We start from the raw sequence: 54,111 nt of genomic DNA, 5'->3' as shown, positions 1-54,111 counted from the left end.
CGGTACACGGTGACGGCGGCGCCCCGGTCCCCCAGCGTCGCGAAGTTGGCCGCGAACGCCTCCCTGACCGGTTCGAAGCCCTCCGTCACTGTGCCCCGGTCCTTCGTGGACCGGCTGACCGCGCCGCTCCCCGGGCTGCGGGCCTTCGCGCGGCTCGCCCGCGAGGGTGCGCCGCGCCCGTCCGCCGAGGGGCTCGCCGAGATCCCGCTGCTGCCCTTCGCGCCGGGACCGCTGCCCGGTGTGGACGCCTGGACGGTCGCCGTCTCCTGGGCCGGGCACGCGAGTTGGGTGGTCCGGATCGGCGGGCTCACCGTCCTCACCGACCCGGTCTGGTCCCGACGCATCGTGGGAATCCCGGCCCGGATCACCCCGGTCGGTGTCGCCTGGAGCGCGCTGCCGCGCGTCGACGCGGTCGTCATCAGCCACAACCACTACGACCATCTGGACGCCCCGACCCTGAGCCGGCTCCCGCGTGACACACCGGTGTTCGTACCGGCCGGGCTCGGACACTGGTTCAGGCGACGGCGGTTCGGCCGGGTCACCGAGCTCGACTGGTGGGAGGCGGCCCAACTCGAAGGCGTCCGCTTCGACTTCGTCCCAGCCCACCACTGGTCCAAGCGCACCCTCACCGACACGTGCCGCTCCCTGTGGGGCGGCTGGGTGCTCACGGCACCCGAGGGGCAGCGCGTCTACTTCGCGGGCGACACCGGCTACGGACACTGGTTCACCCGCATCGGGCAGCGCCACCCGGGGATCGACCTCGCCCTCCTGCCCATCGGCGCGTACGACCCCCGCTGGTGGCTGAGCGACGTGCACTGCGACCCCGAGGAGGCCGTGCAGGCGGCCGTCGACCTGCGCGCGCGGAGGATGGCCCCGATGCACTGGGGCACCTTCGTGCTCTCGGCCGAACCGGTCCTCGAACCCCTGCGGCGGGTGCGGGCGGCCTGGGAGCGGGCGGGCCTGGCCCGGGAGAACCTGTGGGATCTGGCGGTGGGCGGGTCCCGGGTGCTGGAGTGAAGCCCGCCCTCGCAACGCCCCGCGGGAAGGAGGGATGACCGTCCCCGCAGCGCCCGTGGGAAGAAGGGGCTACCGTCCCCGCAGCCCCCGCGGGAAGAAGCGGTGACCGGTCCCCTCGCAGAAGGCGGCGGGCGCCCCTACGAGGCCTTCGTACGGCGGAACCTGCGCCACACACTCGGTGCCACGCTGATCGCGACGGTCAGCGCCACCGCCGCCACCACACCCTGCCACGGCTCGGGGAAGAGCGAACCGCCGAGGATGCCGATGACCTGGTAGGTGGCCGCCCACGCGAGGCAGGCCGGGACGTCTCCGCGGGCGAAGACACGCAGCGGCATGTTCGCGATCAGGCAGGCCAGCATCACCGGGATGCGGCCCGCCGGCACGAGGCGGGACAGGACGAGGACGGCGATGCCGTGGTCGTCGAGCTTCTCCTGCGCTTGAGCGAGCCGGTCCTCGGGTGCGCGTTCCCGGATCGCCTCCAGCCAGCGCGACCCGTTCTTCGAGCCCATGCCGCGGTGCCCGAGCCAGTAGAGCGACATGTCGCCGAGGAACGCGGCCACCGAGGAGACCAGGAACACCGTCAGCAGCGCGAAGGGCGACTCCTGATGAAAGGCCACCACCGCCGCCGAACTCACCAGAGCCCCCGTCGGCACCACCGGCACCAGAGCGCCGATCAGCACCAGCAGGAACAGCGACGGATAGCCGATCGCCTGCTGAGTGGACTCCGGAGGCACGGTCGGCGCCGTGGCGGCCAGGAAGATCACCGAGCGGCCTCCGGACGTACGCTCTCTCCCTGGCTCAGCAGATGCACCGCCACCTGGGGCGCACGTTCGGCGGCCAGGCGTACGAACTCCTCGCCCGGCGCGTGGAATTCATGGGGGCGCACGGCATCCATCCCGATGGGCCAGAACGTGCCGTAGTGCACCGGCACAGCGCTGCGCGGACACAACGCGGCGAGCGCCTCCGCCGCGCGCCCCGCGTCCAGATGCCCCTCCCCGAGATAAGGGCCCCAGCCGCCCACCGGCAGCAGGGCCACGTCGACCGGACCGACCTCCTCGGCCATCGACGCGAACAGCCCCGTGTCCCCGGCGAAGTACGTCCGCGCCTCTCCCTCGATCACGTACCCCACGGCGGGGGAGTGGTGCGGTCCGATCGGCAGCCGGCGCCCGTCGTGCCGGGCCGGAACCGTGCGTACGGCCAGGTCACCGACCCGGGTGCGATCACCGGGCGCGACCTCCGTGAGCCGCAGATGGCGCAGTTTACGCAGCCCGGGCACCGAACGCGGGGCACCGCGCGGCACGAGCAGTCGGGTGCCCGGGGCCAGCCGTGCCAGCGAGGGCAGATGCAGATGGTCGGCGTGCAGATGGGAGACCAGCGCGACGTCCGCGATCGCCGCCGGGGGAGGGGGCGGCGCCCCGCGCCTGCGCCGCAGGTGCGCGAGCCGGCGCGCGAAGAGCGGATCGGTGAGCACGCGTGTCCCGGAGTCCTCCAGCGTGCAGGTGGCGTGCCCCCACCAGGTGATCTCCACCGGCACCTCTTTCCCTCCTTCGCACGACTCCCCCCGAGCCTACGGGCAGGAGTAGGGTCTGCGGCGAAACCAGGAGGTGAGGGGGACACCATGGTCGACGCACGCGGTGCCTCCGGCGCGCACGCCCTCACACGCCCGCACGAGCAGGGTGGCCCGCTGCCGCACACCTCGTCGCTCCGTGTCACGGCGATCGCGAGCCTGACCCCTCTGGAAGAACTCGACGAGGAACCCTTTCTCGTCGACTCCCGCAGCCAGCACGCGATGTGCGCCCGCTGGGCCGCCGAGCACGGCTACGTCGTCACCAGGGAACTTCTCGTCCGCGGGCTGCGCCCCGACCACCGCGGCCTGTGGGCGGATGTCGAGGCCGGTCTCGTGGACCTGTTCGTCGCGCCCAGCCGCCGGGTGCTGGAGCGTGCCCTCGCCTCGGTGGAGGAGTTCACCGCCGAATGCGTCCGCCGCGGCGTCCGGGTCGAGACCGTCGGCACCGCCGAACCGTCGTACGACGCCCAGATGAAGGCCAGGGTCCACCGCCGGCTGTCGATGCCGACCGCCGGCTACGACGGCCGCTGAACCCTCGCCCGCCGCCCGGGGAAGCCCGCCGGGGCACCTCTCACGGCACTTCTCGCGGCTTTTGGGGACTTCCGGGGATCTCCGGCCGTTGTGACAGGGTGGGAGCAGGCCGCGCGGACCGGGCGGGCCGGGACGTGAGGTGGACTGGGCGTGGACAAAGGACGTTGGCGGCCACTCGCCAGCGCGGCCGGGCGCAGCATCACGGTGTGGGCCGTGTCCACGCTCACGATGCTCGTCCTCGCCGGTGCGCTGCCCGACTTCCGGCTGCAGTCGGAGAGCGGGGACAGCGCGACACGGATCGCCGTCACCGCGGCGGCCGGCGCGGGCGTCTTCGGCCTCCTGTCGGCGCTGGTATGGCCCCTGCTCGTGCGCACCCTGCTGCTCGTCCCCGCGTTCGTCCTCGGCCTGCTCGTCTTCTTCCTGAACGGCTCGCTGCTGCTGATCGCCCTGCGGCTCAACCCCTCCGGGCACGGCGAGGCGGCCCCGGAGACCGCCGTGGTCGTGGCCGCCGTCATGTCGGCCGTCGCCTCGGCCACCGGCGCCGCCCTCGCCGTACGGGACGACGACGCGTACCGGCGCCGCCTCTACCGGCTCGCCGACCGGCGCCGCAGACGCGCCGTCGGACGGCCCGGCCCCTCGACTCCCGGTGTGGTCTTCCTCCAGCTCGACGGCGTCGGGCACGACGTGCTGCGGGAGGCGATCGGCAAACGGCTGATGCCGACCGCCGCCCGTTGGATCGACGGGAACCGTCCCACCCACCGGCTCACCCCGTGGAGAACCGACTGGTCCAGCCAGACCGGCGCCAGCCAGCTCGGCATCCTGCACGGCACCAACCACGACGTCCCGGCCTTCCGCTGGTACGAGAAGGACACCCAGGAGGTCATGGTCTGCAACCGGCCGACCGGTGCCGCCGAGCTCCAGCGGCGGGCCGTCGCGCGCACCGGCGACGGCGGCCTGCTCACGGCCGACGGCGCGAGCCGGGGCAACCTCTTCGGCGGCGGTGCCGACGAGCTCGCCCTCGTGCTGTCCGTGGCCGCGCGCAGGGGGCGGGACAACCGCTCACGGGCCGGATACTTCGCGTACTTCTCCGACCCGGCCAACGCCGTCCGTACGGCCATGTCGTTCGTGGCCGAGGTCTTCAGGGAGACGGGCCAGTCCACCCGGGCCCGCCTCCGGCGACGACGGCCCCGCGTCAAACGCGGCGGTCTGTATCCGTTCGTCCGCGCCTTCGCGACCGTCGTGGAACGGGATGTCGTGGTCGCCGCGGTGATCGGCGACATGCTCGCCGGACGCAACGCCGTCTACGCGGACCTCGTGGCCTACGACGAGGTGGCGCACCACTCCGGGCCGCGGAGTCGGGACGCCGAGCGGATCCTGGAGCGGCTCGACCGTTCGCTCGCGCTGATCGAGAAGGTCGCCGAGCACGCCCCGCGGCCCTACCGCGTCGTCGTGCTCTCCGACCACGGCCAGAGCCCGGGTGAGACCTTCCTGACCAGGTACGGCCTCAGCCTCGGCCATCTGGTCCGGGCCGGCTGCGGGCTGCCCGTGCCCCGCAAGGCCCGGCGGACCCACAGTGGTGCCGAGGCCCGGACCGCCGTCCGGGCCGCGCTGCGCCGGCCGGTGGAGGAGCGCGAGGAGCGGCGCGGACCGGCGGGGCGCCGCTCCGAACCCCTGGTCCTGGCCTCCGGGAACCTCGGTCTCGTCTCCTTCCCGGACGTTCCGCACCGGATGAGCCGGGAGGAGATCGACCGGCGTCACCCCGCGCTGCTGCCCACGCTCGCCAACCACCCCGGCGTCGGCTTCCTCCTGGTGCGCAGCGAGGAGCACGGCGGCCTCGTGCTCGGCGCGCACGGCGCCGAGGTGCCGGTGGGCCGGCTCGACGACGAACACCCGGGCCCGCTGGCCGACTTCGGCCCCGGCGCCGCCGCCGTGGTGCGGCGTACGCACACGTTCCCGCACACCGCCGACATCATGGTCAACTCCTGGTACGACCCCGTGGAGGGCGAAGTCCTCGCCTTCGAGGAGCAGATCGGCTCGCACGGCGGGCTCGGGGGTGCCCAGGGGCACCCGTTCCTCCTCTCCCCGCTGGCCCTGTCCCCACCGGTCGGCGCGGACACCGGACTCGTCGGCGCCGAGCGGGTGCACGACGTGCTGCGGCGCTGGCTGCGTGAGTGCGACGGCGCCCAGGTCCCGTTGCCGTCCCGCCCGGACGAGCGGGCCGCCTGAGCGGGCATGCCGGCGCCCACGGGGCGTGCGGTGTCCCGTTCACCGGGCGAGAGCGTCCTGCTTCACCGGACGAAGAAGGCCGTGTACGAAGCAAAAATGGGAGGCGGCGGGCGTACCGCCGTAGCCACACTGTGGGCATCGCACGCCCGCTTTCGCGCGCGTCCTTCGTACCTCTCCCACCTCTCCCGTCTTCCTCCCGCTGTCAAGGAGCCCGCCTGTGCAGGCAGCCGTCACCGTCACTCCGTCCCGTGTCCCGGAGCTGCTGCTCGGTCTCGCCACCGTGCGGCCGGTCTTCCTCTGGGGCGCCCCCGGCATCGGAAAGTCCTCCCTGGTCCGGGAGTTCGCCGAATCGCTCGGGCTGGAGTGCGTGAGCCTGCTGGGTACGCAGCTCGCGCCCGAGGACCTGATCGGTGTGCCGCAGATCCGCGACGGGCGTTCCGTCTTCTGTCCGCCGCAGGCCATCGCCCGCGACGAGCCGTACTGCCTGTTCCTGGACGAGCTGAACGCGGCGACCCCCGATGTGCAGAAGGCCTTCTACTCGCTGATCCTGGACCGCCGCATCGGTGAGTACGAACTGCCGAAGGGCTCCATCGTGATCGGCGCGGGCAATCGCGCGACGGACAACGCGCTGGCCCGCCCGATCGCCTCGGCGCTGGTCAACCGCCTCACCCACGTCCATCTGGAGGCCTCTCCGAAGGACTGGCTCGTCTGGGCCGCCGCGAACGACATCCACCCCTGGGTGCTCGACCACGTCACCGACCGCCCCGACCACCTGTGGTCCAAGCCGCCGAAGACCGAGGAGCCCTTCTCCACGCCGCGCTCCTGGCACATGCTCTCCGACGCGCTGCGCTCCTTCGGCGACGCGCTCGACGAGGAGACCCTGAAGGTGATCGCCCACGGCACGCTGACGCCGGCGCACGCGGTCGCGTTCTGCGGCTACGTCAAGATCGTGCGCAGTCGCTTCGGCATCGAGGCCGTCCTCAAGGGTGACGCCCGCTGGCCCTCCCGCCTGGAGGACCGCGATCTCCTCTACTACCTCGCGGAGTCCTTCCGAGGCCGTCTGATCAAGGAACTCCCGGCCGGCCGGGACCACATCTCGGCGAACGCCCGCCAGACCGCGTACCGGGCGAAGTCCCTGCTGATCCAGCTCGCGGAGATATCCGTCGAGGTCGCCCAGAGCGTCATCGCCTCGGACGCCGACGGCAATCCGGTCCTGCCCGCGTGGTTCCTCGTGGAGGCGGCCCGGGACATGCCGCGTCTGGTGGAGGCGCGCCGGTGAGCCGTTCCCGCAAGGCCGGGACCAAGGCCAAGCCCGATCCCGCCGCCGAGGCGTTCGCCCAGGGGATGCTGCTGATCCGGGCCAATCCGGCCCTGGAAGCCGTGAACTTCCGCGTCTGCCGGGAGGAGACGTGCACCAGAGTTCCCCGGGACGGGCTGGTGGCCGTCGACTCCAACGGGACCGTGCACGTCAACCCGACCCGGCGCACCGACCCCGTCACCTGGGCCTGGGCCGTGGCGCACGCCGTCATCCATCTGGGCTTCGGTCATCTCCCGGCCGCGGCGGGCGAGCGCGAGCAGCCGGACCGCTTCGACCTCGCCGCCCGCTGCGTGGTGGTCAACCGCTTCCTGCGCGGCTTCTCGGCCCGGCTGACCCCCGAGGACCTCCCGGACTCCTACCCCGACGGGGACGAGGAACGGCTCGCCGCGGCCTGGCGCCGCGACGGCATCCCGCCCCGGTACGAACACTGCGGTACGGCGGGCGGCGCCCCGGACCAGGTCCTCGTGCCCTGGAGCACCTGGCAGGGGGCCGCTCCGACCGACTGGCAGGTGGCCTTCGCGCACGCGCTGACCCGCACCATGGCCGCCGCGATGGACGTGGCGGGCGGACGACGCGTCTCCCTGGGCGACGCGCGTACCCCGCTCCGGCCCTGGGAGCGGGCGCTGAGCTGGTTCGTCTCCTCCTACCCGCTGCTCGGTGGCCTCGCCGCCGGCATCACCCTCGTCGCCGACGCCGAACTCGCCCGTGCCCACGACATCTCCGTCGCCGCCGTGGACACCGAGGCGGGCGAGATCTACATCAACCCGCTGCGCCGGTTCGACGACGAGGAATGGCGGTTCGTCCTGGCCCACGAGATGCTGCACGCCGCCCTGCGCCACGGCGACCGCCGCGGCACCCGGGACCCGTACCTCTTCAACGTCGCCGCCGACTACGTGATCAACGGCTGGCTGTGCGAGATGCGGGTCGGCACGATGCCCGACGGCCTGCTGTACGACCCGGAGCTGAAGGACCTGTCCGCCGAGGAGGTGTACGACAGGATCGCCGGTGATCTGCGCCGTGTGCGCCGCCTCGCCACGCTGCGCGGCAGGGGAGCGGGCGACATCCTGGGCGGACCGCTCGGCTCGCCGCGCGACTACGTCGACCTCGACGAGTTCTACCGGCGGGGCCTGGCCCGGGGCCTCGATCTGCACCAGCAGCAGGAGCGCGGCTTCCTCCCCGGCGGCCTGGTCGAGGAGATCCGCGCGCTCAGTCATCCGCCGCTGCCCTGGGACGCCCGACTCGCCCGCTGGTTCGACGAGTTCGTGCCCCGCCCCGAGCCGCTGCGCTCGTACGCCCGTCCCTCCCGCCGGCAGGCGGCCACCCCGGGTATCCCGCGCGCGGGCCGCTGGTTCCCGCCCGAGGAGATCGCCCGCTGCACCTTCGGCGTCGTCCTCGACACCTCCGCCTCCATGGACCGCACCCTGCTCGGCAAGGCACTGGGCGCCATCGCCTCGTACGCCGAGGCCCGTGACGTTCCCGCCGCGCGCGTCGTGTTCTGCGACGCCGCGCCGCACGACGCGGGCTATCTGCCCGTCACGGAGATCGCCGGACGCGTACGGGTGCACGGGCGCGGTGGCACCGTGCTGCAGCCGGGCATCGATCTGCTGCACCGTGCCGACGACTTCCCGCCGGGCGCGCCCGTCCTGGTGATCACGGACGGATACTGCGACGTGCTGCGGGTGCGGCGCGAGCACGCCTATCTGATCCCGCACGGCGCGCGGCTCCCGTTCACCGCGCGCGGGCCGGTCTTCCGGGTGACCTGAGTTCCCGCCGCGCCGTCCCGGCGGGCCCTTCCCCCGTCCTCGGCGACGAAATCCCGGACACGCACCGGCAGGTCGCCGTCCGAAGCGTGGGGTGCACCGGGCCCAGGTGTGATCGGATGGGAGACACGGACCCCGGCAACGGGACCACTCCCGAAAGGAATCACCGTGGCAACCACGCGCACCGCGCACACCGTGTGGGAAGGCGACCTGCTCCAGGGCAGCGGCGTCGTCACCTTCGACTCCTCCGGCATCGGCGAGCAGCCGGTGACGTGGGCGTCGCGGGCCCAGGACGCCAACGGCAGGACCAGCCCCGAGGAACTGATCGCGGCCGCCCACTCGAGCTGCTTCTCCATGGCGCTGTCGCACGCCCTCGCGGGTGCCGGGACGCCGCCCACCAAGCTCCTGACCAACGCCGACGTCACTTTCCAGCCCGGCGAGGGCATCACCGGCATCCACCTCACGGTCGAGGGCACGGTGCCGGGTCTCGACAACGACGGCTTCGTCGCGGCGGCCGAGGACGCCAAGAAGAACTGCCCGGTCAGCCAGGCCCTGACCGGCACGACGATCACCCTGTCGGCGAAGCTCGCCTGACGCGCACACACCGGTGCCGCGCCCCCACGGGGAGGCGCGGCACCGGCGTGTCCGCCCCTGTACGGCCGTCCGCGCCATTGACAAGCGACAACACAGGTTTTGTGCTTGAGGGCGGGCAGAGCCGGGGCGGAAGGGGACGGACATGGGACGTGCGGTCGGGATCGATCTCGGTACGACTAACTCGGTGGTGGCCGTCCTGGAGGGCGGTGAGGCGACGGTCGTCGCCAACGCCGAGGGAGCACGCACCACGCCCTCCGTGGTGGCCTTCGCCAAGAACGGCGAGGTGCTGGTCGGCGAGGTCGCCAAGCGGCAGGCCGTGACGAACGTGGAGCGCACCGCGCGGTCCGTGAAGCGGTACATGGGCGATGTGAACTGGCGGTTCCCCGGGAAGGGCAGCGTCGACGGCACCCGTTACCGCGCCCAGGAACTGTCCGCGCGGGTGCTGCAGAAGCTGAAGCGGGACGCCGAGGCCTACCTCGGCCAGGACGTCACGGACGCCGTGATCACCGTGCCGGCCTACTTCGACGACGCGCAGCGCCAGGCCACCAAGGAGGCGGGCGAGATCGCGGGCCTGAAGGTCTTACGGATCATCAACGAGCCGACCGCCGCGGCTCTCGCGTACGGACTCGACCGCGGGGAGGAGCAGACCGTCCTCGTCTTCGACCTGGGCGGCGGCACCTTCGACGTCTCGCTCCTGGAGATCGGCGACGGGGTCATCGAGGTCAAGGCGACCAACGGGGACACCCGGCTGGGCGGTGACGACTGGGACCAGCGGATCGTCGAGCACCTCGCCCAGCGCTTCAAGGCCGCGCACGGCATCGATCTCGGACACGACAAGATGGCTCTGCAACGGCTGCGCGAGGGTGCCGAGAAGGCCAAGATCGAGCTGTCCTCGTCCACCGAGACCACCGTCAACCTGCCCTACATCACCGCCACCGTCCAAGGCCCGCTGCACCTCGACGAGAAACTGACACGAGCTCAGTTCCAGGAGCTGACGGCCGACTTGCTCGACCGCTGCAGGACGCCCTTCCATCAGGCGGTCAAGGACGCCGGTGTGAAGCTGTCCGCCGTCGACCACGTCATCCTGGTCGGCGGCTCCACCCGGATGCCCGCCGTCACCGACCTGGTGAAGGAACTCACCGGCAGGGACCCGCACAAGGGCGTCAACCCGGACGAGGTCGTGGCCCTCGGCGCGGGACTCCAGGCCGGTGTGATCCGCGGCGACGTGAAGGACGTCCTGCTCCTCGACGTCACCCCGCTGTCCCTCGGCATCGAGACCAAGGGCGGCATCATGACCACCCTCATCGAGCGCAACACCACCATTCCCACACGGCGTTCGGAGATCTTCACGACGGCCGCCGACAACCAGCCCTCGGTCGGCATCCAGGTCTACCAGGGAGAGCGCGAGATCGCCGCGTACAACAAGAAGCTCGGCGTCTTCGACCTCACCGGTCTGCCGCCCGCGCCGCGCGGTGTCCCGCAGATCGAGGTCGCCTTCGACATCGACGCCAACGGGATCACCCATGTCTCCGCGAAGGATCTGGCCACCGGGCGCGAGCACAAGATGACCGTGACCGGTGGCTCCGCGCTCGCCAAGAACGACATCGACCGCATGGTGCGCGAGGCCGAGCAGTACGCCGAGGAGGACCGGCGCAACCGGGAGGCGGCCGAGACCCGCAACCACGGCGAGCAACTCGTGTACCAGACGGAGAAGTTCGTCCGCGAGAACGACGAACGCATCCCCGCTGACACCAAGGCCCAGGTGTCCTCCGCGGCCGACGAACTCAAACAGCTTCTGGAGGACTCCTCCACCGACACCGCCGCCCTGCGCGGCGCCATCGAGAGGCTGGCCACCGGCAGCCAGCAGATGGGCCAGGCCATGTACGCCCAGGCCCAGCAGGGGTCGGCCCCGCAGGACCAGCCGCCCACCGGGCAGGCCCCGGGCGCGGGTGACGACGACGTCGTGGTGGACGCGGAGATCGTGGACGAGGACCGCGAAGAGGACGGAGGGAGCACCCGGGACGGGGCCCGGGGACCGGGACCCGCTCAGTAGCGGTCGCGGAATTCCCGGAGGATCTCCTTGGTGCGCTCCGCGGAGGCGGAGTGGGCCGACATGTGGTCCAGCACCTCCAGATGCAGGGCGACCTCCTCACGCGCGTCGAGATAGAGAGCGCCGGTCACGTACTCGCTGTAGACGATGTCCGGCAGCTCTCGCTCGGCGAAGCGGAACAGCGCGAAGGACGTGTACGTCCCCGGGTGCGGCCCCGCCGCGAACTCCGCGACCTGGAGCGTGATGTGATCGAGCTCGACCCATTCGAGGAGTCGGTCCATCTGCTCGCGCATGACCTCACCCCGGATGCTCACCGGACGCAGCAGAGCCGTCTCGTCCATGATCACCCAGAGGTGGGGCGGGTTCTCGCGGGTGAGCAGTGCCTGCCGCTTCAGGCGCAGGGCCACATGCCGGTCGATGGCCTCGGCGCCCGTCTGCCCGACCGTCCCGGCCTCCAGCACGGCCCGCGCGTACTCCTCGGTCTGCAACAGCCCCGGCACGAAGTGCGGTTCGTAACTGCGGATCAGCCGGGCCGCGCCCTCCAGGCTGACGTGCATGCTGAACCAGTCCGGCAGCACGTCGTGGTACCGCTGCCACCAGCCCGGCTCGTTGGCCTCCTCGGCCAGCGCCACGAAGATCTCGGCCTCGTCGTCGGAGACGCCGTACGTCGTCAACAGGACCTGCACGTACGGGATCTTGAGGGCGACCTCGGCCGTCTCCATCCGGCGCACGGTCGTCGGCGCGACCCTCAGGACACGCGCCGCCTCTTCCCGTTTCAGGCCCGCGGCCTCACGCAGCTCCTGCAGCCGTCGGCCCAGAACCACCTGGCCCACCGTGGGTGCCGGCCGCCGCTCACTCACGCCACGCCTCCCCACGCGCCGAAGTATGCGTGCAGTGTGCCATGTCCGTGCGGACCCATCATCGTGTGGCCTCAACCCGACGTCATGCAGCGGGATATGACGCCTCGTAGGCGCCTCCATGCCCTCCGCGCGCCGCAGTCACCGGTCGGCGGTCCCGCCCGGTGTCGAGCCACGGTGACAAACGGTCACGAGTGCAGCGAGTGAAGGTACTTGCCCGTCGCCGGGTCCGCCGGAAGGAACGTCTCGATGGCCAGTTCGGCGACCGTCACGTCCATCGGGGTGTTGAACGTGGAGATGGACGAGATGAACGACAGCACCCGGCCCTCGTGCTCGATCCGCAGCGGGAGCGCGAAGTGAGGGACGGGACCGAGCGGCTCGTCGTCGTCCGCCTCGGCGTCCCGGTCCGGGACCGGATACGCCGCCACCTCCTCGTACAGCGCGCGCAGCGGCTCCGAACGGCGCAGGGCGATCTGCCGGTCCATCTGGGCCAGCAGGTGATCCCGCCATGTGCGCAGATTGCGGATGCGCGGCGCCAGGCCCTCCGGGTGCAGCGTCAGCCGCATCGCGTTCAGCGGCGGGACGAGGAGCCGCTCCGGGACACCGTCCAGCAGCAGGGCGATCCCGCGGTTCGCGGCCAGTACGTCGTACGTCGCGTCGACCACCAGCGCCGGATACGGCTCGTAGCCCTGGATCAGTCGCTCCATGCCCTCGCGCAGCGCGTCCATCGACGGGTCGTCCAGCGGGGTCTCCGCGTAGCGCGGGGCGTAACCCGCAGCGAGCAGCAGCGCGTTGCGCTCGCGGACCGGCACGTCGAGGTGTTCGGCGAGCCGCAGCACCATCTCCTCGCTGGGGCGCGAGCGGCCCGTCTCGATGAAACTGATGTGCCGGGCCGAGGAGTCCGCCCGCAGGGCCAGTTGGAGCTGGCTCACCCGCCGCTGCTCCCGCCAGCCGCGCAGCAGCGGCCCGACACCCTTGTCCGTGGCGGCACTTGAGGTGGCGGTTCTTGCGGGGCCGGGCGGGTCGATGCTCATAGGAGGACGGTAGCCGAGGGGAGGCACGTGAACGACCCGGGAAACCCGTCCCGGCGAGGCGGAGGCCGTCGACCGCGCACGGGTAGGCGGCTGTCCGCCGGGTGCCGTCGACCGTGCGCGGTTGTCCACCGGTGCGCCCTCGACCGCGCACGGGTACGCGGTTGTCCGGCGGTGCCGGGGACGGTCGGCGGCGGTAGCCCGTTCGGCCGTCGCCGCTGAACCGGCGTGCCCGCCGTGCCCTGCCGAGGGGTGGCGGCTGTGGCACGCTGGGCGAAGGGCCTGGTCCGCCCGGCCTTCGCCGCCGGTCCGACCCCCGCGCCCCACCCCGGATCCACCACGCCCCACCCCGGACCCATCGCCCCGCACGCCTCACCCGCCGTACGAAGGGATCACGTCCATGGCCGTCGAACCGCTGGAGCCCAAGGAGATCGAGGAACGGCTGGCGGACCTGCCCGGCTGGTCGCTGGAGGGTGACCGGCTCGCCCGTACCTACCGGCTCGGCACACACTTCGCGGCGACCGCGATGGTCGTGCACATCGCCCAGGTGCAGGAGGAACTCGACCATCACTCCGACCTCACCCTCGGCTACAACACGATCGCCCTCACCGTGAACACCCACAGCGTCGGCGGCGCCGTCACGGTGCTCGACTTCGGTCTCGCCCGCCGGGTCGAGGCACTCGCGCCGGGGCACGGGGCGAGCTGACCTCCGTGCTGGACTACGACAAGGAAGCCGGCGGCTACGACGCGACGCGCGGCGGCGAACCACGGGCCGCCGCCGCCGCGGCCGCCGTCCTCGCGCTGGTCCCCGACACCGCCCGCGGCCTGCTCGACGTGGCCTGCGGCACCGGCATCGTGACGAGCGGACTCGCCGCCGGTCGGCCGGGGCTGCGGGTGACGGGGGCGGACGCGGCCCACGGCATGGCGTGCCGGGCGGCGGAACGCCTCCCCGGAGCCGTCGTCCGCGCCGACGCCCGCCGACTCCCCTTCCCGGAAGGCTCGTTCGACGCCGTGTGTGCCGTCTGGCTGCTCCATCTGCTGGACGACGCCGGACCGGTCGTCGCCGAAGCCGCGCGCGTCCTGCGCCCCGGTGGTGTGTTCGTCACCTCCGTCGACAAGGCGGCGGCCCACCATGTCGGCAGTGACATCGACGCGTTGACCGCGCTCTGTGGCGCCGAGCACGCCGAGGACGCGAACGAACGCGTCACGGCGTACGCCGCCGAGCACGGCCTGGTCCCGAGCGGTACGGCCCTCTTCCGCGGGCACGGCCAGGGCCGCACCCCGCGCCGCGTGGCCCAGTACATCCGCGACGGCCGGCTCTACGCGGCCGCCGGACCTCGGCTGGCCGAGCGGATCGAGACCCTGCCCGGGCCCGATGTCCCGCGCCGCGAACCGGACTTCACCTTGCGGGCTTTCCGAAAGGAGTGATCCGGACTTCGTCTTCGGGCCTCCCGAAGGGAACGAACCGGGCTTCACCCCGCGGGCCTTCCGCATGCAGTGAACCGGGTTCCACCCCCGCCTTCCGCAAGCGGCGAACGCGCGTGCACCGGGCCGGACCAGGACGTCAGCCGGCCTCCCTCCGGGTGAAGTCCATGGTCCAGTTGGTCAGCCAGGTCTTCTCCCCGTCCACGGAGAACGCCTGCTCCCAGCGGGCCGTCGTCTCCGAGATCCCCGACCACACGAACCGCACCCGCACGTCCTTCCCGTCATGGGTGTCGTCGCCCTGGAACTCGCCCCGCCCGTCCGGCCCGAACCCCCCGAACACCGGCGGGAACAGCCGGCCGCTCCGGCTGGACGACCAGTTCAGCGACCACAGCCCGGTCTCCACGTCGAAGAGCCGCAGCGTCAGGCCCGTCCATCCCTGGCTCGGCACATCCATCTCGTCGATGTTCGCCGCGCCGCCGAAGAGGGGCCGACAGTGGGTGACCGCGGGGAACTCCTCCCAGCCGCTGTCCGGGTCGAGGAAGTCGGTACGGCGGCGGTGGGCGACGTCCCAGTCGCCGTGGAAGAAGTCGAAGCCGTGCGCGGCCGGGGCGTTGTCGCGGACGTCGTTCATGCGCGGTCTCCCGTGGTTCCTTCGGGCAGCGAGTCGGCCAAGTAGGCGTCGAGGTCGGGTGCTTCGGAGGCGAGCAGATGCCGTACCCAGGCGTCCCGCTCGTGCAGGATCGGCGGCAGCTCCCAGACACAGCCGATCCACGGGCGTTCCGTGACGACGAAGTTCGTCGGGTCCCGGTCGGGGCAGCCGAGCACCGGCTGGCCCGCGGCGGCGGCCCGGAAGTGCAGGACGTTGTCCCAGACCCAGCTGTACGCGCACAGATAGGCGCTGCCGTCGCCGCCCCGGTGCAGGACGGCGAACGTGGCGGGCGGGGTGCCGTCCGGCTCGGGGAGCAGCCGCGGCAGCATCGCGTACGCCGCCCCCTCGATCTCCGGCTCGATACCGGCGGGGTCCGCGGTCACGTGGTACCGCTTGATCCGCCGTCCCGCCGATTCGATGGGCGGCGGCACGGTCAGGAGCTTCTCCCGGAAGGCGGCGGGGCCCGGGGACGCGCCGGAGCCGGCGGAAACCCCGGAGGGCGCCGGTCCCGCGGGAGCCGCGGTGGCCGTGGCGGGCGTGGAGGTGGCTGAAGTCATGGCAGTACGCTAGGCCCGCTTCACTGACATCCTGTGTCAGTGAAGTCCAGCCGTCTCATCTCGATCCTCCTGCTGCTCCAGACCCGCGGCAGACTCACCGCCGGCCAGCTCGCCGAGGAGCTGGAGGTCTCGGTCCGGACCGTGTACCGGGACGTCGAGGCGCTGAGCGCGGCGGGCGTCCCGCTGTACGGCGACGCGGGACACGCGGGCGGCTACCGGCTGCTCGACGGCTACCGCACCCGCCTCACCGGTCTCACCACCGAGGAGGCCGAGGCGCTCTTCCTCGCCGGGGTCCCCGGACCCGCCGCCGAACTCGGACTCGGCGCGGTGCTCGCTGCGGCGCAGCTCAAGGTGCGGGCGGCCCTCCCGCGTGAACTGCGCGAGCACGCGGACCGGGTGAGCGGCCGCTTCCACCTGGACGCGCCGGGCTGGTACGCGGACGCCGACGCGACCCCGTATCTCACCGCGGTCGCCGACGCCGTCTGGAACGGCCGAGTCCTCGACATCCGCTACCGCCGCTGGCGCGAACCCACCGACGTGGAGCGCCGCCTGGAACCGTACGGGCTCGTCCTGAAGGCGGGCCGCTGGTACGTCGTCGCGGGCCCGGGACCACGCACCTACCGCGTGGACCAGATCCTCGAACTCCACATGTCCGACGCGGAGTTCACCCGGCCCGAGGGATTCGATCTGGCGGAGTACTGGACCGCGTACCAACGGGGGTTCCACGAACGGCTGCACCGGGCGGAGGCGGTCGTGCGGATCGCGCCCGGAGTCAATCTGAGCGGCCCCGCCGGCCAGGCCGTGGCGGTCAACGGGCTGACGGACGAGCAGGGCTGGACCCGTGCGACCGTCCCCGTCGAGTCCCTGGACCTGGCCCACGACGACTTCCTGCGCCTCGGGACGGCCATCGAGGTCCTGGCACCGCCCGAACTACGCGCCCGCATCGCCGAAACGGTCGCGGAGCTGGCCCGCAGATACGCTTAGTGAGCGCTTGCTGCGCAGCGGCAACTCCCTTGCGGACAGCGGCGACTGAGAGGCCAGAAGTAGTCCGTCCTCTCGCGAGGTAACCATCGTGCAGCACCCGCAACGGCATCGGGCACCGCAGACGCTCGCAATGGGTGACGCTTCCTGCGCGCGATGGCGTCCCTTGCCGTGGTGCAGTCAATCGCGCCTGGGGAGTGCGCCGGGGCGTGCGCTGACCTGACTTCCGCTCCCTGCCTCAGCATGACCTGCTCCGGCTATTGAAGTCACTGTGGTCAACCAGACCCTGTACGCGTCCTTTCCTCTGTAGCAGGTGGCGATCGCGCAGGGGCGACTCGCGCGGGGAGTGTACTCACGGCGGTCCCGTGCTCCGTGTCACGCCTGGCGGTCGGGCCCGAGCCTGAATCTGCCAGAGGCTGTAAGAGATCGGGCCCGGCCGGACATCTCCCGATTGACAGCCGTTGACGGGCGGAAGACTGAGGTGCTGTGAGACGACGACGAACAACCGCCGGGGAGTACGGCGACCCGGCCGGACACCGGGCCCTGGAGGCTCTTTATACGGTTCATGCTGATCGGGTCCTGGCGTATCTGCTGCACCGTACGAACCGGGAGACAGCACAGGACATCCTGTCGGAGACCTTTGTGCTGGCCTGGCGCAAGTCCGGGGCCGTGCCCGACGATGCGCTGCCGTGGCTGCTCGCCTCGGCCCGGCGGCTGCTGGCCAACCGCGTGCGGTCCGACCAGCGGCACCGTGCGCTGACCGAGCGCTTGGCGGTGATGGCCGACCGGACGGAGGCGGCGGAGATCGGGGACGCGATAGGGACGCGGGCCGAGGTGGCCGCCGCGCTGTCGGCGCTTTCCGCACAGGACCGGGAGGTACTCGTGCTGAGTGCCTGGTACGGACTGACGGCCAAGCAGGCGGCCGTGGTCACGGGCTGCACGGCCACTGCCTTCGCCGTGCGCCTGCACCGGGCACGCAAGAGGTTCAGGGCGGCGCTGCCCCCCGCAGGCCATGCGCAGCCGGACCAAAGCGCCCTTGACCAGGCCCACTTCACCCAACGGGAGTCAGCATGAAGCAGACCGCCACCAAGCGCAGCCGAGCGTCCGACCTCGACGCCGTCCGCGCCCTGCGCCCCACCGAAGACGGCACCGACGGCTGGGCGGCGTCCGAAGACGGCCAGGCCGTCCTGCGAGAAATCATGCGACGCACCGAGCAGCCGCAGGGCACGGCCGGTTCCGGGAGGCGCCGGCACCTGGTCATGGTCGGTGCGGTCACGGCCGTCCTCCTCGGGGGCGCCACCACGGCTGCCGTAGCCATGTTCGGGCCATGGGGCGAGGACGGGCACAATGTCATGTGCGCTCGCACGCTGTCGCCCGAGGCGGACCTGAGCCAGCTGCCGCTCAAAGCCATGAAGGATTTCGATCCGCAGGACGCGGCGCGTTCCTGCGCGGCGGCCTGGGACCGGATGTGGAACCAGCCCATACAGGACACAGAGCCACAGACTCCAAGGCCGACCCGGTTCGCGGCCTGCTATTTCCCCAACGCCCAGCCCGACAGTGGCGAGTCCTCCGCCACTGACGGTCATGGGGAACTCGGCGGGCCGGTGATCTACCCGGCGGACGGCTACCCCACAAAGGAAGCAGCCTGCGCAGCCATCGGCTCCAGGCCCGTGGCAGGCGGTTGAGACCGACGGTTTACGCCCGTTGGCATGGGCGATCCGGAGTGCTCCGGGTGGCGGATCCCGCGACTCACCGCCCGGCCAGGTTCGGCCAGGATGAGCCGGCCGGCGTGAAGTGCAGGTGGAACAGGGGCGTGCCAGACCCGGAGTCCCGGCCAGGAGCCGCCACCGGTTCGGCCCGGCGAATCACACGACTCACACGATCGATTTTCGGCCGGACTCTATTGCTGTGGCCGGTTCCTGATGCATGGTGTGCGTGTGACCCTCCTGGCCCTTCCGGGCCCGGACCGCCACCCCTCGGACCCCGCCTGAGCTGTGCTCTTCACGGGGCCCGCCGCTCCTCCCGGCTCCCCACGGGAGGCTCTGCGGCTGCCCTCGATCAGCCGGGCCGAGCTCCATGTCGGCCGGGCTGTCCGGGGTGGCGGGATGCCGTCAGCTGTACGTCCAGCGCCATCCGCCGGAGCGGTACGCGCACGTGATCCTGGTGCCGCCCGCCGTGGTCGTCGAGGCGCCGTGGTCGCTGTTGCGGCAGTACTGGCCCGCCGAGTAGCAGTTGCCGGCGTTCGAGGTGATCGAGCAGGTGCTGACACCGGTTCCGCCACCGCCACTGCTGCCGCTGCCGCCGGAGCCGCTGCCCGATGCGGCGCGCGCGGTGACGGTGACCTTCACCTTGACGGTCTTCGTCGCGGTCACGGTCGGAGCCGGTTCCGGCTCCGCGGTCACCGTGGCGGTCGCCGTCGTGGTGACAGTGACGGTGGGCCGCGCCTTGGCGACCGCGGCCTTCGTGGTGGCGCCCTTGTCGTCGCCACCGTCACTGCCGCAGGCGCTGACGCCGAGGAGGACCGCGACGGCGATCACCGGCAGCAGGTGGCGCCTTCTTGCTCTACGGGCTCTCGCCGGCTCCGGCACGGATCCGGTTGCCACGGGCGGCCGTTCGTGCTCGTGCGGCGGCTTGTCGTGCGACATGGTCCCCCCAGGGTTGGTTCGTGGTGGGGTGACGATATCGGGGGATGTGAAGAAGGTGTGAGGCATACGTGAAGGAGGTGACGCAGTCGTGATCATCGAGGGGAGTCCGGGCCGCTCAGGGGCACCCGTCCGACCTGGTGGGGCCGGCCGGCAGATGCCCCCGAGGGCGGTGGGCCACGGGCTCAACTCACCGCACAGGCCTGACCCCCCAGCTTGAAGACCGACGGTTTCGTGTTCGTCCCCGTCCAGCTCCCCGTGAAGCCGAAGCCGACCGTCGAGCCGGGGGCCACGTTCGCGTTCCAGCCCAGGTTCTTGGCCGTCACCGCCGCGCCCGACTGGGAGTAGTCGGCGTTCCAGAGCTGAGTGATCTTCTGGCCGTCGGTGAAGGACCAGCCCAGGTTCCAGCCGGTCCAGGCCGAGGAGCCGGTGTTGGTGAGGGACACGTCCGCCTGGAAGCCGCCCTGCCACTGGTTCGTGATCCTGTACGTCACCGTGCAGGCCCCCGTGGACGGCGGTGTCGGGTCCGTACCGCCGCCACCACCGCCCCCGGTGTCCGACGTGTCGCCGTAGATGATCCCTCGCCCGTTCGTCGCGACGTACACGCGCCCGTAGATCCGCGGGTCCCCGGTGATGGCCGCGCCGGTCCAACCCCACTGGTGGGCATCGTCGTTGAGGCGCGTCCAGCTCGCGCCCTTGTCCGTCGAGCGGAAGATCCCGCGTACGCCGCCGATCTTCGCGCTGGTGTAGAGCGTCTGGTACGAGGAGCCGGTCGCCGCTTTGCCGAAGCCGATCGTGTCGGCCTGGTCGACGTTCGACAGCTTGGTGAAGCTCGTGCCGCCGTTCGTCGAGTGCCACAGCCCGTACGCGCCGTCGCTCGCGCCGCCCGCCAGCCAGATGTCGCCCTTGGTGCCGGGCAGTGCCTTGAAGCGCACACTGTCTCCGGCCGGCAGGTCGGCGGCCGCGGACACCGTGAACGTCGCCCCGCCGTCCGAACTGACGTAGAACGTGCCGGACTTGAAGCCGTAGAACGTCTTCGGGTCGACCCGGTCCGACTCGACGACCGCACCGGCGGGGATGCCGCTCGACGCGGACCACGACGTACCGAACCCGGAGGTGTACTGCACCCCGGTGCCCGCCGGGCTCCACACGAAGCGGCTGCCGTCCGAGGCCGCGGCGACCGTACCGCCGCCGGTGACGCCCGAAGGGTCGCTGCCCGCGAACCAGTTGGCGCCGTTGTCCGTCGAGAAGCCGATGTGCGGCCCGGAGTCGAGGTCGCCGACGCGTACCACCGTGTTCGGGTCGGCCTCGGCGTAGTCGAGGCTGGTCGTGCTGGTGAGGTTCGGCGAGGTGTACATCATCGAGGGGACCTTGGTGAGATCCGCGTGCCGGAAGCCGCCGATGTCACCGAGCGCGCTGAGCAGCGGAGCACCCGACGGGGGAGAGGCGAGGTCGTTGACGGCCGTCTCCTCCAGACCCTGGACCATGGGTCTGACGGTGAACTGGCTCCCGGAGTCCCAGTTGGTGAGGTTCTCGGTGCCGTAGATCGTCGCGCCCGTCCCGTACATCATCCGGGCCGAGTCGAACGGGTCGATCTCCAGCCCCTCGGTCATCCAGCCGAGCTTGGGGGTCTGTTCGGGTGGTGAGGGATTCGCGCCGAAGGTCAGCCAGGGCACGGACGAGACGTCCATCGTGTAGCGGTTGGAGCGGTTCGGATACGACGTGTAGTCCCACGCCTTGGTCCAGGTCCCGCCGCTGTCCGTGGACCGGAAGATCTGGGTGTCCGGCCACCAGGAGCTGTACGCCGTCGCCATCACGGTGCCCGGGTGCTGCCGGTCGACGGTCAGGCCGCCGAAGCCGTAGTAGGTGTCGGCCTCCACCACCGGACTGATGTCCGTCCACGTCCCGGTCTTCGTCGCGTACCGCCACAACCGGCCCTTGCCGCCGTCGTACGGGCCACCCTTGTCGCTGTAGGCGAGATAGAGGTAGCCGTTCACGGCGTCGAGGACGCCCTTGTGGGCGAGATAGCCGGTCGGCTGTCCGGCGAGCCTGGACCAGGTCGCCCCCGCGTCCGTCGAGCGGTAGACCGCGTTGTCCTTGTCGGCGACCCCCACGTAGATCGTCTGGGTGGCGCTTCCCCGGGTGCCGGTGGACTCGTCGAAGGTGACCCAGACGACGCCCTGGTTGTCGGAGGCGTAGCCGCTGGTGTCGGTGGAGTCCTGGACGTAGTTGCCCGGATTCGGGAACGCCGTGACCTGCGACCAGCTCACTCCGGAGTCCGTGGAGCGCCACAGTCCCTTGCCGCTGGGCGCGCCGAGATAGAGCACGCTGTTCCGGTTGGGGTCGACGGCCAGCCGCTCACCCATGCCCCGTCCGGGCATGTTGCCGCCCAGCTTGAAGGGCAGATCGGTCTTCTGCCAGCTCGCCCCGCGGTCGGCGGAGCGCAGGACGGCCCCGTTCGTCGGGTCCCAGCCATTGGTGTACGTGCCGACCGCCGCGTACACCTTGTCCGGGGCGACGGCGTCGGAGGCGAGGCTGACGACGCCGGTGTGCCCCCACTCGTTCCAGCCGACCGAGTCGAGCAGCGGGGTCCAGCTCTTCGTGGCCTGGACCCAGCGGTAGGCGCCGCCGATGTCCGTGCGGGCGTAGGCGAGGTTCTTCTCGGAGCGGTTGAAGACGATGCCGGGGACGAAGCCGCCGCCGTCGACGCGGGCGTTCTTCCAGATGTACGTGTCCGCCGCGAGCGCTGTCGTGGGGGTGCTCGCGGCGGTCGTGGTGCGGGTGCTCGATGCCAGTGCGGGCGGGGTGCCGGCCAATAGCCCGGCGGCGAGGGCGAGTACGGCCGTGAGGATGCGTGTTCTTCGCACGGGGGGAGTCCTCTCCGGTGCGCAGGATGGGTGGGGAAGGGAGCAAGTGACGGCCGGGCGGCCCTCGTTGCGGTGAGGGACCGCCCGGCCGGTGGCCCTGCCGTCAGGGACAGGGCCGCGTACCCGGAGCCACAGCGGGGACTATTCGAGAAGCTCCGCGTACGAGCCCATGGCGAGGGCGATGTCCGCCTGCGCCCAGAACCGGTGGTACGTGAAGGAGGGCGCGGCGCCGCCCGCCAGATAGCTCTGGATCTTCGACCAGGCCGGGTCGTTCTTGTAGAAGGACCGCAGCGAGGCGAAGGTGGAGGAGGAGTTGATCGCGTCGCCGTTCGGCATCGTGCCGGTGAAGGTGCTCGGCACGTACACGCTGTCGTTGAAGCGGTTGTAGTCGGCGCGGGTCTCCGGGACGGCTATGCCCAGACCGTCCTGGTAGTTGTTCCACATGCCGTCCAGAAGCGCCTTGGCCGTCGTCTTCGCCTGGGTGTTGCCGGACTTGGCGGCGTAGTACGACAGGGTCTTGGCGTACGCGGCGGCCACCCCGACGTCGTTCGTGTAGTCGGCGACGGTGACGTGAAGTCCGCTGTTGGAACCGGGACTCGACGCGTTCCAGGTGTCGGGAGCGCCGGACCACTGGAGGGTGGACGGGATCTGGTAGGTGCCGTCCGGGTTGATCGTGGTCTTGGACAGCGCCCAGGCGACCCACTTGTCGAGGACCGCCTTGGCGCTCGCGTTCCCCGTCTGCTGGTAGTACTCGGCGACCCGCTCCATGGACCACGCCTGGAAGCCGAACCACTGGTTGGACGGCGGGTCGTGGTACACCGGCTGCTGGTCGTAGTACATGCCGTAGAAGGTCGGCGTCCCCGTGGGAGGTGTCGCGTAGCGGCCCGCCCAACTGTTGGTCGCGCCACCCGCGATGGCGCCCTCGCTCGACTGGAGCCAGCGGTAGAACTCCAGCTGGCGGGTGAGGGACGTGCCCCAGTCCGCCGCGCCCGTCGAGGACTTGGGCTTCAGGTCGGCGTTCGTGCTGAGCGCGTACGCCGCCAGGGGGTTCTGGTAGCCACCGTGGACATGGCTGGAGCCGATCCGCCAGGCCCAGCCCGCCGAGGTGTCGGTGGCGCCGCCCCAGGCGTAGTACCAGGAGAGCAGATAGGAAGAGGCGTCCTTGCCGGTGCCGGCCGCACAGGTCGACGGGCCGACACAGTTGCCGATCTTCTTGAAGTACTTGTCGTACATGGCGTAGCGCAGATAGTCGCCCATCTTCGCCGCCTTGCCGACGGTCGCCGACACGTCGGCGCTCCTGCCCTGGGCCTTGGCCCACACGTCCGCCCAGTACGCGGCCTGCACCGCTCGCGCGTCGGCGTCCGGGGCGTCCGTGTACTTCCACTGCTTGGCGTACGAGGAGTCCCCGGTGAAGAGGTCCAGGTAGCCGTTCTTGCCGCCGTACTTGAAGGAGTCGCAGGTCGGCTGCGGAACCGTCTCCCACACCGACTCCTGCGCGCCGCGCTGGAAGGTGTTGATGTACGACGGACCCGTGGCGGTCGGACCGGCCTCGCACTTGCCGGGTTCGTTGCCGTAGCCGTAGGTGTTGTCCACGTCCTGGAGCCAGTGCATGCCGTACACGTCGTCCGTGCCGTACGCGCTCTTCAGCTCGGAGGCGATCGGATCGGACCCGACCGAAACACCGGTGTCGAGCTTGGCCGGGTACTCGTTCGGGGTGTCCAGCTCCGGCGCGTAGGTGGCCGGTTTGGAGGCGTTGTAGAAGGAGTTCGTCGGCTGGTCGGCGTGCGTGGGGATCATGTACGTCTCCATGGTCGTCCACGCGGCGTTGAACTTCGACCAGTCGCCGGTGACCTTCCCGTACATCGCCTGGAGCCAGATCAGATAGCTGTACGCCTCCGACGTCGTCTCATGGCCCTGGTCCGGCGCCTCGACGATCAGCGTCTCCACCGAGTGATAAGGAATGCCCTCGAGGGAGAAGTAGCCGTTCGCCGGGTTGGTGATCTTGCCGTAGAGGTCCAGGAAGCGCGCGTCGTACGCCTTCGTCGCGGCCAGCTCTGTCACGGTCACCGTGGCCTTGGCCTGACCGGTCGCCGAGGCCGTGAAGGTCGCGGACCCGGTTCCGGAGGCGTCGGCGGTGATGGTCACCGTCTGGGCGGTGTTCCAGTTGGACGGAGTGAACGTCAGACTCGAACCGCCGGTCACCGACAGCCCGGTGTTCCCGTCCGTGCGGGCCACCGCCACCGTCACATTGGCGCTCGGCTGCGTCGAGAGCTTGACCGTGAACGTCCCCGACTTGCCCTGCTGGACGCCGAGTTGAGTCGGTGAGGCGACGATCGCCGGCCCCGCGGCGACCGTGATGCCGGCCGGTACGGAATCCGCCGACGCGCCCAGACTGTCGTACGCCTTCGCGACGATGGAATGACTTCCCACGGCCAGTCCGGACGCCGACAGCGTGTACGGCGAGCTGGTGTCGGTGCCGAGCAGGGTCGTGTCGTCGTAGAACTCAACCTTGGAGACGGTCGCGCCGTCGGCCGCCGCCGCGGTCGCGGCCAGCGGGACAGCGTCGCCCTGGGTGTAGACGGCGCCCGCCGCGGGGCTGGTCAGCACGGTGATCGGCGGCTGGTGCGCGCCGGTGCAGGTCGTGCCGTTGACGGCGTAGGACGCGGGCGCGGTGTTGGTGCCGCTGTAGGTGAACTGCGCGCCGGTGGTCACGGCGGTTCCGGCGCCGATCGTCCCGTTCCAGGCGGCGTTCTTCACGGTGACCGACTTGCCGGACTGGGACCACGTGCCGTTCCAGCCGTTGGTGAGCGCCTGGTTGCCCGTGTAGGCGTAGGTCAGGGTCCAGCCGTTGATGGCGTCGGCGCCCCTGTTGGTGATCGTCAGATCAGCGGTGAAGCCGGAGCCCCAGTCGTTGGTCTTGTAGTCGACGCTGCACTGAACCGTGGCCGCGTGTGCGGGAGTCGTACCGGTCGCCAGCGTCGTGAGCGGGAGGGCCAGTGCCGCCACTACGGCGGTCCACAACCGTCGTGACCTGCGGCGACGTCTCCATCGAGGGCTCGGATCCATAGTGCTGGTTCCTCCTTGCGGCTCGGAGAATGGGGGGAGGAGCAACAAGCCTTGAACCAGTGGGAGCGCTCCCATATTGGAGAGAGGGGTGTGAGCGGTCAAGGTGCTTGAAGAGTCGAAATGATTCGACAGATCAACTGCGCAACCCCTCTGGGCAACGCGGGCACTTGGCGCTAGCTTCATCCGCACCAGTGGGAGCGGTTCCATCAGTCGACGCGTCCGTCACGGCGCGCCAGAGCTGCAAGGAGTCGCTTCATGCGTCACCCCCCGCGTTTGTCTCTCCTAGTCATCGGCGCCGCCGTCGCCCTCGTGGGCACGGCCGTCGCGCCGGTCGTCACGGCCTCGGGAGCAACTCCCGCGTGCACGGTGGAGTACTCGGTCACCGGCCAGTGGGACACCGGCTTTCAGGGCGCCGTGAAAATCACCAACAACATGACCGCGCTCAGCAGTTGGAGCCTCGGCTTCGACTTCCCGGGCGGTCAGAAGGTCACCCAGGGCTGGAACGCCAAGTGGTCCCAGTCCGGTTCGGCGGTGACCGCTGCCAACGAGAGCTGGAACGGCTCGCTCGCGAGCGGCGCGAGCGTCAGCGCCGGGTTCCTCGCGTCCTGGTCGGGAAGCAACGCGGTGCCGACGGCCTTCCGGCTCAACGGCACCACCTGCAACGTGGACACCCAGCCGACCCCCACTCCCACACCCACGCCCACCGATCCACCGCCGGCCGGTGGTGCGGCGCCGAAGCTGCGCGTCTCGGGCAACAAGCTGGTCGACTCGGCGGGAGCCACCCGCCGCATGCTCGGCGTCAACCGCTCCGGCGGCGAGTTCATGTGTGTCCAGGGCTACGGCTTCTTCGACGGTCCCGTCGACGACGCCTCCGTCAAGGCGATCGCCGACTGGAAGGCCAACACCGTCCGCATCCCGCTGAACGAGGAGTGCTGGCTGGGCCTTTCCAACATCAAGCCGGAGTACGCGGGCGCCAACTACATCGCCGCGGTCAAGGACCTGGTGGCCAAGGTCGAGGCGCACGGCATGACACCGCTCGTCGAACTGCACTGGACCTACGGCCAGTACACCGGCAACTCGGCGGGCTGCTCCGACGTGCACGCCACCTGCCAGAAACCGATGCCCGACGCGCAGTACACCCCGTCCTTCTGGTCCTCGGTCGCGAGCACCTTCAAGGACGACCCCGCCGTCGCCTTCGACCTGTTCAACGAGCCCTACCCGGACCGCGCGACCTCCACGACCACCCAGGCGTGGACCTGCTGGCGCGACGGCGGCACCTGCCCCGGCATCTCCTACGAGGTCGCCGGAATGCAGGACCTGGTGGACGCGGTTCGCGGCACCGGCGCCAAGAACCTGATCCTGGCCGGCGGTCTCGCGTACTCGAACGACCTGAGCCAGTGGCTGACGTACAAGCCCAGTGATCCCACGGGCAATCTCGTCGCCGCCTACCACGTCTACAACTTCAACACCTGTGCGAGCGAGAGCTGCTGGAACGCGACCCTCGCCCCCGTCGCCGCCCAGGTACCTCTGGTGGCGGGCGAGATCGGGGAGAACACCTGCTCCCACGCGTTCGTCGACACCGTCATGAAGTGGTTCGACGACCGGGGGCTCTCGTATCTCGGCTGGACCTGGAACACCTGGGACTGCTCCTCGGGTCCGTCGCTGATCTCGAACTACGACGGAACTCCGACCTCCTACGGCATCGGGCTGCGCGACCACCTGCGCGCCCTCAACGGATAAGGGACCCCCACATGAGCCGTGCGAGAACAGCCATCCTCGGGGCACTCGCCCTGATCGCCGCGGGAACGGGCGGAGCCGCCGCAGCCGTTCCCGCCGACGTCGGCACCAACACCGTCGCCTCCATCCCCTGCACCGTCGACTACAAGGTGCAGAGCCAGTGGGACACCGGCTTCACCGCCGCCGTCACCGTCACCAACAACGGTGCGGCCAAGTCCAGTTGGTCGGTAAAGTGGGCCTACGCCGGCAACCAGAAGGTCACCAGCTACTGGAACACCAAGCTCACCCAGAGCGGCACCGCCGTCACCGCGAACAACGAGAGCTACAACGGCACGCTGTCCGCGGGCGGTTCGGTCAGCTTCGGCTTCAACGGCTCCTACAGCGGCACCAACACGATCCCGACGACCTTCACCCTCGACGGTGTCACGTGCAACGTCGACGACGGAGGCGGGGGCGGCGGGGGAGGCGGCGGCACCGGAACCCGCGTCGACAACCCGTACGCCGGCGCCAAGGTGTACGTGAACCCGGAGTGGTCGGCGAAGGCCGCCGCGGAGACCGGCGGCAGCCGGATCTCCAACCAGCCCACCGGTGTCTGGCTCGACCGGATCGCCGCGATCAACGGCTCGTCCACCAGCATGGGCCTGCGCGCCCACCTCGACGCGGCGCTCGCCCAGAAGGGCAGCGGCGAAGAGGTGGTCCAGCTCGTCGTCTACGACCTGCCGGGCCGTGACTGTGCCGCCCTCGCCTCCAACGGCGAACTCGGCCCGACGGACATCGACAAGTACAAGACCCAGTTCATCGACCCGATCGCGGCGATCCTCGCCGACAGCAAGTACGCCTCGCTGCGCATCGTCACGACCGTCGAGATCGACTCGCTGCCGAACCTCGTCACCAACACCGGCAGCCGAGCCACCGCCACCGCGAACTGCGACACCATGCTCGCCAACGGCAACTACGTGAAGGGCGTCGGCTACGCGCTGGCCAAGCTCGGCGCGATCCCGAACGTCTACAACTACCTCGACGCCGGCCACCACGGCTGGCTCGGCTGGGACGACAACTTCGCCCCCGCCGCCACCGTCTTCAAGCAGGCGGCGACGGCCGAGGGCGCGACGGTCGACGACGTGGCGGGCTTCATCACCAACACGGCGAACTACAGCGCCCTCAAGGAGAACAACTTCACCATCAACGACACGGTGAACGGCACCTCGGTGCGTCAGTCCAAGTGGGTGGACTGGAACCGCTATGTCGACGAGCTCTCCTTCGCGCAGGCCTTCCGCAACCAGCTCGTCTCGGTCGGCTTCAACTCGGGCATCGGCATGCTGATCGACACCTCCAGGAACGGCTGGGGCGGCACCGCGCGGCCCGGCGGACCCGGCGCCACGACCAGCGTCGACACCTATGTCGACGGAGGACGCTACGACCGCCGCATCCACATCGGCAACTGGTGCAACCAGTCGGGCGCGGGCCTCGGCGAGCGGCCGAAGGCGGCACCGGCGACCGGCATCGACGCCTACGTGTGGATGAAGCCGCCGGGCGAGTCCGACGGGTCCAGCACGGCGATCGCGAACGACGAGGGCAAGGGCTTCGACCGGATGTGCGACCCGACGTACACGGGCAACGCCCGCAACGGGAACAGCCTCTCCGGCGCGCTGCCGAACGCCCCGCTCTCCGGACACTGGTTCTCCGCCCAGTTCCAGGAGCTCATGAAGAACGCGTATCCGGCCCTGTGACCGGCTGACCGCACGCACCGGGCACGCGGGCGCCTCCGGATTTCCGGGGGCGCCCGCTTTTGCCGTTCGAGCAACACGACTGGCCGTTTCCGGGAGTGGCGGAGCAGGCTGTCCTCATCGCGAGAGAGAGGCTTGCCCCATGGCACAGGACCACCACCACGAGCACGGCAGCGGCCCGGCGCACCACCGGGGCGGGGCTCACGACCACGGCCGGAACGACGGCTCCGCGCCCGGTCAGGGGCATGGCAACGGCCACGGCCACACCCACGTGGACTTCGGCCAGATGCTGCCCACGCTGGTACAGGAGGCGGAGCTGTTCACCCCGGCCTACCTCCGGGCGGCCGAGTGGCTGCGGGAGCAGCGGCCCGATCCCGGGCTGATCGTGGACGCCGGAAGCGGCCCCGGTGTCATCTCCGGCCTGCTCGCCGCGACGTTCCCCGGTGCGCGGGTCGTCGCCGTGGACGGCGCCGAGCCTCTGCTGGCGGAGGCCCGCGCCCGCGCCGAGCGGCTGGGCTTCGCCGACCGGTTCAGCACGATCGAGGCCGAACTCTCCGAGGGTGTGGGTGACTTGGAGTACCCCGCGGACCTGTTGTGGGCCAGCAGGTCGCTGCATCACGTCGGCGACCAGCGGGCGGCGCTCACCGGTTTCGTCCGGAGCCTGGCCCCCGGCGGCACGCTGGCCCTGCTGGAGGGCGGCCTGCCCACGCGTTTCCTCCCGCGCGACACCGGTATCGGCCGGCCCGGCCTGGAAGCCCGGATCGACGCGGTGCACGACGAGTGGTTCACCCGTATGCGGGCCGAGCTGCCCGGATCGGTGCCGGAGACGGAGGACTGGCCCGCTCTGCTCACGGCCGTCGGGCTGCGCCACACGGCGACCCGCACCTTCCTGCTCGACCTGCCCGCACCGGTCTCGGACGAGGCCCGCGCCTTCGTCGTCACGGCGCTCACCCGCAGGCGGGAGGGTCTCGCCGAAGGCCTCGACGCGGAGGACCTCGCCACGCTCGACCGGCTGCTCGACCCGGAGGACAAGGCGAGCGTGCACCGCCGTTCGGACACGTTCGTCCTGACGGCGATGACGGTGTACGTGGGGGTCAAGCCCGAGTAGTCACGGTGACCGCCGCCCGGCCGCGAGCGCGGCCGGCGGGCCTTGACATCGAGCGCGCTCCAAGTGATGAACTCCCGGAGTTCGAGGCACAGTCGGCCGGCCAAGGGGCCGGGCACTCCAGGGGGTACACCATGACCGATTCTCCTGTCGCACTCATCACCGGGGGCGGAAGCGGCATCGGGGCCGCGGTCGCCCGCCGGCTGCTCGACGCCGGGCACCGGGTGGCCGTCACCGGGCGCGGAGAGGAGCGGCTGAACCTCTTCGCCGAGGAACTCGGCCGCCCCGAAGGGCTGTTGACGATCGTCGGGCACGCGGCCGAGTACGACCAGGTGAGGGCCGCAGTCGAGGCGACGCTCAAGGAGTTCGGGCGCATCGACACCGTCGTCGCCAACGCCGGGTTCGCCACCCACGACACGGTCGCGGACGGGGACCCCGCCGGCTGGTCCGAGATGGTGCTGACCAATGTGCTGGGACCCGCGCTGCTCATCAGGGCGTCCATCGACGCGTTGAAGGAGTCCCGCGGTCGCATCGTCCTGATCGGCAGTGTCGCCGGGCATGTGAACACGCCCGGCAACATCTACGGCGCGACCAAGTGGGCGGTGACCGGGCTCGCGGAGAACACCAGGCGCCAGGTCACCGAGTACGGCGTGGGCGTGACACTGATCTCGCCCGGCCGGGTGGAGACCCCGTTCTGGGACAGCTACGGCAGCCTGCCGCCCGGGCAGCTCCTGACGGCGGACCAGCTCGCCGACTCGATCCTCTGGGCGGTCGGACAGCCGACGGGCGTCGACGTGAACACGGTGGTCGTCCGCCCGATCGGCCAGCCCGTCTGATCCCGCCCGCGGGGCGCGCCCGCCCCGCGGGCGGTCTCCGTCCCCCGCTCCTCAGTTGTTCGCGAGGAACTGCCGGGCCAGGGAGTCCCCGAGCGAGACGGCCGCGCTGTGGCTCTCGATGGGGGACACCTGCGTGTTCTTGAACAGGATGTACGTCACGCCGGTGTCGGCTCCGCCCGTCTCCGGGTCGGGGTCGATGCCGAGCGCGTTCGCCGTGGCGTACGACGCCTCACCGATGATCTGCGTCGGTCCGGTGTCGCCGACGACCGCGTACTCGACCTTGCCGTTGTAGACGACGGCGACCACACCGCCACCCTTGATGCCCGAACTCGTGTACTTCCAGATGCTGCTGGAGCTCGGCACGACGACGTAGGGCAGCGAGTCGGCGCGCAGCGCCCGGCCGTCGGACTGGTGGAAGGCGGTGTCGTCCTGGAACCAGGGGTCGGTGCCGGCGTTGCACTTGGCGGTGACCTGGCCGTCGCAGTCGATGTCCATGTCGGCCTTCCAGAACACGGCGCCGTTCTTGCCGCAGACGGGGATCGTGGCCGAGGTCTCCTCGTCCGTCCTGTACTTGCCGTTCGAGATCTGCGAGCAGGACGTCACCTTGGCGAGGAGGGCGGCCGCGCTGACCGAACCCTCCTGTGCCGAGCGGGGTGCGGCGGTTCCGGAGGCGTTGGCCGGGAGCGCGGCGACGGCGAGCAGTGCCGCTCCGACGGCCGCGGACAGGGTCAGTGTTCGAGTGCGCACTGTGGGGGAACCCTTCTGTTAGGAAACTTTCCTTACCGGGTTGGTCCAAGGTGGCCCCGTTTGCATGACCGCGTCAAGACTTGAGCCCCGGTTTGGTCCGGTCCAAGGGCGTCAAGAAAACCGTCGGCCCGGATGCGGTGAGCATCCGGGCCGACGGTTCGGTGCCGGGTCCGGCCGGTCGGCCGGTGTGCGGCGAGGGTGATCCGGGCCGGTCAGCCGATGTCGAACGCGGCCGGGTCGGGCCCCAGCCGGCGGTCCTCGTTCAGTGCCGAGATCGCCGCGATGTCCTCGGTGTCCAGGGAGAAGTCGAAGACGTCGATGTTCTCCTTGATCCGGGACGGCGTCACGGACTTCGGGATCACGACGTTTCCGAGCTGGAGGTGCCAGCGCAGGACGATCTGGGCCGGGGTGCGGCCGTGCTTCTGGGCGATCGCGACGATCGCCGGGACCTCCAGGAGGCCCTTGCCCTGGCCCAGCGGCGACCAGGCCTCGGTCGCGATGCCCTGCTCGGCGTGGAACTCACGGGCCGCGCGCTGCTGGAGGTGCGGGTGCAGCTCGATCTGGTTGACCGCCGGGATGACCGACGTCTCGTCGATCAGCTTCGCCAGGTGCTCCGGGAGGAAGTTCGAGGTGCCGATGGCCTTGGCACGGCCGTCGGCGTAGATCTTCTCCAGGGCCTTGAACGTGTCGACGTATCGGCCGCGGGCCGGCGTCGGCCAGTGGATCAGATACAGGTCGACGTAGTCCAGGCCGAGCTTCTCCAGCGAGGTGTCGAAGGCCCGCAGCGCGGAGTCGTACCCCTGGTCGCTGTTCCAGAGCTTGGTGGTGACGAAGAGCTCCTCGCGGGCGATGCCGGAGGCGCTCACGGCCTTGCCGGTGCCCTCTTCGTTGCCGTAGATCGCCGCTGTGTCGATGCTGCGGTACCCGGACTCCAGTGCGGTGGCGACCGCCCGCTCCGCCTCGTCGTCCGGCACCTGCCAGACACCGAAGCCGAGCTGGGGCATCTCGACGCCGTTGTTCAGGATGATCGGGGGGACCTTGCTCACGAGCTCTCGATCCTTAAGTCGTCGGGTGGTCTTCGTATGGTCAACGATCACGGGCCGTGATGCATTCCTGACCGGGCTCCGGGCGCGCGGAATCGAAGATTGGCTGAAATAGTCCGATCAATCACGCCGGTGTCCGCGCCGGAGACCGAGGGGGCTTCTGCCCGCCGGCTCCGCGTCCCGGCGCACGATCCGGACGACCGCCCCTACGTCCGGTAGAGCGCCTCGACCTCGGTCGTGTACGCCTTCTCGATCGCCTTGCGCTTCAGCTTCAGCGACGGCGTCAGCAGGCCGTGTTCCTCGGTGAACTGGTTGGCCAGGATCCGGAAGGTGCGGATCGACTCGGCCTGCGAGACCAGCGTGTTCGCGGCGACGACGGCGCGCCGCACCTCGGTCTCCAGGTCGGGGTCGCGCACCAGATCCCCGGCCGAGAGCGGAGGCTTGCCGCGCATCTGGAGCCAGTGCTCGACGGCCTCGGCGTCGAGGGTGACGAGCGCGGCGATGTACGGCCGGTCGTTGCCGACCACTATGCACTGCGCGACGAGCGGATGGTCGCGCACCCGCTCCTCCAGCGTGCCCGGCGAGACGCTCTTGCCGCCGGAGGTCACCAGGATCTCCTTCTTGCGCCCGGTGATCGTGAGGTAGCCGTCCTCGTCCAGGGAGCCGAGGTCGCCGGTGGCGAGCCAGCCGTCGTGCAGGGTGGCGTCGGTGGCCTTGTCGTTGTTCAGGTAGCCCTGGAAGATGTTGCCGCCGTTCAGCCAGATCTCGCCGTCGTCCGCGATGTGCACGGTGGTTCCGGGGATCGCCTGCCCGACGGTGCCGAAGCGGGTGAGCTCGGGCGGGTTGGCGGTGGCGGCCGCCGTGGACTCGGTGAGTCCGTACCCCTCGTAGATGGTGATGCCCGCGCCCGCGAAGAACAGCCCGAGCTGACGGTCCATCGCCGAGCCGCCGGACATCGCGTGTCTGACCCGGCCGCCCATCGCGGCCCGGACCTTGGAGTAGACGAGCTTGTCGAGGACCTGGTGCTGCATGCGGAGGCTCGCCGAGGGGCCAGGACCGGTGCCCCAGGCCTTGGCCTCGACGGCGTCCGCGTAGCGCACGGCGACGTCGACGGCCTTCTCGAAGGGACCTGCCTTGCCCTCCCTCTCGGCCTTGCGGCGCGCGGAGTTGAAGACCTTCTCGAAGATGTACGGCACGGCCAGGAAGAAGGTGGGCCGGAAGGCGGCGAGGTCCGGCAGCAGCGCGGACGCGTTGAGCTGGGGCTGGTGCCCGAACTTGACCCCTCCGCGGAACGCGGCGATCTGCACCATCCGCCCGAAGACGTGCGCGAGCGGCAGGAACAGCAGGGTGCTCGCCTCGTCGCCGCGCTTGGAGTGGAAGACGGGCTCCCAGCGCTCGATGACGGTGTCCGCCTCGAACATGAAGTTCGCGTGCGAGATGACACAGCCCTTGGGGCGCCCCGTCGTGCCCGAGGTGTAGATGATCGTCGCGATGGATTCGGGGGTGACGGCGCGGCGGTGCCGGTGCACCACCTCGTCGTCGAGGTGCGCGCCCGCCTCGTACAGCTCGTGCACCGCGCCCACGTCGAGCTGCCACAGCTTGTGGAGCTGGGGCAGCCGGTCGACGACCGTGGCGACGGTCATCGCGTGGTCCTCGTGCTCCACCATGACCGCCGACACCTGCGCGTCGTGCAGCATCCAGAAGACCTGCTCGGCGGAGGAGGTGGGGTAGACGGGCACGACCTGGGCGCCGATCGTCCACAGGGCGAAGTCGAAGAGGGTCCACTCGTAGCGGGTGCGGCACATGATGGCGACCCGGTCGCCGAAGCGTATGCCCTGCGACAGCATGCCCTTGGCGAGCGCCAGGACCTCGTCCCGGAACTCCGCCGAGGTGACGTCGCGCCACTGTCCCTGCTCGTCCTTGCGGCCGAGCGCGACGTGGAGCGGGTCCACCCGGGCATACTCGAACACGGCGTCGGCCAGGCCGCCCACCGGCGGCGCCGACGCCAACGGGGGGTTGGTGAACTCGCGCAATACCGCTCCTCGTGGCCTCCGCACAGCGCCGTGAAAGCTACCCCACCACGCGAGTGGACGGGAGGGGGCTCGAACCGCCGAGGGGTGTGGCGTCCGCACAGGTCAACCACGGAAATGCCGCACAAAGGGAAGGGTCGGACAGAATCCCCTACGGTTCCGTAGGTTTCGAGTCCGTAATCTCCACGGAATCGGCACGACCCCGTACGGGGTTCCGAGGCAGGCGAGAGCCGATTCGGAATGCCTCGTTCCGGCGGGTTCGACCGCAGTCGGACCCTAACTCCGCCGTCCCCGGTGCAGCCGGTCCCCGCCCGCGAGGATCGCCGTCGCGAGCGCGTCCGCGGCGTCCTGCGCGGACGGCCGCCGCCGACCGTGCACCAGCACGAAGTCGACCTCGCCGAGCTCCGGCAGCCCCGCCCGCTCCGGCACCCGGACCAGGCCGGGCGGCACCAGCCCCCGCGAGTGGGCCATCACACCGAGGCCCGCGCGGGCCGCCGCGATCAGGCCGTTGAGGCTGCCGCTGGTACAGGCGACGCGCCACGGCCGCCCCTGGCGCTCCAGCGCTTCGAGGGCGAGCGCACGGGTGATCCCCGGGGGCGGGTAGACGATCAGCGGGACCGGACGGTCCGGGTCGAGCCGCAGCCGCTGCGCGCCGATCCATACGAGCCGGTCGTGCCAGACGAGTTCCCCGCGTGGATCCTCGGGCCGGCGTTTCGCCAGCACCAGATCGAGGTGCCCGGCGGCGAGCTGCTCGTGGAGCGTGCCGGACAGCTCCACCGTCAGCTCCAGGTCCACCTCGGGGTGGTCGGTGCGGAACCCCTCCAGGATCTCCGGCAGCCGGGTCAGCACGAAGTCCTCGGACGCGCCGAAGCGCAGCCGGCCCCGCAGCCGGGTACCCGTGAAGAACGCCGTCGCCTGTTCCTGCACTTCCAGGATCCGCCGCGCGAACCCGAGCATCGCCTCACCGTCCTCGGTGAGCTCGACGGAATGGGTGTCGCGGGAGAAGAACTGCCGCCCGGCGGCGTCCTCCAGCCGGCGCACATGCTGGCTGACCGTGGACTGGCGCACCCCCAGCCGCCTGGCGGCCCGCGTGAAACTCAGCGTCTGGGCCACCGCCAGGAACGTACGGAGCTGGGAAGGGTCGTACACGGCTCCACGTTATCGCGATGCGTGATGACAGTCAGAGCGGTATGACGGATTCCCGATCGCGGCCGGGGAGAGGACGATGGAGAGGGCACGATCCGCCGATGGCGATCACCCGCACCGAACCGAGCAACCGAGCAGTGGAGCACCGTGAAACGCCTGCAGTGGCCGAGCTGGATGCCGGTCGATCCCTACATCCTGCTGCTGCTCGGGACGGTGGGCCTCGCCGCCCTGTTCCCGGCGAGCGGAACGGCGGCGGACGTCGCCTCGGGCGCGTCCACGGCGGCCATCGCCTTCCTCTTCTTCCTGTACGGCGCACGCCTGTCCACCCGTGAGGCGATGGACGGCCTCAAACACTGGCGGCTGCACGGTACGGTCCTGATCTGCACCTTCGTGGCGTTCCCACTGCTCGGCCTCGCCGCCCGCGGCCTGGAGCCGGTCTTCCTGACCCACGACCTCTACACCGGCCTCCTCTTCCTCACGCTCGTCCCCTCGACCATCCAGTCGTCGATCGCCTTCACCTCGATCGCCCGCGGCAACGTGCCCGCCGCCATCTGCGCGGGCTCCTTCTCCTCCCTTGCGGGCATCGTCGTCACCCCGCTGCTGGCCGCGTTCCTCCTCGGCAGCGGCGGCGGCTTCTCCACGGACTCGGTCGTCAAGATCGTGCTGCAACTGCTGGTGCCGTTCCTGGCCGGACAACTGCTGCGCCCATGGATCGGCGGCTTCATCACCCGCCACAAGAAGGTCCTCGGCTATGTCGACCGCGGATCCATCCTGCTCGTCGTGTACACGGCTTTCAGCGAGGGCATGGTGCAGGGCATCTGGAGTCAGGTCAGCGCCGCCCGGCTGGTGGGGCTCCTCGTCGTCGAGGCGCTGCTGCTCGGCGTCATGCTCCTCCTGACCTGGTACGGCGCGAAGGCCCTGCGCTTCGACCGGGAGGACCGGATCGCCATCCAGTTCGCCGGGTCCAAGAAGTCGCTCGCCTCGGGCCTGCCCATGGCCGGTGTCCTGTTCGGCGCGCACGCCTCCCTCGCCGTGCTCCCGCTGATGCTCTTCCACCAGATGCAGCTCATGGTGTGCGCGGTGATCGCCAGACGCCGGGCCAGTGATCCGGAGGTGAGCGGCAGCCCCGGCCCGGCCCGCTCCGCCGGGCCCCGGGTCTCCCCGGCCGCGACGGCGGGCCGCTAACGGTCCGTGGCGACCCGGTCCAGGGGAAGCCACATCACGGTGTCCCGGGTCACCTTCCGCGAAGGCGGCGCGGACAGCTCGTCGTCGCTCAACGCGCGGTCGTAGACCCGCACGTCGTCGATCGCCCCGGTGAAGAAGGCCCGGCTGTCCATCCGCTGGCCGATGTGGACGCCGAACGGCGAGTTCCGGCTCACCGATCCGGGCACGTCCGCGGTACCGACCGTCGTCCCGTCGAGGAACAGGGTGAGCCGGCCCCCGCCGCGGCGCAGCGCCAGATGGTGCCACTGTCCGTCGTTGAAGGAGCTCGTGGTGCGCACGAACGCCGTCGCGGGGGCGGAGGCGCCGTTCCTGGTGGTGATGAGCCCGGTGATCCGGTTGGACGCGGGCTCCCCGCGCAGCCACACCTGCGGCTGGCTCGTACCGATCCCGCCCATCCACAGCAGGGGCTGCTCCCCGCTGGTGGCCGTGTAACGGAACCACAGGGACGCCGTGAAGTCCTTCGTCCCCAGCGGCAGCCGGTCCTGATACGGCAGTCGTACGGCGTCGTCGGTGCCGTCGAACTCCAGCCCGCCCCCGAGCACGCCGGCGGTCTCGCCCGGGCCGCCGAGGACCACCGCCCGCCGGGTGAGCGGAGCGAGGTCGGCCGTCGTCGGGTCCGGGCCCCGGCGCGGCCGGAGCCAGTCCTCGGTGAAGCGGGCGAAGCGGATCTCGTCGCGCGCGTCGACCGCGCCGCCCTCGTACAGCAGGCCGACGGTGTCCCCGTCGATACCCACCAGGTCGGAGTAGCCCGACCAGTCGGTGGTGACGACCGTCCCGCGGTCCACGCTGTCCCAGGTGCGTCCGCCGTCGTAGGAGGAGCGGACCGTCATGGTGCGGCGGCGGTCCGGGTCGGCGGGGCAGGCGAGCAGGATCCGGTCCCCGAGGCGCAGCGTCGAGCCCTGCACCTGGGGCGCGTAGAGGTCCGGGACGTCACGGAAGGGGGACACGAAGCTGTCGCCGCCGTCCCTGCTGACCGCCTGGGTGCGGTGGCCGAGGTCGGTCCCGTCCTGCTCACGGCCGCTGATCAGGAGCGATCCGTCGGTGCGCTCGGTGAGGGTCATCTCGGACGGCTTCTGCCGGAAGGTGCCGTCGGCCGCGATCGGCCAGGAGTCGCTCGCCCCGATGTCCCAGTGGTCGCCGCCGTCGTCGCTGGTGATGAGGGCGGCGTTGTTGGCGGTGACCCGGCCGCCGTCCCAGGTCTCGGTGTTGACGGCGAACACGAGCCGCCCCGCGTGCCGGCCGCGGGTGAGCTGGACGCCGTGGACCGGACCGGTGGCGTACCAGGAGTTCCAGTTCGCGGGCAGGATCTCGGAACTGAGATCGCGCGGCTGCGACCAGCTCAGACCGTCGTCGTCGCTGTACTGGAGATGCGGGGTGCGGTCGCAGGGAACCGAGCAGCTCGCGCTGTCCGTACGGCCCGTGTTGTAGGTCTCCGCCAGCACGATCCGGCCGGTCTCGCGGTCCACGACCGGGGTGGGATTGCCGTGGGTGTCCCCGTTCCCCTCGTTGACGACCCGGAGGGGGCTCCAGGTGCGGCCGCCGTCGTCGGAGCGCTTCACCACGATGTCTATGTCGGCCGCGTCACCGCAGTTGAGGACGCGTCCCTCGGCGAACGCCAGCAGCGTTCCCCTGGTCGTCCGGACGACGGAGGGGATGCGGAAGCAGGCGTAGCCCGGATCCTGAGAGGCTTTGAACAGCACCTGCTGCTCGAACGCGGGTGCGACCGAGGCGGGTTCGGCTCGCGCCGTGCCCGGGAGCACGATCAGCGCGGCGATGCCGAGGAGCGCGGCCGAGAGGGATCTCAGACGGGTGGCGAGGCGTGACGGCATGGTGCGACCTGCCCTTCGTACGGCGGCTGGGCAATCCGGATTCCAAGGACATCCCACGTCCAACGTTCGCGCCGCAGAGGCTACTTGGGCCCTCAGGCACCCCACAAGGAGCAAGTACCGGTCGTGTTCACGCCAGAATTTCGCGCTCGTGTGTCCGCCCGGCGAGGAGCAGTTCACTGGCTTGTCGATCCGGATTTCCGGTACGGACGGCTGATGCGGGCTAACGTTCCGTCATGACCGCACCCGAAACCGAACCCCGCCTCGCCCTCGACCCGGCGCGCACCGCACTCGTGCTCGTCGATCTGATGGAGCGCATCGTGGCGTTGCCCCTGGAACCGAACAAGGGGACCGAAGTTCTCGCCACCGCCGAGGAGTTGGCGGAGTCCTTCCGGAAGACGGGCGCGCTCGTCGTACTCATCCGGGTCGAGCGGTCCGGAGTCGCGGAGCAGCCGCCCGGGAGCGGACTGGTCGCCGGACTCGTCGCGGAGGGTGACCTGGAGATCGTGAAGCGGACCATCGGCGGGTTCCAGGGCACCGGCCTCGACGAGCGGCTGCGCGAACACGGCGTCTCCACCCTGGTGTTCGGCGGGATCGCCACCAACCTCGGGGTCGAGTCGACCGCGCGCGCCGCCGGCGACCTCGGCTACGACCTCGTCTTCGTCGAGGACGCGATGGCCGCGTTCACCGCCTCCGAGCACGACGCCTCCGTCCGGCTGGACTTCCCGCGCCTCGGCACGGTCGTGACCGCGGGTGAGGTGCGCTTCTCGGTTCGCTGAATCCGGGCACGGGCGAAGCCCGTCGCGTGCGGCGCCGGTGGTGGTGGTCCGGGACCGAGGCGGGGCCCCTCCGGCGCAGGGGGCGCTCCCCGCCGTCCGGGGCCCCGCCGCCGTGCCGCGGGGAGCCGCTGTCAGCCCTGGCCGGCCGCGGCCCGCAGGGTGATGCGGTGCTCGCCCGCGTACACGTTCATGTTGGCGCCGCGCAGGAAGCCGATCAGGGTCAGGCCGGTCTCCGCCGCCAGGTCGACGGCCAGGGACGACGGAGCGGAGACGGCCGCCAGCACCGGGATGCCCGCCATCACCGCCTTCTGCGCCAGCTCGAAGGACGCCCGGCCGGAGACCAGCAGGACCGTCCGGGAGAGCGGGAGCGTGCCGTTCTGCAGAGCGCGGCCGACCAGCTTGTCGACCGCGTTGTGCCGGCCCACGTCCTCGCGTATGTCGACCAGCTCACCCTCCTCGGTGAACAGGGCCGCCGCGTGCAGACCCCCGGTCCGGTCGAAGACCCGCTGGGCCGCGCGCAGCCGGTCGGGGAGGCTCGCGAGCAGGTCGGTTTCCAGCCGCACCGGGGGAGTGGTGCCGCCCTCCGTGTCGTCGATGGTCCAGCGGGCCGTCGTACGGACCGCGTCCAGACTCGCCTTGCCGCACAGGCCGCACGAGGACGTCGTGTACACATTGCGTTCGAGCGTGATGTCGGGGACGACGACACCGGGCGCCGTCCGCACGTCGACGACGTTGTACGTGTTGGAGCCGTCCTCCGTGGCTCCCGCGCAGTACACGATGTTCTGGAGCTCGTCGGCACGCCCCAGCACCCCCTCGCTGACCAGGAACCCCGCGGCCAGCGCGAAGTCGTCGCCCGGGGTGCGCATGGTGATCGCCAGAGGCTTGCCGTTGAGCCGGATCTCCAGCGGCTCCTCGGCGACGAGCGTGTCCGGCCGGGAGCTCACGGCTCCGTTCCGGACGCGGATCACCTTGCGTCGTTCCGTGACTCGTCCCATGTCCTGATCAGTCCCGCTTCCATGCGTTCGGCCGGCCGGATCGGCCCTCGCGATCGCCGGTTGGCGTGCGGGTCGCCCCGGGCGTGCCGTGGGGGCGACCTTCACGTTCTCATTGTCCTGCACCCGCGGAGCGGGCCGCGGGCCGCCTCGCCGGGCGGCCCGCTCCGCACCTCAGGCCGCCGCGCCTCGGCGCCTCACGCCGCCGTCCGCAGCGCGAGCAGATCCGAGATGGCGTACACGGTGCGCAGCGTCGGGACCGGCACCCCGGTGATCTCCGAGAGTTCCACGACGGCCGCCAGCAGCACGTCGAGTTCCAGCGGCTTGCCGCGCTCCAGGTCCTGGAGTGTGGAGGTGCGGTGGTCGCCGACCCGCTCGGCACCCGCCAGGCGCCGCTCGATGGACACCCCCACCTCGCAGCCGAGTGCCCGGGCGACGGTCAGCGTCTCGGTCATCATGATCTCGATGACCCTGCGCGTCCCGCCGTGCAGACACATCTCCCGCATCGTGGCGCGGGCCAGCGCGCTGATGGGGTTGAAGGAGATGTTGCCGAGCAGCTTGAGCCAGATGTCGTTGCGCAGGTCCGGTTCGACCGGGCATTTCAGCCCGCCCTCCCGCATGGCGTCGCTGAACGCCCGGCAGCGCGGGGAGACGGACCGGTCGGGCTCCCCGACGGAGAACCGGGTCCCTTCGAGATGGCGGACGACGCCCGGTCCCGCCAGCTCGGTCGCGGCGTACACGACGCACCCGACGGCCCGCTCCGGGGCCAGAACCGCGCCGACCGCGCCCCCCGGGTCCACGCTCTCCACCCGGTGGCCGTCGTAGGGGCCGCCGTGCCGGTGGAAGTACCACCAGGGGATGCCGTTCTGGGCGGCGACGACCGCCGTCGTGTCGTGCAGCAGGGGCTCGATCAGCGGCCCGCACGCCGCGTACGAGTTGGCCTTCAGGCCGAGGAAGACGTAGTCGACCGGTCCGATCTCGGCCGGGTCGGCGGTGGCGTGGACGTGTGCGGTGAAGTCCCCGCGTGGACTGAGGACTTGGACGCCGTGCTGCCTCATGGCCGCGAGATGCGGTCCACGGGCGACGAGATGCACGTCGGCGCCCGCGCGGTGCAGAGCGGCGCCGACGTAGGCGCCGATCGCACCGGCGCCGAGAACTGCGACTCTCACTGTGTGGCGCTCCGTTCGGTCGAGGGTACCGAGGAACTGCCGAACTCTGTCGACGAAATATTGTCTACAGGATGGAATGGGGGTCGACAAGGGTGCGGGCCGGACCGGCTGTCGCGGGACCGGGTCCGCGCCCCGGGTGTCCCGGCCCGGTGACCGTTCGTCGCGCCAGGGATACCGCTCACCGCATACGGTCGACGAGTTCGCGTCACCCCGCTTCACAGCCGGACAACCGCTTCCTATCGTCCCGGATCATGAGCCCTCCCGTCGCACCCCCCGGTTGGAGCCGCTGGCTCGTCCCGCCGGCCGCCCTGTCGGTCCATCTCTCCATCGGCCAGGCCTACGCCTGGAGCGTCTTCAAACCGCCGCTCGAATCCGCGCTCGGTCTCAGCGGAACCCAGAGCGCGCTGCCCTTCCAGCTCGCCATCGTGATGCTCGGCCTGTCGGCCGCGTTCGGCGGCACCCTCGTCGAGCGCAACGGTCCGCGCTGGGCCATGACCGTCGCCCTCGTCTGCTTCTCCTCCGGCTTCCTCATCGCCGCGCTCGGCGCGGCCACCGAGCAGTACTGGCTGATCGTCCTCGGTTACGGCTTCGTCGGCGGCACGGGCCTCGGCATCGGCTACATCTCACCGGTCTCCACATTGATCAAGTGGTTCCCCGACCGGCCCGGAATGGCCACCGGCATCGCGATCATGGGCTTCGGCGGCGGCGCGCTGATCGCCTCGCCCTGGTCCGCCCAGATGCTGAAGTCGTTCGGTTCCGACTCCGCCGGGATCGCGGTCGCCTTCCTCGTGCACGGACTGTCGTACGCCGTGTTCATGACGCTCGGCGTGCTGCTGGTGCGCGTCCCGCGCGGCGAGACGCCGGCCGCGTCCGGGCCGAGCGCGCTCGACGGGGTCCAGGTCTCCGCCCGCAACGCCGTCCGCACCCCGCAGTTCTGGCTGCTGTGGGTCGTGCTGTGCATGAACGTCACCGCCGGCATAGGCATCCTGGAGAAGGCCGCCCCGATGATCACGGACTTCTTCGCGGACAGCTCCACCCCGGTCACCGCCTCGGCGGCCGCCGGATTCGTCGCCCTGCTCTCCGCCGCCAACATGGCCGGCCGGATCGGCTGGTCCTCGACCTCCGACCTGATCGGACGCAAGAACATCTACCGGCTCTACCTCGGGGCCGGCGCCCTGATGTACGCCCTCATCGCGTGGTTCGGGGACTCCTCCAAACCGCTGTTCATCCTGAGCGCGCTGGTGATCCTCTCCTTCTACGGCGGAGGCTTCGCCACGGTCCCGGCCTATCTGAAGGACCTGTTCGGCACCTACCAGGTCGGTGCCATCCACGGACGGCTGCTCACCGCCTGGTCCACCGCGGGCGTCCTCGGGCCGCTGATCGTGAACCGGATCGCCGACCACCAGGAGGCGGCGGGCAAACACGGCTCGTCCCTGTACGGACTGTCGTTCCTGATCATGATCGGGCTGCTCGCCGTCGGCTTCGTCGCCAACGAGTTCGTACGCCCCGTACACGCCCGCCATCACATCCCCGCGCCCAGGGAGGCCGCCGATGTCGCACGACAGCAGCCCGAGTCCGCCTGACGGCGCCGGTGTCCCGGGCCCGCCCGGCCGCGGGGCACTGACCGCCTTCGCCTGGCTGTGGGTGGGTGCGCCCCTGTGCTACGGCGTCTACGAGCTCGTACAGAAGGCCACTCAACTGTTCTCGGGGTAGATGTTCGGACGCCCCAAGGTCTGACAGAAGCCGACAAGCCTGGCGGCGCAATCCTGTGGCATCACCTGCCGTCGTACCCGCGAGTCACTGATCAGACTGGTGGATCCCGCTACCCGAAGCACGAGGGGGACCACCCATGAACGGCACACGGATCGCCGCCGTCGGCCATTATCAGCCCGCCAAGGTACTCACCAACGAGGACCTGGCGGGCCTGGTCGACACCAGTGACGAGTGGATCCGGAGCCGTGTGGGCATCCGGACCCGCCATGTCGCCGGGCCCGACGAACCGGTCGACGAGCTGGCCGCGCACGCCGCCGCCAAGGCGCTCGCCTCGGCCGGCCTGACGCCCGGCGACATCGACCTCGTCCTCGTCGCCACCTCCACGGCCGTCGACCGGTCCCCGAACATGGCCGCCCGGGTCGCCGCCCGCCTCGGCATCCCCTCGCCGGCCGCGATGGACGTCAACGTCGTCTGCGCCGGGTTCACCCACGCCCTCGCCACCGCCGACCACACCGTGCGCGCCGGTGCCGCGACCCGGGCGCTCGTCATCGGCGCCGACAAGATGACCGACGTGACGGACTGGACCGACCGCACCACGTGCGTGCTCGTCGGGGACGGCGCGGGGGCCGCCGTGGTCGAGGCCTGCCCGGCGGGCGAGGAGCCCGGCATCGGGCCGGTGCTGTGGGGTTCGGTCCCCGAGATGGGGCACGCGGTGCGCATCGAGGGCACCCCCTCGCGGTTCGCGCAGGAGGGGCAGAGCGTCTACCGCTGGGCCACCACCCAGCTCCCGCCGATCGCCCGGAAGGCCTGCGAGCGCGCCGGTCTCGCGCCCGAGGATCTCGCCGGGGTCGTCCTGCACCAGGCCAACCTGCGCATCATCGAGCCGCTCGCCCTGAAGATCGGCGCGGTCAACGCGGTCGTCGCGCGTGATGTGGTCGACTCCGGGAACACCTCGGCCGCGAGCATCCCGCTCGCCTTCTCCAAGCTGGTCGAGCGCGGCGAGATCTCCACCGGCGATCCCGTCCTGCTGTTCGGCTTCGGCGGCAACCTCTCCTACGCGGGGCAGGTCGTGCGCTGTCCGTGAGGCGGTCCGAGCCGGTCGCGAGACGGAGCTGTCCATGAGGCGGTCCGAGCCGCTCGTCCGGTGCCCGCGTCCCCGGGTGTGACAAGCCCAACTCCCGTGCCTGTGGCGGGTTTGTGCGCCGTAGACTGTAGGCGAAAGACAATTGATAATCGACTTTCCTTATCGCGGCGACGACGCTGCCCAGGGAGGGACCGTGATGTTGTCGACAGGCCTGCCTCAGGGAGCGGTACCCAAGCTCGAACGCCCCGGCCCGCTCCGTGACCGTGTCTACGAAGCGCTGCTCGAACTCATCACCACCCGCGCCCTCCAGCCGGGCCAGCACCTGGTCGAGAGCGAACTCGCGGGTCATCTCGGAGTGTCACGGCAGCCCGTGCGGGAGGCCCTGCAACGGCTGAGCACGGAGGGCTGGGTCGATCTCCGGCCCGCCCAGGGCGCGTTCGTGCACGAGCCGACCGAGGCGGAGGCCGACCAGCTCCTCACCGTCCGTACGCTCCTGGAGGCCGAGGCGGCCCGGCTCGCCGCCGCCAACGCGGGTCCGGCCGCCATCAGCGCGCTCGAGGACCTGTGCACCGAGGGCGAACGGGCGGTCGCCGCCGACGACGTCGACGCCGCGGTCGCGACGAACGCGCGGCTGCACGCCAAGGTCATGGAACTCGCCGGCAACGCGGTCCTCGCCGAACTCGCCGCACAGGTCGACCGCCGGGTCCGCTGGTACTACACGCCGGTGGCCCGGCAGCGCGGGCGGCAGTCCTGGATCGAGCACCGTGAACTGATCGCCGCGATAGCGGAGCGCGACGGACAGCGGGCCACCGCGGTCATGCGCGCGCACACCGAGCACACGCGCCAGATGTACCACGACCGCGAGAAATAGCCGGCCGGCGGACGCCGCCGTCTCCGCCGGTCGGCCGGCGGACGCCGTCTCCCACCGTCAGGCGGCGGGCGCCGTCACCGTCCGGGGGCCGGGGCGGGAGGGCGACCAGCGGGCCTCCGCGCCGAGCATCGCCACCAGCACCCCCACCAGCGCGAGCAGTTCGACGACCGCCGAGAACCGGATGCCGAGCAGCGCCGTGGCCGCCGCGACGGGTACCGCGACCGCGCGGAACGTCACCGGCCACAGCCGCAGCACCGAACGGAACGCCACGTCCCCGGCGAGGAACAGCGCGACCCCGCCCGCGAGCGTCAGCGCGGGCCCGGTGGCGGACTGCTCGGTGAGATGGCCGAGCGTCTTCTTCACACCGGCCGCGCAGTAGGCGATGCCGAGCAGCATGGGCAGGAAGGCGTAGTAGTACGCGTTCATCGCCAGACGCCAGCGACGGTCCGGCGGTGTCGCGGCGAACACGGCCTCCGCCGCGTGTTCGTCGCGTACGAAGTACGTCCACCACAGGGCACCGGCCAGCGCGAGCGCGAGGAAGGCGCCGACGAACAGATCCACGGTGAGCGGCCGGCTCCCGATCCCGATGCCGATCGCGATGACGGACTCGCCGAACGCGACGATGAGCAGCAGCCCGTGCCGCTCGACGAAGTGGGCCGGGTCGAGCGCCCCCAACTGTGTGCGCAGCATCGCGGCGTCACGCCCTCCCCGGCGCCTGGCCCCGTGTTCGGCGAAGAACGGTGTGACGAACTGCAGGACCAGAGCCAGCAGCCACAGACCGTCGGCGCGCGGGCCGTCGAACAGCCCTGCCGCCGTGACGGCCAGCGCGGCGAGCGCGTTCGGTACGGCGTACCAGACGACGTCACGGCCGTGGCTGCGGGTGTAGAGCGCGCTGTGCACAAGGACGACGGCCAGGAAGCCCAGGCCGAAGACCACGCCGCCGTCGTCGAAGGCACGCGGGATGGCCAGCGCGCACACCAGGAACGCGCCCATGCCCAGCATCAGCAGGATCCGCCGTGAAGGCCGGTCGGGCGGAACCTGGTTGGTGAGATACGCGTACGCGCCGTACATCCAGAACAGCACCACGAAGATCAGCGCGACGCGGGCCGCCGTCGCGAACGACAGATCGGCGGTGAGCAGCACGGTGAGCTGGGTGAGGGTGAAGACGAAGACGAGGTCGAAGAAAAGCTCCAGCGTACTGACACGCCGCCCCGCCTCGTCGCCCGCCGACCGCCCCGCCCCGTCCGTCGACTGCGCGACTCCGCCCGCCGATTGAGCGGTTCCGTCCGCCGACCGCGGGTCTCCCTGTGCCGCCGAACGCAGCTCCTCGGCCACCGGCGTGTGCCCCGGACCGTCCCCTGCCCTGTTCATGTGTCCCCCCGCGACAGATGGTCTGCGGAGATCGTATGCGGCCGTCTCGCTGCGGGGCCGGGTCCTTCGCCTTCCGATCTCTCTTTGTCCTCGGAGTGGAGAAAGTCTGCTGCAATCCATGCACTACTTCTTCCAACTCCCGGCAGCCACTGCTACGTTCCCCTCGAAAGCGCGACCGGTGACGGTGGCCGGAACCTGACCGCATCAGGTGCCGGCCGAGGCGGGAGGGGTTCGTGAGACGTATGACGGCGCGACCCGCGAACGCCCACCAGGCCCGGCTGCTGCGTCTGTTGCGCGACGGAGGCCCCAACTCCCGCGCCCAGCTCGGCGATCGAGTCGACCTCTCCCGGTCGAAGCTGGCCGTCGAGGTGGACCGGCTCCTCGAGACCGGCCTCGTGGTGGCCGACGGACTCGCCGCCTCGCGGGGCGGACGCCGCTCCCACAACATCCGGCTCTCACCGGCGCTGCGGTTCCTGGGCGTCGACATCGGCGCGACGTCGGTCGACGTGGCCGTCACCAACGCCGAGCTGGAGATCCTCGGACACCTCAACCAGCCCATGGACGTACGCGAGGGCCCGGTCGCGGTCTCCGAGCAAGTGCTGTCCATGGCCGCCAAGTTGAAGGCATCGGGGATCGCGGAGGGGTTCGACGGGGCGGGGATCGGCGTTCCGGGTCCCGTCCGCTTCCCCGAAGGTGTCCCGGTCGCCCCGCCGATCATGCCGGGGTGGGACGGCTTCCCGGTCCGTGAGGCACTCAGCCAGGAACTCGGCTGTCCGGTCATGGTCGACAACGACGTGAACCTGATGGCCATGGGGGAGCAGCACGCGGGCGTCGCACGCTCCGTGGGCGACTTCCTCTGCGTCAAGATCGGCACCGGCATCGGCTGCGGCATCGTCGTCGGCGGAGAGGTCCACCGCGGTGCGACGGGCAGCGCGGGCGACATCGGGCACATCCAGGCCGTGCCCGACGGGCGCCCGTGCGCCTGCGGCAACCGGGGCTGTCTGGAAGCCCACTTCAGCGGTGCCGCGCTCGCGCGTGACGCCGTGGAGGCGGCCCAGCAGGGCCGCTCGGCCGAACTCGCCACCCGGCTGGCGGCGAACGGCGCGCTGAGCGCCGTCGACGTCGCCGCGGCCGCCGCGGCGGGCGACGCCACCGCGCTCGATCTGATCCGGGAGGGCGGCAACCGCACCGGCCAGGTCATCGCGGCGCTCGTCAGCTTCTTCAATCCCGCCCTGGTGGTGATCGGCGGTGGGGTGACCGGTCTCGGCCACACCCTGCTCGCCGCGATCCGCACCCAGGTCTACCGCCAGTCGCTGCCGCTCGCGACCGGCAACCTGCCCATCGTCCTCGGGGAGCTGGGCCCCGCCGCCGGAGTCATCGGCGGGGCCCGGCTGATCAGCGACCACCTGTTCTCGCCCGCGTAAGCCACCTCCTCCCGCCCGCGCCCCCGTTCTTCGCGCCCGCACCAGCCGTCTCCAGGAATCGGAACACCGGCGCCGCCACCGGCCGCCCCGTGCCCGAAACACCCCTGCCCGTACGCGCACCGCCCGGCAACCGGCCCGCACGCCTGCCCGAGGGAACCGTCATGGCACCAGAACCACCGCTGCTCACCATGTCCGGCATCACCAAGTCGTTCCCCGGAGTCCGGGCCCTCGACGGCGTCGACCTCGACGTCGAGGCCGGCGAGGTGCACTGTCTGCTCGGCCAGAACGGCGCCGGGAAGTCCACGCTCATCAAGGTCCTGTCCGGAGCCCACCAGCCCGACGGCGGCACCATCACCTGGCGCGGAGAGCCCGTCACCCTCAAGTCCCCGATCGCCGCCATGCGCCTCGGCATCGCCACCATCTACCAGGAACTCGACCTGGTGGAGGGACTGTCGGTCGCCGAGAACGTCCACCTGGGACACGAACCCACCACCGCCGGGTTCGTCGTCAGGGGCAAGGCCGCCAGGACGGCGACCGCCCTGCTGCTCGGACGGCTCGGCCACCCGGAGATCGACCCGGCCCGGCTCGTCGGCGAACTCTCCGCCGCCCAGCGGCAGATCGTCTCCATGGCGCGGGCGCTGTCCCACGAGGTACGGCTCATCGTCATGGACGAGCCGTCCGCCGCGCTCGACCCCGACGAGGTCGGCAACCTCTTCCGGATCGTCGCCCAACTGACCTCGGACGGCGTCGCCGTGGTCTACATCTCGCACCGCCTGGAGGAGATCCGCCGCATCGGCGACCGGGTCACGGTCCTGAAGGACGGACGCGCGGTCGCGGGCGGACTGCCCGCCGGGTCGACCCCGACGCGCGACGTGGTCTCCCTCATGACGGGACGCAGCGTCGAGTACGACTTTCCCGACCGGCCCCGCGCCGGGCCGCCGGGCGAGCCGGTGCTCTCGGTCCGAGGACTGTGCCGTCAGGGGGAGTTCGCCGCGCTCGACCTCGACGTACGGCCGGGCGAAATCGTCGGACTGGCCGGACTGGTCGGCTCCGGCCGCTCCGAGATCCTGGAGACGATCTACGGAGCGCGCAGGCCGACCACCGGTCGGATCAGTGTCGACGGGAAGCCCCTGCGCACGGGCAGCGTCCATGCCGCGGTGCGCGCCGGACTCGGACTCGCCCCCGAGGAACGCAAGGCACAGGCCCTGCTGATGCTGGAGTCGGTCACCCGCAATGTCTCCGTCTCTTCCATGTCCCGTTACGCGCACGGGGGCTGGATCGACCGGCGGGCCGAACGCGGGGCGGCGCGGGCGGCCACCCGCGAGCTCTCCCTGCGCCCCGACGATCCCGCCCTCCCGGTCAGGACCCTGTCCGGCGGCAACCAGCAGAAGGCGGTGCTGGCGCGCTGGCTGCTGCGCGGCTGCCGCGTCCTGCTCCTCGACGAGCCCACCCGCGGTGTCGACGTCGGGGCGCGCGCCGAGCTGTACGCGGTGGTCCGCCGGCTCGCCGACGAGGGTCTCGCCGTCCTCCTGGTCTCCAGCGAGGTCCCCGAGGTGCTCGGGCTCGCCGACCGTGTCCTGGTTCTGCGCGAGGGCAGGGTCGTGCACACGGCGCCATCCCGGGACCTCGACGAACACCGCGTCCTCGATCTCGTGCTGGAAGGAGGCCCCGTGGCCAGTGAAGGGAGTCCGGCGTCATGACGCAGTTCGTGTCCCCGCCCCGGGACGGCACCGGCAAGGTGCCCGCCACGGGCGAAGTCCCGGCGTGGCGCGCCGTGGTGGCCCGCGCCGACGTCCGCACGCTCTCGCTCCTCGGCGTCCTCGCCGCCCTCGTCGTCATCGGCGGCGTCACCCGGCCCGACGAGTTCCTCGACACCCGCAATCTCCAGCTCGTGCTGACCCAGGCCTCGGTGATCGGTGTTGTCACCGTCGGCATGACCTTCGTCATCACCTCGGGCGGCATCGATCTGTCGGTGGGCGCGATCGTCGCCCTCTCCTCGGTCTGGGCGACGACGGTCGCCACCCAGGAGTACGGCTTCACGGGCATCCTCGTCACCGCGGTCCTCGTCGGTCTCGGCTGCGGCCTGGTCAACGGACTGCTCGTCGCGTACGGAGGGATGGTCCCCTTCATCGCGACGCTCGCCATGCTCGCCTCGGCCCGCGGGCTGGCCCTCCAGATCACCGACGGCCGCACCCAGATCGTCACCGTGGACGGAATCCTGAAGCTCGGCGAACGCGACTCCTACGTCCTCGGTGTCCCGCCGCTCGTCCTGGTCTTCGCCGTCGTCACCGTCATCGGCTGGCTGGTGCTGAACCGCACCACCTTCGGCCGGCGCACGGTCGCCGTCGGAGGCAACGCGGAGGCGGCCCGGCTCGCCGGCATCGACGTACGACGTCAGCGGCTGTACCTCTATCTGCTCTCCGGACTGTGCTGCGGCATCGCCGCGTTCCTGCTGGTCATCCTGTCCGGCTCCGGCCAGAACACCAACGGCAACCTCTACGAGCTCGACGCCATCGCGGCGGCGATCATCGGCGGCACCCTGCTCAGCGGGGGCCGCGGCACCATCACCGGTTCGGTGCTCGGCGTGCTGATCTTCACGACGATCACCGACATCTTCGCGCTGAACAACCTCCAGAGCGACGTTCAGCAGATCGCCAAGGGCGCGATCATCGTCGCCGCGGTCCTGGTCCAGCGGCGCACAGTAAGCACGACCTGACACGGGAAGGGTCCACCGCCATGCCAGTACCAACGAGCCCGACCAGCCGCAGAGGACTGCTCCTCGGGACCGCCGCCGTCTCGGCCGGCGCCCTCCTCACCGGCTGCACCAGTAACGACACCAAGGACGCGGACCCCGCCGCGAACTCCGGTCCGGCCGCCGACGACAAGCCCGGCAAGCACGTCACGATCGGCTTCGCCGGCCCCCAGGCCGACCACGGCTGGCTCAACGCCATCAACGACAACGCCAAGAGCCGTGCCGGGAAGTACAAGGACGTGACCCTGGAGATCACCGAGGGCTCCAACGACACGGCGGCGCAGATCGGCCAGATCGAGACCCTGATCAACAAGAAGGTCGACGTCCTGGTCGTGCTGCCCGCCGACGGCAAGGCGCTGACCCAGGTCGGCCTCAAGGCGATGCGCGCGGGCATCCCGGTCGTCAACCTCGACCGCATCTTCAACTCGCCCCAGGCGTACCGCTGCTGGATCGGCGGAGACAACTACGGGATGGGCCTCAGTGCTGGTCACTACATCGGCGAGAAACTCAAGGGCAAGAAGAACGCCAAGGTCATCGAGCTGGCGGGGCTCGACAACCTGGAACTCACCAAGCAGCGCACCCAGGGCTTCGACGCAGCACTGAAGAACTACCCGAACATCACCAAGGTCGCCCGTCAGGCGGCCGAGTTCACCGTCGAGTCCGGCCAGGCCAAGATGTCCCAGCTCCTGCAGGCCCAGCCGGAGTTCGACGCGCTGTGGAACCACGACGACGACCAGGGAGTGGGAGCGCTGCGGGCCATCAAACAGGCCGGCCGCGACGGCTTCCTCATGGTCGGCGGAGCCGGAGCGCTCTCCGCCTTCCAGGCCATCGACGCCGACAACAGCGTCCTGAAGGCCACCGTCCTGTACCCGCCGACCATGGCCGCCTCCGCGATCGACCTCGCCCGCACCCTCGGCCAGGGCAAGGGAATCAGCGGCCTCGCCGAGTTCGAGATCCCCGCCTCGCTCACGCTCTACTCGGCCGTCGTCGACAAGGACAACGTCCAGCAGTACATGGCCACCGGCTTCCGGTGACGCGAACCGCCGCCCACGGGGCCCGGTCCGGCGGGACCGGGCCCCACCCCCACCGCGCCACGACGACGAGGAGGACCCCCGCATGGGACAGCCGGACCAGGGCGACGAGATCGCGAAACCGCCCTTGGGCGTGGGCATGGTCGGTTACGCGTTCATGGGCGCCGCCCACTCGCAGGGCTGGCGCACCGTGGGCCGCGTCTTCGACCTGCCGCGCCGCCCGGTCCTCGCCGCCGTCTGCGGCCGCGACGAACAGGCCGTACGCGCGATGGCCGGCCGGCACGGCTGGGCGGCCGCCGAGACCGACTGGCGCGCGCTGATCACCCGGGACGACGTCGACGTCGTCGACATCTGCACCCCCGGTGACAGCCACGCCGAGATCGCCGTCGCCGCCCTGGCCGCGGGCAAGCACGTGCTGTGCGAGAAGCCGCTCGCCAACACGGTCGAGGAGGCGGAGACGATGGCCGCGGCCGCGGCCGAGGCCGCCGGACGCGGTCAGATGTCCATGGTGGGCTTCAACTACCGCCGCCTCCCGGCCACCGCGCTCGCCCGCTCGATGGTGGCCGAGGGCCGCCTCGGAACCCTGCGGCACGTGCGGGTGACGTACCTTCAGGACTGGCTCACCGACCCCGAGTTCCCGCTCACCTGGCGGCTCCGCAAGGAGAAGGCCGGTTCGGGCGCCCTCGGCGACCTCGGGGCCCACATCGTCGACCTCGCGCAGTACCTGGCGGGGGAGCCGCTCGGCGGAGTCTCCGCGCTCACCGAGACCTTCGTACGCCGACGGCCCCTGCCCGCACGGACGTCGCGCGGGCTGTCGGCCTCCGGGCCCGTACGAGGCTCCCGTTCGGACGCCGTCACCGTCGACGACGCCGCCCTGTTCACCGCCCGCTTCGCCTCCGGCGCCCTCGCCTCCTTCGAGGCCTCCCGCTTCGCCGCCGGACGCAAGAACTCCCTGCGCATCGAACTCAACGGCGAGCGCGGCTCGTTGGCCTTCGACCTGGAACGGCTCAACGAACTCGCCTACCACGACCACACCGAACCCGCCGCCCACGCGGGCTTCCGGCGCATCCTCGTCACGGAGCCCGACCACCCCTACCTCGACGCCTGGTGGCCGCCGGGACACGGCCTCGGCTACGAGCACACCTTCGCGCACCAGGCCCGCGACTTCGTGCGGGCCATCGCGGACGGGCGGCCCCCGGAACCGTCCTTCGCGGACGGGCTCCAAGTGCAGCGCGTCCTCGCCGCGGTCGAGGAGAGCGCCGCGAAGAACTCCACGTACACCCCCGTAGCGGTCTGAGGAGGCCCCGAAATGCCGCGTGACTTCACGCTCTTCACCGGCCAGTGGGCCGACCTGCCCCTCGAGGAGGTCTGCCGGCTGGCCCGTGACTTCGGCTACGACGGACTCGAACTCGCCTGCTGGGGCGACCACTTCGAGGTCGACAAGGCGCTCGGGGACCCCTCCTACGTGGAGTCCCGGCGCGCTCTTCTCGACAAGTACGGCCTCAAGTGCCTGGCGATCTCCAACCATCTGGTCGGCCAGGCCGTCTGCGACGCCATCATCGACGAACGCCATCTGGCGATCCTGCCCGCCCGCGTCTGGGGCGACGGCGAACCCGAAGGCGTCCGGAGGCGGGCCGCCGCCGAGATCGCCGACACCGCCCGCGCGGCGGCCGCCCTCGGTGTCGACACGGTCATCGGATTCACCGGCTCGGCGATCTGGCACCTCGTCGCCATGTTCCCGCCCGTTCCCGAAGCGATGATCGAGCGCGGCTACGAGGACTTCGCCACCCGCTGGAACCCCGTCCTGGACGTCTTCGACGCCGAGGGTGTCCGCTTCGCGCACGAGGTCCACCCGAGCGAGATCGCCTACGACTACTGGACCACGCACAAGGCCCTGGAGGCGATCGGCCACCGGCCCGCCTTCGGCCTCAACTTCGACCCCTCCCATTTCGTCTGGCAGGACCTCGACCCCGTCGGATTCCTCTACGACTTCCGCGACCGCATCTACCACGTCGACTGCAAGGAGGCCCGCACCCGCCTCGACGGCCGCAACGGACGGCTCGGCTCCCACCTGCCCTGGGGAGACCCGCGCCGCGGCTGGGACTTCGTCTCCGCGGGCCACGGCGACGTCCCCTGGGAGGACGTCTTCCGCATGCTGAGCTCCATCGGCTACACCGGGCCCATCTCGGTCGAGTGGGAGGACGCCGGCATGGACCGGCTCCACGGCGCGCCCGAGGCCCTGGCCCGGCTCAAGACGTACGACTTCGAGCCGCCGTCCGCGTGGCTGGCGGAGCAGTCCGGCGCGGGTACGGGTGCTGTAGCGGACCTCGCCCACCAGTCGGGGGAGCACCCAGCGCACCTCGGCC

General features: G+C 71.0%; 45 protein-coding genes. 28 read left to right on the top strand and 17 right to left on the bottom strand.

The annotated features are described in order from the left end of the window. Positions 1-63 precede the first annotated feature (63 nt). Positions 64-1,017 carry an MBL fold metallo-hydrolase gene (locus ACWEBX_RS20235; RefSeq protein WP_451886210.1) on the top strand — a complete coding sequence of 318 codons (954 nt, stop codon included), beginning with the start codon at positions 64-66 and terminating at the stop codon, positions 1,015-1,017. A gap of 137 nt (positions 1,018-1,154) precedes the next feature. Here the strand turns inward: ACWEBX_RS20235 and ACWEBX_RS20230 are convergent, their stop codons facing one another. Beyond that, positions 1,155-1,781, bottom strand: a complete 627-nt coding sequence (locus ACWEBX_RS20230; protein WP_451886204.1) for a DedA family protein — start codon at positions 1,779-1,781, stop codon at positions 1,155-1,157. Then, complete coding sequence (locus ACWEBX_RS20225) at positions 1,778-2,551, bottom strand: MBL fold metallo-hydrolase (protein WP_451886203.1); 774 nt, start codon at positions 2,549-2,551, stop codon at positions 1,778-1,780. Before ACWEBX_RS20225 ends, ACWEBX_RS20230 begins: the two co-directional genes overlap by 4 nt. 84 nt (positions 2,552-2,635) lie before the next feature. Here ACWEBX_RS20225 and ACWEBX_RS20220 point away from each other — a divergent pair, with 84 nt between their 5' ends. From ACWEBX_RS20220 to dnaK, 6 genes are all read left to right on the top strand, one after another. Then, on the top strand, positions 2,636-3,115 hold the full coding sequence (locus tag ACWEBX_RS20220) for a hypothetical protein (protein WP_451886202.1): 480 nt from the start codon (positions 2,636-2,638) through the stop codon (positions 3,113-3,115). 228 nt (positions 3,116-3,343) lie between these two features. Next, positions 3,344-5,341: an alkaline phosphatase family protein gene (locus tag ACWEBX_RS20215; protein ID WP_451886209.1), complete on the top strand. Its 1,998-nt coding sequence runs from the start codon at positions 3,344-3,346 to the stop codon at positions 5,339-5,341. 217 nt (positions 5,342-5,558) lie between these two features. Beyond that, positions 5,559-6,620, top strand: coding sequence for an ATP-binding protein (locus ACWEBX_RS20210; protein ID WP_451886201.1), 1,062 nt, complete (start codon positions 5,559-5,561; stop codon positions 6,618-6,620). A 65-nt stretch (positions 6,621-6,685) separates the two neighbouring features. Next, complete coding sequence (locus ACWEBX_RS20205) at positions 6,686-8,422, top strand: vWA domain-containing protein (RefSeq protein ID WP_451886208.1); 1,737 nt, start codon at positions 6,686-6,688, stop codon at positions 8,420-8,422. A 165-nt stretch (positions 8,423-8,587) separates the two neighbouring features. Next, the gene (locus ACWEBX_RS20200; RefSeq protein ID WP_451886200.1) at positions 8,588-9,013 is read left to right on the top strand and encodes an OsmC family protein; all 426 of its coding nucleotides are present in this window, start codon (positions 8,588-8,590) and stop codon (positions 9,011-9,013) included. A 142-nt stretch (positions 9,014-9,155) separates the two neighbouring features. Then, on the top strand, positions 9,156-11,066 hold the full coding sequence (dnaK, locus tag ACWEBX_RS20195; RefSeq protein WP_451886199.1) for a molecular chaperone DnaK: 1,911 nt from the start codon (positions 9,156-9,158) through the stop codon (positions 11,064-11,066). Here the strand turns inward: dnaK and ACWEBX_RS20190 are convergent. Beyond that, complete coding sequence (locus ACWEBX_RS20190) at positions 11,060-11,923, bottom strand: helix-turn-helix domain-containing protein (protein ID WP_451886198.1); 864 nt, start codon at positions 11,921-11,923, stop codon at positions 11,060-11,062. The genes dnaK and ACWEBX_RS20190 overlap by 7 nt on opposite strands. A 185-nt stretch (positions 11,924-12,108) precedes the next feature. Beyond that, complete coding sequence (locus ACWEBX_RS20185) at positions 12,109-12,954, bottom strand: helix-turn-helix domain-containing protein (RefSeq protein WP_451886197.1); 846 nt, start codon at positions 12,952-12,954, stop codon at positions 12,109-12,111. Positions 12,955-13,351: 397 nt separating this feature from the next. On the opposite strand from ACWEBX_RS20185, the gene ACWEBX_RS20180 reads away from it, so the two are divergent. Both ACWEBX_RS20180 and ACWEBX_RS20175 read left to right on the top strand, forming a co-directional pair. Further along, positions 13,352-13,657, top strand: a complete 306-nt coding sequence (locus ACWEBX_RS20180) for a 4a-hydroxytetrahydrobiopterin dehydratase (protein WP_451886196.1) — start codon at positions 13,352-13,354, stop codon at positions 13,655-13,657. A 5-nt stretch (positions 13,658-13,662) separates the two neighbouring features. After that, positions 13,663-14,379 (top strand): class I SAM-dependent methyltransferase, encoded by a 717-nt coding sequence (locus tag ACWEBX_RS20175; RefSeq protein ID WP_451886195.1) that lies wholly within the window; start codon positions 13,663-13,665, stop codon positions 14,377-14,379. A 136-nt stretch (positions 14,380-14,515) separates the two neighbouring features. Here the strand turns inward: ACWEBX_RS20175 and ACWEBX_RS20170 are convergent, their stop codons facing one another. Continuing rightward, positions 14,516-15,007, bottom strand: a complete 492-nt coding sequence (locus ACWEBX_RS20170; protein ID WP_451886194.1) for a hypothetical protein — start codon at positions 15,005-15,007, stop codon at positions 14,516-14,518. Next, positions 15,004-15,582 (bottom strand): hypothetical protein, encoded by a 579-nt coding sequence (locus ACWEBX_RS20165; RefSeq protein WP_451886193.1) that lies wholly within the window; start codon positions 15,580-15,582, stop codon positions 15,004-15,006. The genes ACWEBX_RS20170 and ACWEBX_RS20165 overlap by 4 nt, the downstream gene beginning before the upstream one ends. Before the next feature lie 39 nt (positions 15,583-15,621). Here ACWEBX_RS20165 and ACWEBX_RS20160 point away from each other — a divergent pair, with 39 nt between their 5' ends. From ACWEBX_RS20160 to ACWEBX_RS20150, 3 genes are all read left to right on the top strand, one after another. After that, the gene (locus ACWEBX_RS20160; RefSeq protein ID WP_451886192.1) at positions 15,622-16,566 is read left to right on the top strand and encodes a helix-turn-helix transcriptional regulator; all 945 of its coding nucleotides are present in this window, start codon (positions 15,622-15,624) and stop codon (positions 16,564-16,566) included. A 483-nt stretch (positions 16,567-17,049) separates the two neighbouring features. After that, positions 17,050-17,637, top strand: coding sequence for an RNA polymerase sigma factor (locus ACWEBX_RS20155; protein WP_451886191.1), 588 nt, complete (start codon positions 17,050-17,052; stop codon positions 17,635-17,637). Continuing rightward, positions 17,634-18,248 (top strand): hypothetical protein, encoded by a 615-nt coding sequence (locus ACWEBX_RS20150; RefSeq protein WP_451886190.1) that lies wholly within the window; start codon positions 17,634-17,636, stop codon positions 18,246-18,248. Before ACWEBX_RS20155 ends, ACWEBX_RS20150 begins: the two co-directional genes overlap by 4 nt. 426 nt (positions 18,249-18,674) lie before the next feature. Here ACWEBX_RS20150 and ACWEBX_RS20145 read toward each other — a convergent pair whose 3' ends face one another. From ACWEBX_RS20145 to ACWEBX_RS20135, 3 genes are all read right to left on the bottom strand, one after another. Further along, positions 18,675-19,208, bottom strand: coding sequence for a hypothetical protein (locus tag ACWEBX_RS20145; RefSeq protein ID WP_451886189.1), 534 nt, complete (start codon positions 19,206-19,208; stop codon positions 18,675-18,677). 182 nt (positions 19,209-19,390) lie between these two features. Beyond that, positions 19,391-22,072, bottom strand: coding sequence for a cellulose binding domain-containing protein (locus ACWEBX_RS20140; RefSeq protein ID WP_451886188.1), 2,682 nt, complete (start codon positions 22,070-22,072; stop codon positions 19,391-19,393). A 141-nt stretch (positions 22,073-22,213) separates the two neighbouring features. Next, positions 22,214-25,138 carry a glycoside hydrolase family 48 protein gene (locus ACWEBX_RS20135; RefSeq protein ID WP_451886187.1) on the bottom strand — a complete coding sequence of 975 codons (2,925 nt, stop codon included), beginning with the start codon at positions 25,136-25,138 and terminating at the stop codon, positions 22,214-22,216. A 255-nt stretch (positions 25,139-25,393) separates the two neighbouring features. Here ACWEBX_RS20135 and ACWEBX_RS20130 point away from each other — a divergent pair, with 255 nt between their 5' ends. From ACWEBX_RS20130 to ACWEBX_RS20115, 4 genes are all read left to right on the top strand, one after another. Continuing rightward, positions 25,394-26,878 (top strand): cellulase family glycosylhydrolase, encoded by a 1,485-nt coding sequence (locus ACWEBX_RS20130; protein WP_451886186.1) that lies wholly within the window; start codon positions 25,394-25,396, stop codon positions 26,876-26,878. Positions 26,879-26,889: 11 nt separating this feature from the next. Beyond that, on the top strand, positions 26,890-28,605 hold the full coding sequence (locus ACWEBX_RS20125) for a glycoside hydrolase family 6 protein (RefSeq protein ID WP_451886185.1): 1,716 nt from the start codon (positions 26,890-26,892) through the stop codon (positions 28,603-28,605). 139 nt (positions 28,606-28,744) lie between these two features. Next, a complete protein-coding gene (locus ACWEBX_RS20120) occupies positions 28,745-29,710 on the top strand; it encodes a class I SAM-dependent methyltransferase (protein WP_451886184.1) in 966 nt (321 codons plus the stop codon). A gap of 131 nt (positions 29,711-29,841) precedes the next feature. Then, positions 29,842-30,543, top strand: coding sequence for an SDR family oxidoreductase (locus ACWEBX_RS20115; RefSeq protein WP_451886183.1), 702 nt, complete (start codon positions 29,842-29,844; stop codon positions 30,541-30,543). Between the two features lie 51 nt (positions 30,544-30,594). On the opposite strand, the gene ACWEBX_RS20110 is transcribed toward ACWEBX_RS20115, so the two are convergent. The 4 genes from ACWEBX_RS20110 to ACWEBX_RS20095 all read right to left on the bottom strand — a co-directional run bounded on the left by ACWEBX_RS20110 (position 30,595) and on the right by ACWEBX_RS20095 (position 35,512). Continuing rightward, positions 30,595-31,290, bottom strand: a complete 696-nt coding sequence (locus tag ACWEBX_RS20110; RefSeq protein WP_451886182.1) for a glycoside hydrolase family 75 protein — start codon at positions 31,288-31,290, stop codon at positions 30,595-30,597. A gap of 212 nt (positions 31,291-31,502) precedes the next feature. Beyond that, positions 31,503-32,294: an aldo/keto reductase gene (locus ACWEBX_RS20105; RefSeq protein WP_355768576.1), complete on the bottom strand. Its 792-nt coding sequence runs from the start codon at positions 32,292-32,294 to the stop codon at positions 31,503-31,505. Between the two features lie 245 nt (positions 32,295-32,539). After that, positions 32,540-34,366, bottom strand: a complete 1,827-nt coding sequence (locus tag ACWEBX_RS20100) for an AMP-dependent synthetase/ligase (RefSeq protein ID WP_451886181.1) — start codon at positions 34,364-34,366, stop codon at positions 32,540-32,542. A 273-nt stretch (positions 34,367-34,639) separates the two neighbouring features. After that, positions 34,640-35,512 carry a LysR substrate-binding domain-containing protein gene (locus ACWEBX_RS20095; RefSeq protein ID WP_451886180.1) on the bottom strand — a complete coding sequence of 291 codons (873 nt, stop codon included), beginning with the start codon at positions 35,510-35,512 and terminating at the stop codon, positions 34,640-34,642. A gap of 171 nt (positions 35,513-35,683) precedes the next feature. On the opposite strand from ACWEBX_RS20095, the gene ACWEBX_RS20090 reads away from it, so the two are divergent. After that, complete coding sequence (locus ACWEBX_RS20090; protein WP_451886207.1) at positions 35,684-36,694, top strand: bile acid:sodium symporter family protein; 1,011 nt, start codon at positions 35,684-35,686, stop codon at positions 36,692-36,694. Here ACWEBX_RS20090 and ACWEBX_RS20085 read toward each other — a convergent pair. After that, positions 36,691-38,562 (bottom strand): exo-alpha-sialidase, encoded by a 1,872-nt coding sequence (locus ACWEBX_RS20085; protein WP_451886179.1) that lies wholly within the window; start codon positions 38,560-38,562, stop codon positions 36,691-36,693. The genes ACWEBX_RS20090 and ACWEBX_RS20085 overlap by 4 nt on opposite strands. A gap of 233 nt (positions 38,563-38,795) precedes the next feature. Between ACWEBX_RS20085 and ACWEBX_RS20080 the strand changes: the two genes are divergently transcribed. Then, complete coding sequence (locus ACWEBX_RS20080) at positions 38,796-39,338, top strand: isochorismatase family protein (protein ID WP_451886178.1); 543 nt, start codon at positions 38,796-38,798, stop codon at positions 39,336-39,338. Between the two features lie 131 nt (positions 39,339-39,469). Here ACWEBX_RS20080 and fdhD read toward each other — a convergent pair whose 3' ends face one another. Together fdhD and ACWEBX_RS20070 are read right to left on the bottom strand one after the other, a co-directional pair. Beyond that, positions 39,470-40,333 (bottom strand): formate dehydrogenase accessory sulfurtransferase FdhD, encoded by an 864-nt coding sequence (gene fdhD / locus ACWEBX_RS20075; protein WP_451886177.1) that lies wholly within the window; start codon positions 40,331-40,333, stop codon positions 39,470-39,472. Positions 40,334-40,527: 194 nt separating this feature from the next. Next, positions 40,528-41,499, bottom strand: a complete 972-nt coding sequence (locus ACWEBX_RS20070) for a 2-dehydropantoate 2-reductase (RefSeq protein WP_451886176.1) — start codon at positions 41,497-41,499, stop codon at positions 40,528-40,530. A 251-nt stretch (positions 41,500-41,750) separates the two neighbouring features. On the opposite strand from ACWEBX_RS20070, the gene ACWEBX_RS20065 reads away from it, so the two are divergent. The 4 genes from ACWEBX_RS20065 to ACWEBX_RS20050 all read left to right on the top strand — a co-directional run bounded on the left by ACWEBX_RS20065 (position 41,751) and on the right by ACWEBX_RS20050 (position 45,167). Continuing rightward, on the top strand, positions 41,751-43,082 hold the full coding sequence (locus tag ACWEBX_RS20065; RefSeq protein ID WP_451886175.1) for an OFA family MFS transporter: 1,332 nt from the start codon (positions 41,751-41,753) through the stop codon (positions 43,080-43,082). Then, positions 43,051-43,212: an MFS transporter small subunit gene (locus tag ACWEBX_RS20060; RefSeq protein ID WP_451886174.1), complete on the top strand. Its 162-nt coding sequence runs from the start codon at positions 43,051-43,053 to the stop codon at positions 43,210-43,212. The genes ACWEBX_RS20065 and ACWEBX_RS20060 overlap by 32 nt, the downstream gene beginning before the upstream one ends. Positions 43,213-43,348: 136 nt before the next feature. After that, the gene (locus ACWEBX_RS20055; protein WP_451886173.1) at positions 43,349-44,296 is read left to right on the top strand and encodes a beta-ketoacyl-ACP synthase III; all 948 of its coding nucleotides are present in this window, start codon (positions 43,349-43,351) and stop codon (positions 44,294-44,296) included. Positions 44,297-44,492: 196 nt separating this feature from the next. Then, positions 44,493-45,167, top strand: coding sequence for a GntR family transcriptional regulator (locus ACWEBX_RS20050; RefSeq protein WP_451886206.1), 675 nt, complete (start codon positions 44,493-44,495; stop codon positions 45,165-45,167). 57 nt (positions 45,168-45,224) lie between these two features. Here ACWEBX_RS20050 and ACWEBX_RS20045 read toward each other — a convergent pair whose 3' ends face one another. Continuing rightward, a complete protein-coding gene (locus tag ACWEBX_RS20045) occupies positions 45,225-46,538 on the bottom strand; it encodes a low temperature requirement protein A (RefSeq protein ID WP_451886172.1) in 1,314 nt (437 codons plus the stop codon). A 242-nt stretch (positions 46,539-46,780) separates the two neighbouring features. Between ACWEBX_RS20045 and ACWEBX_RS20040 the strand changes: the two genes are divergently transcribed. From ACWEBX_RS20040 to ACWEBX_RS20015, 6 genes are all read left to right on the top strand, one after another. Next, positions 46,781-47,962 carry an ROK family protein gene (locus ACWEBX_RS20040; RefSeq protein ID WP_451886205.1) on the top strand — a complete coding sequence of 394 codons (1,182 nt, stop codon included), beginning with the start codon at positions 46,781-46,783 and terminating at the stop codon, positions 47,960-47,962. Between the two features lie 161 nt (positions 47,963-48,123). Continuing rightward, positions 48,124-49,662 carry a sugar ABC transporter ATP-binding protein gene (locus ACWEBX_RS20035; protein ID WP_451886171.1) on the top strand — a complete coding sequence of 513 codons (1,539 nt, stop codon included), beginning with the start codon at positions 48,124-48,126 and terminating at the stop codon, positions 49,660-49,662. Further along, positions 49,659-50,678 (top strand): ABC transporter permease, encoded by a 1,020-nt coding sequence (locus ACWEBX_RS20030; RefSeq protein ID WP_451886170.1) that lies wholly within the window; start codon positions 49,659-49,661, stop codon positions 50,676-50,678. The genes ACWEBX_RS20035 and ACWEBX_RS20030 overlap by 4 nt, the downstream gene beginning before the upstream one ends. 20 nt (positions 50,679-50,698) lie before the next feature. Next, the gene (locus tag ACWEBX_RS20025) at positions 50,699-51,748 is read left to right on the top strand and encodes a substrate-binding domain-containing protein (RefSeq protein ID WP_451886169.1); all 1,050 of its coding nucleotides are present in this window, start codon (positions 50,699-50,701) and stop codon (positions 51,746-51,748) included. Positions 51,749-51,830: 82 nt separating this feature from the next. Next, on the top strand, positions 51,831-53,042 hold the full coding sequence (locus ACWEBX_RS20020; protein ID WP_451886168.1) for a Gfo/Idh/MocA family protein: 1,212 nt from the start codon (positions 51,831-51,833) through the stop codon (positions 53,040-53,042). A 12-nt stretch (positions 53,043-53,054) separates the two neighbouring features. Further along, on the top strand, positions 53,055-54,111 hold a 1,057-nt coding region (locus tag ACWEBX_RS20015; protein WP_451886167.1), incomplete at its 3' end, for a sugar phosphate isomerase/epimerase family protein.

This window comes from Streptomyces sp. NPDC005070 (genome assembly GCF_053600395.1).
Note: the sequence above shows the minus strand (reverse complement) of the source record. Positions and strands in the feature narration are given on the sequence as shown.

Excerpts from the sequence above, each read along its gene's own strand:
- ACWEBX_RS20150 (WP_451886190.1), top strand. The coding sequence starts at position 17,634 with ATGAAGCAGACCGCCACCAAGCGCAGCCGAGCGTCCGACCTCGACGCC.
- ACWEBX_RS20080 (WP_451886178.1), top strand. The coding sequence starts at position 38,796 with ATGACCGCACCCGAAACCGAACCCCGCCTCGCCCTCGACCCGGCGCGC.
- ACWEBX_RS20130 (WP_451886186.1), top strand. The coding sequence starts at position 25,394 with ATGCGTCACCCCCCGCGTTTGTCTCTCCTAGTCATCGGCGCCGCCGTC.
- ACWEBX_RS20035 (WP_451886171.1), top strand. The coding sequence starts at position 48,124 with ATGGCACCAGAACCACCGCTGCTCACCATGTCCGGCATCACCAAGTCG.
- ACWEBX_RS20170 (WP_451886194.1), bottom strand. The coding sequence starts at position 15,007 with ATGAACGACGTCCGCGACAACGCCCCGGCCGCGCACGGCTTCGACTTC.
- ACWEBX_RS20165 (WP_451886193.1), bottom strand. The coding sequence starts at position 15,582 with ATGACTTCAGCCACCTCCACGCCCGCCACGGCCACCGCGGCTCCCGCG.
- ACWEBX_RS20215 (WP_451886209.1), top strand. The coding sequence starts at position 3,344 with ATGCTCGTCCTCGCCGGTGCGCTGCCCGACTTCCGGCTGCAGTCGGAG.
- ACWEBX_RS20115 (WP_451886183.1), top strand. The coding sequence starts at position 29,842 with ATGACCGATTCTCCTGTCGCACTCATCACCGGGGGCGGAAGCGGCATC.
- ACWEBX_RS20120 (WP_451886184.1), top strand. The coding sequence starts at position 28,745 with ATGGCACAGGACCACCACCACGAGCACGGCAGCGGCCCGGCGCACCAC.
- ACWEBX_RS20085 (WP_451886179.1), bottom strand. The coding sequence starts at position 38,562 with ATGCCGTCACGCCTCGCCACCCGTCTGAGATCCCTCTCGGCCGCGCTC.
- ACWEBX_RS20205 (WP_451886208.1), top strand. The coding sequence starts at position 6,686 with ATGCTGCTGATCCGGGCCAATCCGGCCCTGGAAGCCGTGAACTTCCGC.
- ACWEBX_RS20125 (WP_451886185.1), top strand. The coding sequence starts at position 26,890 with ATGAGCCGTGCGAGAACAGCCATCCTCGGGGCACTCGCCCTGATCGCC.
- ACWEBX_RS20060 (WP_451886174.1), top strand. The coding sequence starts at position 43,051 with ATGTCGCACGACAGCAGCCCGAGTCCGCCTGACGGCGCCGGTGTCCCG.
- ACWEBX_RS20065 (WP_451886175.1), top strand. The coding sequence starts at position 41,751 with ATGAGCCCTCCCGTCGCACCCCCCGGTTGGAGCCGCTGGCTCGTCCCG.
- ACWEBX_RS20185 (WP_451886197.1), bottom strand. The coding sequence starts at position 12,954 with ATGAGCATCGACCCGCCCGGCCCCGCAAGAACCGCCACCTCAAGTGCC.
- ACWEBX_RS20135 (WP_451886187.1), bottom strand. The coding sequence starts at position 25,138 with ATGGATCCGAGCCCTCGATGGAGACGTCGCCGCAGGTCACGACGGTTG.
- ACWEBX_RS20025 (WP_451886169.1), top strand. The coding sequence starts at position 50,699 with ATGCCAGTACCAACGAGCCCGACCAGCCGCAGAGGACTGCTCCTCGGG.
- ACWEBX_RS20180 (WP_451886196.1), top strand. The coding sequence starts at position 13,352 with ATGGCCGTCGAACCGCTGGAGCCCAAGGAGATCGAGGAACGGCTGGCG.
- ACWEBX_RS20105 (WP_355768576.1), bottom strand. The coding sequence starts at position 32,294 with ATGCCCCAGCTCGGCTTCGGTGTCTGGCAGGTGCCGGACGACGAGGCG.
- ACWEBX_RS20040 (WP_451886205.1), top strand. The coding sequence starts at position 46,781 with ATGACGGCGCGACCCGCGAACGCCCACCAGGCCCGGCTGCTGCGTCTG.
- ACWEBX_RS20020 (WP_451886168.1), top strand. The coding sequence starts at position 51,831 with ATGGGACAGCCGGACCAGGGCGACGAGATCGCGAAACCGCCCTTGGGC.
- ACWEBX_RS20090 (WP_451886207.1), top strand. The coding sequence starts at position 35,684 with ATGCCGGTCGATCCCTACATCCTGCTGCTGCTCGGGACGGTGGGCCTC.
- ACWEBX_RS20055 (WP_451886173.1), top strand. The coding sequence starts at position 43,349 with ATGAACGGCACACGGATCGCCGCCGTCGGCCATTATCAGCCCGCCAAG.
- fdhD (WP_451886177.1), bottom strand. The coding sequence starts at position 40,333 with ATGGGACGAGTCACGGAACGACGCAAGGTGATCCGCGTCCGGAACGGA.
- ACWEBX_RS20145 (WP_451886189.1), bottom strand. The coding sequence starts at position 19,208 with ATGTCGCACGACAAGCCGCCGCACGAGCACGAACGGCCGCCCGTGGCA.
- ACWEBX_RS20220 (WP_451886202.1), top strand. The coding sequence starts at position 2,636 with ATGGTCGACGCACGCGGTGCCTCCGGCGCGCACGCCCTCACACGCCCG.
- ACWEBX_RS20045 (WP_451886172.1), bottom strand. The coding sequence starts at position 46,538 with ATGAACAGGGCAGGGGACGGTCCGGGGCACACGCCGGTGGCCGAGGAG.
- ACWEBX_RS20030 (WP_451886170.1), top strand. The coding sequence starts at position 49,659 with ATGACGCAGTTCGTGTCCCCGCCCCGGGACGGCACCGGCAAGGTGCCC.
- ACWEBX_RS20050 (WP_451886206.1), top strand. The coding sequence starts at position 44,493 with ATGTTGTCGACAGGCCTGCCTCAGGGAGCGGTACCCAAGCTCGAACGC.
- dnaK (WP_451886199.1), top strand. The coding sequence starts at position 9,156 with ATGGGACGTGCGGTCGGGATCGATCTCGGTACGACTAACTCGGTGGTG.